Raw genomic sequence first — 55,629 nt, 5'->3', positions numbered from 1 at the left:
CGTTGGACAACCATCATCAAGCGCTGGGCGCGGTGGGCAAAATGCCCTCGACTTCGCTGTGCACGCGCGCGATGATGTGCGCCGCCACCAGCCCGTCACCAACGCGCTCACAGGCGTCGGCACCGGCACGAACCGCCGCGTTCACCGCCCCCGTCTCACCGCGCACCATCACGGTGACATAACCGCCACCGACGAATTGGCGACCGATCAGTCGCACTTCGGCGGCCTTGGTCATCGCGTCTGCCGCTTCGATGGCAGGAACGAGACCGCGAGTTTCGATCATTCCCAGGGCGATACCTGTGGTGTTGGCCATGGCTGTACTCCTTCAAAGTGTGCCCGGTGTGCCCCGAGCGGGTTACAAAAAATCACGTCCTGTCGGCTGGCTTGGCGCCCCCCGCCAGCCCAGGGGGGTTCGTCGTTCCCACTGGTGCCGGACCTTCCTGCCCCCAGTGGTCGATGATTCCGCAAATCGTCAAGTCGGTAATCGCAGTGTGGTCCGGCATCGCCAAGCGCGCGGCGCTGCCCGTGGTCGCAAAAACCCAGCTACCCACGGGGGCACCCACAGCGTCGGTGGCCACCGAAACGACACCCTGCGCGCTACGTACAATCCGCAACGCGTGGTGGCGCAGCCCTTCGACCCGGCGTGTGCATACCAGCTCATCCATGACACGCACGATATCCATCTCAGCCCCCCTCAGGTGACCAGTGGTCGATGATGCCGACGATGGTGAGATCGGACGGGAAATCCTTTGATCCGGCCGCTTCGCGCGCCGCCGACGAGCCCACACAAATCACCCAGTCACCGGGCACGCATCCAACCGCATCGACGGCCACGCTACGAGCCCCGCCAACCTTTTCTTGCACCACCAACAGCGGCCGATGTCCAAAGGCCTCGATGCGGTTGGTCGATACGAGGGTTTTTTCGACGCGCATGATCTTCATGGTTCATGCCTCTTTAGTGCATACAAGGGCTGACCGAAGCATCATCGGCGACGAACGCCAGTGGCTCACGCCCACGGCGGTCGCTGACCGCGACACAGCACTGCAACAGCCCGCGCGAGCACAACTCCGCATAGCGCGTCGCGATTGCCGCCCGTATACGTTGCCCGCGCTGCACCGCACGCGCGCGCGAGTCCGGTACTGCCGAGCTGTACTGAAAATGCACGAGCACCGGCACCGGCAAACCGCGACGAACATTCAATCCGGAAAAGATGCGGATGCCGACGTCAAGGTCTGCGGCCCCCTCTTCCACCGTATCTAAATGAGCGTAATAAAACTGATTACGAAGGTGCAACCGCGGCACCATGTCGCCGACGCAAATGAACTGTTCATCGTGACCGATGACTGCATACCGCCCGGCGTGATGATGGAGCACATATTCGATTTGAGAAAAATTCGCCACCAGCCACGCCACAGCGAGCCCCTGCATGCCTGACTCGTTGCCTTTCGCACCTAGTCCACCGAGGTCATGTGCGTATGATTTGACAGCCTGCTCGATATGCCCGAGCGCAACGTCGGCCGGCAATCCCAGTGTCTGGCGATACAAATGTGCACTATCTAGAAATCGCTGTGCATGCAAACGGCCCGAGATATCCGGCAGATGAATACGAATGGCATCCAGATCGGTGTCGACGCCGATGAGCACCACCTGCGGGGCCATATCGGGGCCGAATTGCTCCGCCACCGCATGACGCAGTGCATAAAGACGCTCGATGGCTGCTGTGATCGCCACGTCGTCGTGACTCCCGTGCGCAGCACATCCCTGCTGCGTTGGACTCGACGAACTGAAGTGATATACCGCCACTTTCAAATAGTCTAGGCCAAAAACGCCCGATGCGTATTGGTGTACCTGACGCTGCGCCCAATCCGCCACGTCGTTTTCGATGTCGAACAACGCTCCGGCATAGGCTTTGACCAATACAGCTTCGTCAGGGACGGTACGCAAGACGAAGGGCAACAAACCCTGCAAGCGACCATCGGCACACGGACTGATGTCAACGGTGTGATAGCCGAATTCACGCCAGCGTGCGACATTGAGCGGCAACGCAGTACGCCATGCAGCTTGATCGAAATCGGCACTCGCCACACAGCGGGCAACTCCCTCGAACGTTGCGTGCGCGAACAACGTCTTCATGTCGACACCAGCCACCCAAGCATGCTCCAGGGCCGACTGCGGCCAACGCAGACCGAGGCGCTGCTCGGCCATGACCTGCGCTTTCTCGGCGAAATCCAGATCGTGCTGATACGGTGACAACGAACGGAGTACATCTTCGATCGCGTCGAATCGATCCCGAATGACGCGCTCGTAGCGAAACAATGCCTCGTTGAGTCGCGCATCGACCAACGCATGCGCGCAGGATTGCGGGTCACTCGCTGCGCACGCGGGATGCGACGGCAAGGTGGCGCCATCCGCGCGCCGCACGGCGATATGCCGCACGAGAGCCGGCGCTGCTGGCCGACGCCCCAGGGCTTGCATACGCTTGTACGTATTCATGATGCGCGACGTGTCAAAGCCGATCCAACGCGGATAAAGCGACCCTCAGCCGCGCGCCCCGCCCGAGACGGTTACCACGGCGCCGCGCTCCGTAGTCCCGGATGAGCCAGTGACCGGACTGGCGGGAACGTCAGCCCGCGGCAGGTCTCTGTGAGCCCGCGCGTGTGTACCAACGCTGCGTGGCTGACCACGCAACGACGGATTGCGTGCGGCAGCAGAGGGCCCTTCGGTGCCTGTGACGCGCCCAGTGGATCCCCAAGCGTCCCCGGTGATACGCACACCCGATTGACTGCCCTCTCCAGTCAAACGATAGGCACTGCTTTTTTGCGCGTTCCACTCCGGTGCACCACCCTTGCGGTGGCGAAACTCCGGCGTGCCGGTCACCAGACCGCCTGCCTTGTTGCCAGGCCCGGTGATGCGGTCATCCGCTTGCGATGGTATGCCGGTGACGACGGCCTCACGCCGTTCACGTGCCAGGCGGGCGGGCGAACGTACGCTGAAATCCGAGGGCGGCTCGACAGCCGGCGCACTGTTGGCTTGAGGAAAGCGCGTCAACCAACGGCTGCTAACCGTGCACGATGCGTGCAGATTGTCCGGACCGATATACGGTGTTCCGGTCACCGGCTCACACGCACCACGTTCATCACCCGTGATGTCACCGCCGCCAACACCCGGTGTATCACCCGTGGCGCTTTGTGGCCGCCACGTAGCGGGTTGACGCCCGCTGTGCCCGGAAATCACATTCGTTTGAAGGAAGCGGGCGTACTGCGTACCCGTGATGGTGCGCTCGCGGCCTGCCTCTGCACCGGTAACCTCGGGTACCGGCGTGGCCACCGCCGTACCCGTCACCGCTTGCCCTCCACGGCTGGACATGACGCTGACTTTTTGCGGCTGGCGTGGGCGCTCCGTCATACAAAGAGCTATGTCCTCGCCAGACAGATATTGGGTTCCGGTGATGCCGCGACACAGACCGGTTTCATTACCGGTGATGCGGCTACCCGCCCGCATGGCCGGACCGGTCACAGAATTACCCCCGAGGGTTTGACTTGACACCACTTTGGCGGCCTCCGGTACCGGAATCTGCTCGCAGGCCGCTTCATAGTGATCGGCCCCCAAATATTCATCCCCGGTGACTAGCCGGCAAGCGCCGTGTTCGTCACCCGTGACACGCGGACTACGCGACAAATTCAATCCCGTGACGCGTTGCCCTTGCAGCGTGCGCGACTCCTCCACACCAGAGGTGCTGAGCGAGGCGGCCGGCCGTGGGCGAATTCGTCCCGAGGGACGCGAACTAGGGGTCGCAGCAGTAGCTACGCGCCCGCTGAGCGACTGCACGAGGCGACGCTGCATGGCCAGCTGGCGCCCTGTGGCCCCTTTGTCCAATACAGCTTTCCAATCGGCTTGGGGCAACGTCGCGACCAAGCGCGCGGCCTGCGAGACGCGCTGTATCCCGTTCTTACCGTCCCGGGCGAGCGCCTCGCGACGGGCGCGCGCCAAAGCACGCCCGGTGGGCGCTGGCACCGACGCCCGTGGCGCGTCGCCAGCCCCGCCGACAGATGACGCCTCGGCGCGACAGACCGCGCCACCGCAGCCGCAGCCGCAGCCACCGTTGAACGAGCCCGCGGGCGTGGTTACAGGCATCCGGTCCCCTGTGCTTGCCGGCAACGCCGCACGCATCTGATGGGCGCCGGTCTTGACCAATGCTGCGCGCCCCTGTGTCGCCAGCGCGGCACGCCGCTGTCGCGCCAGCTCGCGCCCCGACAACGTGGCGCTCATGCTTGCCGTCAAGCTCATGGTGCGTCCCCCATTTGGATGCGGCTTTCAGCGATAGACGACAAACGCCAGACCCTGACTTTGGGCGTAGTTGTCATACGCCACAAAGCGCACCAGATGATCGGGAAATTCACGGTGGCAGGCCTCCAGTTCGGCCATCACAGCGTCCACGCTCTGCTCACCGAACATCGGCAACTTCCACATGTACCAAAAGCTCACGCTGGCCGGGGTACCCCGTTCGCTGTGTTCGACCGCCGGGTTCCAACCTTGTGCGATGGCATAGGCGATTTGCCGACGCACTTGTTCGGGCGTCATTTGCGGCAGATAAGAAAACGTCTCGTAGCGCAACTGCGACTTGTAAGCTTCGACAGCCATGACGACACTCCTTAATACGATGGGCAAACTGGGAAGACGAATCGACTCTGCTTTACGCGCTCACTTGTGCGCGACATCGAGCTTGTCGACCGTATCAAATTCGAACTTGATCTCCTTCCAGGTCTCCATGGCGATCTTGAGTTCCGGCGAGTGCTGTGCCGCCGCGGTCAAGATTTCCTTGCCTTCCTTCTCAAGGTTACGCCCCTCGTTGCGTGCCTGTACGCAGGCTTCCAACGCCACCCGATTGGCATGCGCACCGGCTGCATTACCCCAAGGGTGCCCCAACGTACCACCGCCAAACTGCAGCACCGAGTCGTCTCCAAAAATGGTGACGAGGGCCGGCATGTGCCAGACGTGAATACCACCCGAGGCGACTGCAAACGCGCCCGGCATCGATCCCCAGTCCTGATCGAAGAAAATGCCGCGCGAACGATCCTCGGGCACATAGCTTTCGCGCAACAAATCGATCCACCCCAAGGTCGAGGCCCGATCACCCTCCAACTTACCCACCACGGTACCCGTGTGGAGGTGATCACCACCGGACAGACGCAGTACTTTGGTCAAGACACGGAAGTGGATGCCATGGCGCGGGTTACGATCGATGACGGCGTGCATGGCGCGGTGGATATGCAACAGCATCCCGTTGTTGCGACACCAGTTGGCCAGTCCAGTGTTGGCACAAAACCCACCGGTGATGAAGTCGTGCATGATGATGGGAGCACCAATCTCTTTCGCATACTCGGCACGCCTGTACATTTCCTCCGGCGTCGGCGCCGTCACGTTCAGATAATGCCCCTTACGCTCACCAGTCTCACGCTCGGCTTTCTGGATGGCTTCCATGACGAAGTCGAAGCGTTCACGCCAACGCATGAAAGGCTGGCTGTTGACGTTTTCATCGTCCTTGGTGAAATCCAGACCGCCGCGCAGACACTCATAAACGGCGCGACCGTAGTTCTTGGCCGACAGTCCAAGCTTCGGCTTGATGGTGCAACCCAACAGGGGACGGCCATATTTGTTGAGCTTGTCGCGCTCGACCTGGATGCCGTTGGGCGGCCCGCCGCAGGTCTTTACGTATGCCAGCGGAAAGCGGACATCTTCCAAGCGCAGTGCGCGAACGGCCTTGAAACCAAATACGTTGCCAACCAGGGATGTAAAGACATTGACAACCGAACCCTCTTCGAAGAGATCGATCGGGTAGGCGATGTATGCATAGAAGGCCGTGTCATCCCCCGGCACATCCTCGATACGATAGGCTCGACCCTTGTAGTAATCCAGATCGGTCAACAGGTCGGTCCACACCGTGGTCCAGGTACCGGTGGAAGATTCAGCAGCCACCGCTGCCGCCGCCTCTTCACGGTCTACCCCTGGCTGGGGTGTGATCTTGAACACCGCCAAAATATCCGAGTCCAGCGGTGTGTAATCCGGCATCCAGTAGGTTTGGCGGTATTCCTTGACACCGGCGTTGTAGGTCTTGACGGCCATGGGTGCTCCTCGCAAAGATGGTTCAGGGACGGTGGGTGCAGGTGACTGCCTCAGGTCTGCATTGTGTTGGGGTTTTCCATTTAGACAAAGTAAAATGTTCTAACTGAAATCATTTACTAATGTAAAATGAGCATATGAACCCACGCCATCTGACCCTCCACCAACTGCGCATCTTTCTGGCGGTCGCGCGCCGCGGCAGCTTCGCCCGTGCCGCCGAAGCACTGCACCTGGCTCCCCCTACACTGTCGCTGCAAGTCAAACAGTTATCCGATGCCGTGGGGCTGCCTCTGTTCGAGCAAATCGGCAAGCGTATCTACCTGACGCCAGCCGGCGAGCTGCTGGCACAGGCAGCCGGCGACGTGGAGGAGCGTTTGTTGCAGCTGGCCGACGACGTTGCGGCGTTGCGCGGCGTGGAACGCGGGCGGGTGCGCGTGGCGGTGTTGACCACTGCGCAGTACGTGGTACCCAAGCTGCTGGGGGCGTTTTGCGCCAGCCACCCGGGCATCGACGTGGCCATGCACGTGGGCAACCGTGAAGCGTTGTTGCAGCGCCTCGCCGCCAATCAGGACGACTTGTATGTACTCGGCGCCGCACCCGAGCACCTGGACGTGGTCACCGAGCCGTTCGCCGACAACCCCCTGGTACTGATTGCGCCACCGACGCATCCCCTGGCGCGTGCCCGTGACATCGACCCGCAGCGCTTGGCCGAGGAGCCCTTCGTGCTGCGCGAACCGGGCTCGGGTACGCGCTCCACGGCGGAGCGCTTCTTCGCCGAGCACGGCGTGAGTCTGCGCGTGCGGCTGGAGGTGGGCAGTAACGAGGCCGTCAAGCAAACCGTCGCTGGTGGCTTGGGGGTGGCCGTACTATCGGCACATGCGGTGGCAGCCGAATTGGCGCTGGGCGAACTGGTGGCCTTGGATGTGCGCGGCTTTCCCTTGCTGCGGCGCTGGCAGTTGCTGCACCCGGCGGGCAAGCGCCTATCGCCCGCGGCGCTGGCGTTCAAGCAGTGGTTGCAGACCCACCGTCCGACCTTCCCGCCGGCAGCGGGCGAATGAGCACCTCGTCGATGCGGTGCCCTTCGGTACGCGAGACCTCGAATGACCAACGCCCGATGGTGATGTGGTCGCCCACGTTGAGCAGGCGCCCTGCCGCCAACATCAACAAGCCGGCCACCGTATGGTAACGCTCCTTGTCTTCATCTGGCAGCTCATCGATATCCAGGCGTGCCTTGAGCTCGTGCGCCGGCATGGCACCGTCCACACGCCAGCCGCCGTCTGGCAGCGGCGTGGCCCAAGCGTCTTCCGGAACCTGCGCTGACAACTCGCCCGTGATGGCCTCCAACAGGTCCAGCGGGGTCAACAAGCCTTGTACCACGCCGTACTCATCGACGACAAACACCATGCGCATGGCGCGGGCGCGAAACTGCTCCAGCAACTCCAGGCCGCTGAGCGTCTCGGGCACGAAGGTCGCCGGCAGCGCGTCGCGCGCCCAGTCGGTCTCGCGCCCGCCGATTTCGTCCAGGGCCATCAGGTGCGTCAGCGCCACCACGCCTTGCACATGGTCCAACCCGCCACGGGCCACCGGATACCACGAGTGCCCGCTCTGGCGCGCGCGGCGCAGCACCTCGGTCAGCGGCTCGCCCGCCTCCAGCCAATCGATGTCCGAGCGCGGCACCATCAGGCTGCCCAGCTGCCGGTCATCCAGCGCCAGCACATTGCGCACCATGCGGTGCTCCTGCCGCTTGATCACGCCGGCGCCCAAGCCTTCGCGCAAGCTGGCGTGGATCTCCTCCTCCGTCACCGCGCGGGCCGCGTCGGTGTCGATGCGCAGCAGACGTAGCACCGCATGCGTGGTGGCCGACAGCAGCAGCACGAAGGGCTTGGCCACCCGGGCCACACCGGCCATGGGCCGTGCCACCCAGCGCGCGACGGCCTCCGGGTAGAGCTGGCCGATGCGCTTGGGCACCAACTCGCCAAAGACGATTGTCAAGAACGTGATGGCCGCCACGACGATGGCCGTGGCGGACACCGAGGCCGTCACGTCGGACCACCCCCAACCGCGAAACCGGTCGGCCAGCCCGTCGCTGAACGCCGCCTCGCCCACGATGCCGTTGAGCATGCCGATGGAGGTGATCCCCACCTGCACGGACGACAAAAACTGCGTCGGGTTGTCCAGCAGTTGCAGTGCGGCGCGGGCCCCTTTGTCCCCCGCTTCGGCCAGGGCCGACAGTCGCGCCCGGCGGCTGGCCGCCAACGCCAGCTCGGACATGGCAAACGCCCCATTGAGCAGGGTCAGAAAGACGATCAGCAGGATATCCATAATGTGCGCCCATGGCACTGTACCTGATTGGCGACGTCCAGGGCTGCGACGGCGCGCTGCAGCACCTGCTGGACGAAATCGGCTTTTCCCCCAGCCGGGACCGCCTGGTCCTGCTGGGCGATCTGGTCAACCGCGGGCCCGCATCGCTGGCCGTACTGCGACGGCTGCGCGCTCTGGAGGGGGCTGCCGAGGCGCTGTTGGGCAACCATGATTTGCATCTGCTGGCGGTGGCCGCCGGCGTGCGCCAGCCGCATCGCAACGACACCCTGCACGACATCCTGAACGCACCGGACCGCGCCACGCTGCTGGACTGGCTGCGCCAGCGGCCGCTGGCCTTGACGGCCGAGGGGTGGCTGTTGGTCCACGCCGGCGTGCTGCCGGTTTGGACGCCCACCGAGGTGCTGCGGTTGGCGGAGGAAGTGCAAGCGCGGCTGCGCGCGCCCGATCACGCCGACTGGTTGCGGCAGATGTACGGCAACGAACCGGCGCGCTGGGACGAGACACTGCAGGGCAGCGCGCGCTGGCGCGTGATCGTCAACGCCCTGACACGGCTGCGCTTCTGCCGCCCCGACGGAGAGATGGAATTTGCGACCAAGGACAGCGCAGCGGCGGCCCCGCCGGGCTTCGTGCCGTGGTTCGACGTGCCGGGGCGCCGCAGCGCCGGCACGCCCATCGCCTTCGGTCACTGGTCGACTCTCGGGCCGCTGCAGCGGCCCGACCTGCTGGCGCTGGACAGCGGCTGCGTCTGGGGCGGACAGCTCAGCGCGGCCTGCCTGCCGCACGCCCCCGTGGCGGACGCACGGCAGGTCGAAATCATCCGGATACCGTGTCCGCAGGCTCAGGCACCGGGTCGGGGGATGTGAGCGCCGGCAACGGCGCACGCAACAGGGCCGGCACCTTGCGCTTGGGGCGGATATAGGCCGACAACCCGCGCGGCGTCGACGCCTTGGTCTGGGCCTCCCACTGCGGTTTGGCATCGGGTGGCAGCGACGGTTCGTAGGGTTGATCGTAGAGCGGATCGGCGGCGGCCACGGCCACCCGTGCCGCAGGCGACGTCCCCCGCTCGCCTCGGGTGCCAGCACCCGCTGGTCGGGACGGCCGCGCCTGATCGCGCGGTTCGGCGTCGCCACCAACCGGCCGCTCCTGACGACGGGAATGCGCCCGGCGCGTCTCTTCCAGTGTCAGCGGCTCCACCTCGACGCGGCGACCGATGAGCTTCTCGATATCCGCCAGCAGCTTGGCGTCTTTGCCCGTGACGAACGACACCGCCAAGCCCGACGCTCCCGCCCGTCCGGTGCGGCCGATGCGATGCACGTAATCCTCGGCATTGAACGGGATGTCGACGTTGAACACCGCGGGCACATCCTTGATGTCCAGACCGCGCGCGGCCACATCGGTGCATACCAGCCAATCGACCTGGCCTTGCTTGAACGCATCGAGCGCCTTCAGGCGCTCTTCTTGGCTCTTGTCGCCGTGCAGGGCCGCCACGCGCAGGCCGTCACGCTGCAGCGCTCGCGCCAGCCGTGCGCAGCCCAACTTGCTGTTGACGAACACGAAGGCCTGTTTGACCTGCAACTGCTGCAGCAGCTGCAACAGCGCCGCGCGCTTGTCGGCCTCTTCCACGCAGAAAAAACGCTGCTCGACGGTGGCGGCGGTGGTGTTGGCACGCGCCACCTCGATCACCACCGGGTCGTGCAGGTAGCTCGCCGCCAGGCGCTTGATCTCCGGCGAGAACGTGGCCGAAAACAACAGTGTCGTGCGCTGCTGGGGCAGATACGACAGGATGCGCTGTAAATCCGGCAAAAAGCCGATGTCGAGCATGCGGTCGGCCTCATCCAGCACGACATACTCGACCTGATTGAGCACCGCCGTCTTGGCCTCGATATGGTCCAGCAGACGGCCGGGCGTGGCAACCAAGACCTCCACCCCCTTTCGCAATTCCTCGATCTGCGGCTTCATGTCCATGCCGCCGAAGACCACGGCGCTGCGCAGGGGCGTGTACTTCGCGTAGAGCTTGATCTGCTGTGCCACCTGGTCGGCCAGCTCGCGGGTGGGCAATAGCACCAGCGCCCGCACCGGGTGCCGAGCCGGCGAGGTCGAGGTGTTGGCGTGGCGCAACAAACGTTGCAACAAGGGCAGCGAAAACGCGGCCGTTTTGCCGGTGCCGGTCTGGGCCGCGCCCATCACGTCGCGCCCTTGCAGCACCACCGGAATGGCCTGCGCCTGGATGGGCGTCATGGTGGTGTAGCCCATCTCAGCCACGGCGCGGGCCAAGGGTTCGGCCAGATTCAGTTCAGAAAACGCTTGTGTCATCGGGCCCTATTGTCGCACCGCAGCACCCGCCGCGCCAGCGCGAAACGACGCGGGGGCCCGGCTCGGCCCCTGCGGTCCTGCCGATCGGCTCAACCACCGGCCCCCGTGCACGTTACCACCGCGCGGGCCAGGCTGCTGCATCACGCATACGCCGGCGCCGGCTCGCTCGTCGGCCGGCCACGGAAGTCGGTCCAGCAACGGCGCGAGAAGTCGTACAGCTTGCAGCGGCGCGCGGTGTCGAAGTACCACTTCCAGCTAAAGCGCTGCACGATGATGCGACCGGGCAACATCTCCTCCAGCTTTTTCTGCGCCTGTTTCAGCTTGTACAGCGGCACACTCATGTCCACGTGGTGGGCGGTGTGCTCCATGATGTGGTGCATCAAGGCACCGATACGCAGCGGAAACACCAGATGGACGGTGGTCGAGACGAACGGCGCCGCCTTCGCCCAGGCCAATTTGTCGTCATGCCACTGCACCGCCGGGTGGGTGTGGTGCACATACACCACGAAGCCGATCATGCCGTTCCAGAACACAAAGGGCACCACGAACCCCATCAGCACCTGCAGCCACACCGGCTGGCCGGTGGCCATCGCGGCCCACACCATGCCCGCGATCCACAGCAGGCCCACCACCAGCACGAAAACACCATCCCAGATGAATTCGGGCCGGCGCGTGCCCATGTAGGTCTTGCGCGGGAAGAACATGCGCAGCCACCACATCTCAATCAGGTAATACAGCGCCGGGCCCCAGCCACTGCGGTAGATGCGCTCCAGCAGCCGACGCGCGGGCGACAGCGCGTCGAACTCCTCCTTGGTCAGCGGCGCCCACACGAAATCCACGCCCTTGAGGTTGGTGTAGCCATGGTGCACCACGTTGTGGCCCACTTCCCACAGGCTGTATGGCGTCAGCGATGGCAACATCGCGATGCGCCCGAGCAGCTTGTTCAGACCGCGGTGCGGCGTGTAGCTTTGGTGGCAAGCGTCGTGTCCGATGATGAACAAGCGCCCGATGGTGAACCCCGCCGCCAGCCCGCACAGCAACTTGGCCCACCAGCTCTCGAAGACGATGGTGCCGGCGATCAGCGCGGCGAAAACGACCCAGTCGATGACCAGCAGCACGATGGCGATCGCTGTGCGGCGCTCGGCCAGCGGCGTGATCCAGCTGCGGATGACCTTACGATGCGGCAGTGGCGCCCCGGGCGCAATGGGCTGCTGCGGCTGGGCAGCGGAGGCAACAGAAGCGACGGCTTGTTGGACGGACATGGCAGACGAATGAAACGCGAAACCGAAGACTGTGCAAGTGCCGCGCCGCGACCACCCCAGCGATGCACTTGGACCAGTGCGCCCGCGAGTATGCCCGAGATGCCTTGCACACGCTTGACACAGGTCAATCGAGCCACCCTTGGGGCACGGCCAGCGCCCACCGAACGCACATCTCAGGGCACCATCGTGCGCCAACCAAACGCCCAACATAAGTTCGAATAACGCCAGGCCAAGCACCCATTTCGGCGCTCAACAGTCGCGCGCACCGGCCCCGTTATAATGCACAGTTTGCTGGCAACATCCACCAACTCCGAAGGACATTTTCATGGCCACCAAGTCGAAAAAATCGCCGCGTCTGGCCTCGGGCCGCAAACGCGCCCGCCAAGACGTCAAACTGAACGCCCACAACAGCTCGCTGCGCTCGCGCTACCGCACCGCCATCAAGAAGGTCGAAAAAGCCGTCGCGGCCGGCGACAAGGCCTTGGCGACCACCCTGTTCGCCCAGATGCAGTCGATCGTCGACTCGATCGCTGACAAGGGTATCTTCCACAAGAACAAGGCAGCACGCGACAAGAGCCGCCTGTCGGCCAAGGTCAAGGCCCTGGCCGCCGCATCGGCGTAACGATGCCCCGCCCGGCGCAGCCACGGCTGCACCGCCGTTTGGACCGGGTGCGCTGCCAGCCATACCCCTCAAACGCCGCCTGTGGGCGGCGTTTGTTTTGTCGAAAGCAGACGAGTACACTCCACCGTGCCCTGCACCGCCAGCGTCCTGCCGACGGCATCTGCATCCGTTCGGCCGGATCACCCCTGGCTGGGCGCCTTTCCTGTCGGAACGGCTTCGGGCAACAGGCAAGCCTCGGTGACGACCAAATCGTTGTCGCGCGCAAAACCCAGCACGAAATCCCACGCCCGCTCGTCGTAGTCGCGCAACGCACGGTTGACGACCACGCACTTGAGCCCGTTGACCACGGTGGGAATCACCCAAGGGGAATAACGCAAATGACCACCCGGCCCCTGCGCCGCCTGAGGATGGAACGGACTCATGACCCCCGCCAGACGTTCGGCCCAATCGCTGGGACGAAACGTTCGGCCACTGTGCGTGACCCCCAGAATGAAGATCTGTTGGGCATTGGGTGTGACCATCGCGCGGCGGGCCGCACGCCGGTGGGCGCTCGGCGACAAATAGACAAGCCAGTGGCAACCCCGAACCGGGGCCACCGTGCATCAGACCCTTGGGGATCGCCCAAGGCTTGGGTATTGTATCTTATATAAGACTTATCACCTCTACCCAAGCGCCTGGGTACACCGTCACGCCCACACGGAGGACGGGCCACCGCCCGGCGCGCATACGGGTCGCAGCACGCCTAGAATCGCCCCTTGAGCGCACCGACTGCGCTTTCGTTCCGCCCCTGTTTTCCGATTGCTCCTTGCGCCGCCCGATGAATACCGCCGCCCCCCCCGTTGAACCGCACGTGATGTCCACCTACGCCCGACTGCCCATCACCCTCACGCATGGGCGCGGCTGCCGCGTCTGGGACAGCGCGGGCCGCGAGTATCTGGATGCACTGGCCGGCATTGCTGTCAACACCTTGGGGCATGCCCACCCGCGCCTGGTGCGCGCCTTGCAAGAGCAAATCGGGCAGCTGATCCACATCAGCAACTACTACCACCACCCATGGACCGAGCCGTTGGCCGCCGCCCTTTGCGAACGTGCCGGGCTGGACAAGGTTTTCTTTTGTTCCAGCGGGCTGGAAGCCAATGAAGCCGCGTTGAAACTGGCGCGCAAATTCGGGCGCGACAAAGGCGTCGAGCGCCCGCAGATCGTGGTGTACGAGCGCGCTTTTCACGGCCGCTCGCTCGCCACCCTGTCGGCCACCGGCAATCCCAAGGTCCAGGCCGGCTTCGAACCGCTGGTCGAGGGCTTCATCCGGGTGCCGATCAACGACCTGGAGGCGCTGCGCGCCGCCACCGCCGGCAATCCGAACGTGGTGGCGGTGTTTTTCGAAGCCATCCAGGGCGAAGGGGGGGTATATCCCTTGGAGCCCGACTACATCGCCGCTGTGCGTGCGCTGTGCGATGAGCACGACTGGCTGCTGATGATCGACGAGGTGCAATGCGGCATGGGCCGCACGGGCAAATGGTTCGCGCACCAGTGGGCGGGCGTGCGCCCCGACGTCATGCCGCTGGCCAAGGGCTTGGGCTCGGGCGTGCCGGTGGGCGCGGTGGTGGCGGGTCCACGCGCAGCGCATATTTTCCAACCCGGCAACCATGGCACCACGTTCGGCGGCAATCCGCTGGCCATGCGCGCGGGGCTGGAGACGATTCGCATCATGGAAGACGAAGGGCTGCTGGACAATGCCGCGCGCGTGGGCACGCACCTGCACACCCAGCTGTGGGCGGCGCTGCACGGCGTCCCCGGCGTGCGCGAGATCCGCGGCAAGGGCCTGATGATCGGCATCGAGCTCGATCGCCCGTGCGGCGTGCTGATGCAGCGCTGTGCCGACGCCGGGCTGCTGCTGTCGGTCACCGCCGAGCGCGTCATCCGCCTGGTGCCGCCGCTCATCCTCAGCACGGCCGAGGCCGACGAGATCGTCGCCAAGCTCGTGCCCCAGGTGCGCGCTTTTCTCGATGAGACTGCTGCATGAAACACTATCTGCAATTCAAAGATTTCAGCGCCGACGAGTACGCCTATTTGTTCGATCGTGCCGCCCTCATCAAGCACAAATTCAAAACCTACGAGCGCTACCAGCCCCTGGTGGATCGCACGTTGGCCATGATTTTCGAGAAAGCCAGCACGCGCACGCGCGTCAGCTTCGAAGCCGGCATGTACCAGATGGGCGGCTCGGTGGTGCACCTGACCACCGGCGACAGCCAGCTCGGCCGCAGCGAGCCCATCGAAGACACCGCGCGCGTGATCAGCCGTATGGTCGACTTGGTGATGATCCGCACCTTCGAGCAGAGCAGGATCGAGCGCTTTGCCGCGCATTCGCGCGTGCCCGTAATCAACGGCCTGACCAACGAGTTTCACCCCTGCCAAATCCTGGCCGACCTGTTCACTTGGCTGGAACACCGCGGACGCCGCGCCGACGGCACGCTCGACGTGGGCGCGCTGCGCGGCATCACGGTGGCCTGGGTGGGCGATGGCAACAACATGGCCAACACCTGGCTGCAAGCGGCGCAGATTTTGGGCTTTCGCGTGCACATCAGTACACCGCGCGGCTACGAGGTCGATCCGGCCGTGGCTGGCGTGCCGCGCGGCGACTTCTGGCAGGTGTTCGACGATCCGATGGACGCCTGCCGCGGTGCCGACCTGGTGACCACCGACGTCTGGACCAGTATGGGCTACGAGGCCGAAAACGAGGCGCGCCAGCGGGCGTTCGCCGCCTGGCGGGTGACCCCCGCGATGATGGCGCAGGCCAAGCCGCAGGCCCTGTTCATGCACTGCCTGCCGGCGCACCGCGGTGAAGAAGTGGCCGCCGAGGTGATCGACGGCCCGCAGTCCGTGGTGTGGGACGAGGCAGAAAACCGGATGCACGTGCAAAAAGCGTTGATGGAGTATCTGCTGCTCGGGCAACGATGAATGCATGCCTGCAGTGCGGCGCCTGTTGCGCCCATTTTCGGGTCGATTTTTCCTGCTACGAACTGGCCAGCGCCGGCGGCCACGTGCCGGATGGTTTGACGGTCGAAGTCCACGGCGTGACGGTGCGCATGCGTGGCACCGATCACTGGCCGCCGCGCTGCGCCGCGCTCACCGGCAACGTGGGCCAACGCGTTGCCTGCGCCATCTACGAGTGGCGCCCGGGCCCCTGTCGTGAATTCGCTGCTGGCAGCGAGGCCTGTGACCGCGCCCGCGCCCGTCATGGATTGCCACCGTTGTCCACCAGTGGCGAGGCGCCGTGCTAAGCCACCTGAGGCTGCGCACGCCACCCCGCCGAGCGGCGTCGCGCCGCCGTCGCGATGACCGGCCGCACCAATACCGCGCGACCCCGAAGACGGTGCTGCGCGGCGGGTGTCAGTCCCGGCGGTCGAGCTGGCGCTGCACATAGCGGCACAGCGTCTTGAGCACCTGCACCCGCATCCACAGCTTATCGTCGCTGGCCACCACGTGCCATGGCGCCACGCGCGTCGAGGTGCGGTCCACCATATCCTGCACCGCCCGCTCGTACTGCGGCCACTTCTCGCGGTTGCGCCAGTCCTCGGGTGTGATCTTGTGCTGTTTGTAAGGCGTGGTCTCGCGCTCGCGAAAACGCCGCAGCTGCTCATCGGGTGTAATGGCCAGCCAGAACTTGGCCACGATCACACCGGCTTCGGTGAGCTGCTCCTCGTAGGCGTTGATCTCATCGTAGGCGCGCATCCAGTCCGCCAGACTGCAAAAGCCCTCCACCCGCTCCACCAGCACCCGCCCGTACCACGAGCGGTCGAATACCACCGCGCGGCCGTGTGCCGGTATGTAGCGCCAGAAGCGCCACAGATAGGGTTGGGCGCGCTCGTTCTCATTGGGGGCGGCGATCGGCACCACGCGGTAGTAGCGCGCATCCCACGCCGCCACCAGGCGCCGGATCGTGCTGCCTTTGCCAGCGGCGTCCATACCCTCGAACACCACCACCAGCGAGCGCTCGCGCATTCGCGCATCGCGGCTGAGCGCATTCAGCCGCCCCTGCCAACGCTCCAGCAAGCGCTCATAGCGCTCACGCGAGACCCGTTGCCCATAGTCCAGCGCTTGCAACAGGGTCTTGCCGTCCAGCGGTGGCGCCGGCTCGGCTGCCGCCACCGGGGTGGCGGCAGCGGCTGGCGGCGGGGACTGCACAGCGCTTTGCAGCATCGACAGCAGATACCGGCCCGCCGCCAAGTTGCGATAGGCTTCATCGCGCCCGTCGATCACGTGCCACGGCGCCTCCGGCTGGCTGGTTTTGCGCAGCGCCTCGTCGCTGGCAACGATGAAATCGTCGTAGCGCTTCAAGTGGGCTTTCTCGCGCGGACCGATGCGCCACGCGGTGCGCGGATCGGCTGCCAGTGCCTTCAGGCGCGCCCGCGCGGCTTTTTTGGGCAAGTGGAACCAAAATTTGACCAACACCACACCCTCGGCCACCAGCATGCGCTCGAAATGCCGGATACGCTCCAGTCGGCGCGCGAAACGGTCGGCATCGTCGCGTCCATAGACTCGGCTGACGATGGGGTCGGTGTACCAGGAACCGAACAAAATGGCCATCTGCCCCTTCGGCGGCAGCACCTGCCAATAGCGCCACATTTCCGGCCGCCGATAGTCTTCCTCCGTCATCACGTCGAAGGCCTCGGTGCGAATATGGCGCGGGTCCAGCCACGCATTGAGGGTGTTGACGGTTTCACTGCGCCCCGCCCCATCGACACCGTTGATCAGCACGACGAGCGCGCGCTGCGCCTGCTGCAACAGGGCATACTGGGCCTGCAACAGCGCCGTGCGCAAAGCCGGGACCTCGGCTTTGTAGGTGGCCCGGTCGATGTGGTGTTCGATTTCTGCGGATTCGAACATGCGCCCCTCCTCAAATTCGTGACGGCATGGTGACAAACCATCATGCCATAGACGACACGCGACGCCGACGGGCTGGCGCCGGCGGGCCGAAAATGTCACGCCGCGGTGCGACGCCCGCGCCGGCACGGTTTGCAGGCAGAGGCCACACAGAAGGGCATGGTTGGCGCTATAATGGAGATCTTTGCTGGCGTAGACCCGTCGGCCGATGCTCACATCGAAGACGGGGAACCTGCCAGAGCGGTGGGCGTCGGGCCTCACATCCTTCCCGCGCGCACCCCTGGCGCAATCCTGGAAACCATTGGCCAATGACCACCATCCGCGTTAAAGACAACGAACCCTTCGACGTCGCTCTGCGCCGCTTCAAGCGCACCATCGAAAAACTCGGCCTGCTCAACGAACTGCGTGCGCGCGAGTTTTATGAAAAGCCCACCGCCGAGCGCAAGCGCAAAAAGGCCGCCGCCATCAAGCGCCACCTCAAGCGTGTGCGCTCGCAACAACTGCCCCAGCGGCTGTACTGACCCAGCGGCCTGAGCACGCCGTCGAGCGCAGCGGCAGGCACGCGCATACACACCGCGCCTGCGGCTGGCCTGCGCTGCCAGGTGGCCATTCACCAGCCCGCCCGAGGACGCTCCGGCGGGCTGATTGCTTTTGCTTGGCCGCCGGGACGGTGGCAACGTGCCGGTCTTCGTCATACGCGGGATTGCCGATCGGCTATCCTTCAACCCCTCGCCCCCTGCAGGAACACGCCATGGGCTTGAAAGACCGTATCACCGACGACATGAAAGCGGCCATGCGCGCCAAGGACAGCGCGCGGCTGGGCGCCATTCGCCTTCTGCTGGCCGCCATCAAGCAACGTGAAGTGGACGAACGCATCACGCTCGACGACGCGGGTGTCGTCGCCGTGGTAGACAAGCTGCTCAAACAGCGCCGCGACGCCATCGCTGCCTACGAACAGGCGGGGCGCACCGACTTGGCCGACAAGGAACGCGCCGAAGTCGAGGTCCTGCAGGCCTATCTGCCGGCACGACTGGATGCCGCCGGCGTCGCCCGCGCCGTGCAATCCATCGTCGCACGCTTGAGTGCCGAACTCGGGCGTGCGCCCACGCCGGCGGACATGGGCAAGGCGATGGCGCTGGCCAAGGCGGAGCTGGCGGGCCAGGCCGACATGGCTGAAGTCTCGGCCGCCGTCAAGGCCGCGTTGGCCCGCTGAGCGACACCGCGTTCGCGGCGCACAGCCGTGCGCCAGCCCGTGCAGCCGCCTGCCCGGGCGGCGGCGCAAACCGGATGTCGGCTGACACGGACGGCGCGCATGGCTTCCCCCTCCCCACCTCCGACCGCACCAGCCCTCCCGTATCCCGGGCTGCCGGCCGACCCGCGCCTGGCGCCCATCGGTGTCTTCGATTCGGGGGTGGGCGGCCTGTCCGTGCTGCGCGAGATTCGTCGATTGCTGCCAGCCGAAGCGCTGATCTACGCCGCCGATTCTGGCCATGCCCCCTACGGTGACAAGCCGCCGCAGGTCGTGCAGGCGCGCGCTGAACATATCCTGGACCAATTTCGGCACGCGGGCTGCAAGGCCGCCGTGGTGGCCTGCAACACCGTCACCGGCCTGTCCATTCAGGCACTACGCGCGCGCTACCCCGGCTGGCCCATCGTCGCCATCGAGCCGGCCGTCAAACCCGCCGCGCAGCGCACACGCAGCGGCGTCGTCGGCGTGCTGGCCACCCGCAACACAGTGGCCAGCCCCGGGCTGGCCCGACTCATCGCCACCTACGCCGCGCACGTACGGGTGCTTGCCCAGGCGTGTTCGGGTTGGGTGGAGCGCGTCGAGCGCGGCGAACTGGACGGCCCGGAAACCGAAGCCGCAGTGGCTGCGTACGTGCGTCCGCTGTGTGAGGCGGGTGCCGATGTGCTGGTGTTGGGCTGCACGCACTACCCCTTTTTGCGCCCGGTGATCGAGCGCGTCGCCGGCCCCGGCGTCACCGTGCTGGATCCGGCGCCGGCCGTGGCACGGGAGCTGGCACGCCGGCTCGATGAACGGGGTAACGCTGCCCCTGGGCCAGCCGCGGCAGACGTCACGTTCTGGACCAGCGCCGACCCGCAACAAACCGCTGCGGTGATCACCCGGTTGTGGGGGCAGAGGGTGCGGCCACAACGCTTGCCCGACAGGGCATGAGCCATGCCCCGGAGCCCATCGAAACGTAACGAGCAGCGGCCAATCCGGGGCTGCAAGACCGACTCTCGGCCGACCACGTCACCCATTGGCACCGCGCCGTAGCGCCCCCAGCAGCCCGAACATCCGAAAATGAGCTGACCCATGGCTTGGCGCGCCTTCGCCACGCAGTTCGCCGGGCACGGCACGCCCGGCTGCGCGGAGCACCTTGATTGGCGCCGGCTGTAGCCATTTACCGGACTGTTTGGCTGAAACTGGCTGGCTACATGGACGCTTTGGATTGACGTCCGGCTTTTGAATTGGCCAGCTATGCATTGATTGGCTTGGTGGGTCGTGCAGGATTCGAACCTGCGACCAACGGATTAAAAGTCCGCTGCTCTACCGACTGAGCTAACGACCCACGCTGCGATAAGTGGCAGCGCTTTGCGCGTTTCGCTTATCACGTAAAGCTAGCATTATAGACCAAAAGACACCGCATTTGCCTCGTTGACGTTCATCACGAACTGTGGGCATGGGTGCGCGGCTCTGCCATGGTAGCCAGCGTCTGCATCACCCAACCTGCGGCGCACAGCCCGAAGGTGGCCGTCACCGCGACGCTGGAGCCGAAGCCGTGACAGTTCAACGAGGTATCGCGCCCTTCGGTTGCGCATGAGGTTTGTGGCGGACGCACCGGCTCGCAGCTGAATACGGCTGTGACGCCGATCGGCCCCTGCCGTGGCGCACCGTACGACTTGCGCAGGCGCTGACGCAGCTGCGCCAGCAACGGGTCGTGCGTGGCTTGGGCCACGTCGCTGACTTCGACGGCATCGCCGCGCTGTTTGCCGCCGGCCGCGCCCACCGTGACGAATACCGCCTGGGCACTGCGGCCCCATGCCGCCAGGGTGGTCTTGGCGGCCATTTGGTCGCACGCATCGATCACCGCCAGCGGCCCGTGCACGCCTTGGGTCCGCTGGGCCTGCTCGAGCAAGTCGGCCCAATTGTCGGGCGTCACGAAGGCCTCGATGGGCAAGACGCGGCACCCAGGGTGGATGGCGGCGATGCGGGCGCGCATCGCCTCGACCTTGGCCATACCGAAGGTGCCGTCAAGCGCGTGGATCTGGCGGTTGGTGTTGGACTCGGCGATGTGATCGAGATCGATCAGCGTCAGCCGCCCCACGCCACTGCGTGCCAGCGCCTCGACCGCCCACGAGCCGACGCCACCGATGCCGACCACGACGACATGTGCAGCCCGCAGCCGCGCCGCGCCTGCCTCACCGTAGAGCCGGGCGATGCCGCCAAAGCGGCGTTCGAGGTCGGGGCCAGCGGCGACCGTCTCGACACTCACCCGTCGCGCTCCAGCAGCCAGAGCTGAAAGCGAAAACCAGCCCACGCGCCAGCCACGATGCCCGCCAAGGCGAGCAGGCTGGTCAAACTGAGCGTGGACACCCCCGACAGACCCTGACCGATGGTGCATCCCATGGCCGTGACACCACCGATGCCCATGCAGACCGCACCCACCAGGTGCAAGGCCGTATCGCGCGTGCCCGCAAAACCCTCCCAGCGAAAGCTGCGCGTGGCCAGCGCGTGGACAGCCGCCCCTGCCACCACACCTACGACCGATGCCACGCCCAGCGTCAAGATCTTGTTCTTGTCGCTGAAATAAATGAGCCAGTCGAGCGTGTAGGCCATGGGGGCGGTGAAGGTCAAGGCCTCCATGCGCCCGCTTTGGGTGGCCACGTACACCGCTTCCAACGTCTGGGGATGCTCTGGCACGAAGCCCAAATGACCGGAGACCCACCACATGCCCAGTACCGTGGCGCCGATACCAGCGCCCCCCAACCACGCGTTGGTGGAGCGGCGCACCTCGCGGTCGGCCAGCGCCCAGGCGATGAGCAGCGCTCCGACTGCGATACCGATGAACGCCACCGCGCCGTCCCCCCAACCGAGTCGAGCCGCGAGCCACATCGGCAACGGGCTGCCCGGCTCCATCTGAAAGGCGACGCGATCGACCGTGGCATCACGCAGCACGGCCGTGATGCCACGCAAGGTGGCAAACGACGCCACCCCCATCACGAAAAACACCACCAGGCTCTTCAGACTCCCGCCACCGATGCGCACCAGCGTCTTGCTACCGCAACCCGAGCCCAGCACCATGCCAAAGCCGAACAACGCGCCGCCCAGCAACGCCGACAGCCAAATCACCCGCCCGCTGAAATAGATGGTTTGGGTGGGATCGATCCAGCCCACCCCGACCATGGCGTGAAAACCCACCATGGCTACGCCCATGGCCAACACCCACATACGCATACGCGTCCAGTCGCCCATGTTGACGATGTCGCTGAGCGCCCCCATGGTGCAGAAATGGGTGCGATGTGCAATCGCCCCGAAGACGGCCGAGACGGCAAACGCCGCCCATAAGACGGTGGTGTAGAGGGATTGGAAGTCGGAAGGATTCATGGCAGGCATCGGCACTCGTCCCGGACGCAGCGCCGGCAGACGACGCAAGTGAGGCCGGAATTCTACGGTGCGCCGTGGCGCCGTGTGCGCCCCACTTCAGCGCACGCGCGCCAGGCGTTCACGTGCTGCGGCAGCCGCTTCCGATTCGGGGTACCGCTGCACGACCGCCTGCCAAGTCGCCCGTGCGGCTTTGACGTTCTTCAATTCCAATTGGCAACTGGCGATCGCCAACAGCGCCTCGGGCGCACGCGCATGGCGCGGGTAGCGCTCGAGCAGTTGCTGATAGCTCTCGATGGCCTGCGCATACTCGCGTTGTGCATAGCGTGCATTGCCTTGCCAGTACAGCGCCAGTGGCGCGTAACCACTGGCGGGAAAGCGCTGCAACAATTGCCCGTACAGCGCAGCAGCGCGCGCGAAGTCGGAGGCGCGCAGCGCCGCCATCGCTTCGTCGAACGCCGCCTTTTCTTCGGGACGGGCGAGAAACTCCTGCCCCTCCACCGTCACTTTCAGGGGTTCGAGTGCGCGCAGGCGTTCTTCCAGCGCCGCCCAGGCATCACGCTGCTGGCGCTGCGCATCGGCCACCTCGCGCGCCAGGCGTTCCTGCTCACCGCGCAACTGCGCCAGCTCGCGGCGCAGCGCCTCGATCTGGCCCAGCAGATCGACAACACCACGGCGCGCGCTGTCGCCGCCGCTTTCCACCTCGGCCAACTGGCGCTGCAGCGTCTGCAGCGCTTGCTGCTGTGCCTCGATGGTCTGGCGTTGCGCCTCGACGCGGGCGCGCAAATCCAAAATGGCTCGCCGCGCATCATCGTCGCTGAAGAAGGCGTGCGCGGGCGCGCCGACCCCGAGCGCCGCTGCCAGCAAGGCGGGCGCGATGCGCCGCGCCCAAACCAGGGCCTGCACCGCGGCGCCGCGCGGCGGTCCCATGCGAACGAACCGGGGCTGCATGACGTGATCCCGCCTCAACGGTAGGTCAACTCGACACGGCGATTGCGCGCCCACACTTCCTCACCGCTGCCCGCCACGGCCGGCTTTTCCTTGCCGAAGCTGACCGCCTCCATCTGCGCTTCCTGCACGCCCATCAGCGCCAGCGCGCGGCGTACGGCCTCGGCGCGTTTCTGGCCCAGTGCCAAGTTGTATTCACGTCCGCCGCGCTCGTCGGTGTGCCCTTCCAGCACCACGCGCCGGCTGCGGTCGGCATTCAAAAAGCGCGCGTGGGCCTCCAGCGTACCGACGTATTCGGGCTTGACGACGTAGGAGTCGAAATCGAAATAGATGACACGCTCGACGTTGGCCGGTGGCTGGGCCATCTCGGCCGACCCCGTTTGCACGGGCACGACGGTGCGGTTTTCCACCGCAGCGCCGCTGGCGCCGGCCGCCGAGGAGCCCGCGGTCACGGGGACCGCCGAGCGCTCGCTCACCGGCGCTTGGCTTTCATCGAGCTTGACGCTGGAGCAGCCCGCCAGCACGGCGGCGATGGCAGTATAGACGACGACCGCGCGCCCTGCGCGGTGGACAAACGAATGGCGGTTCATGTTGGTGCAAGGATTGGATGGGTGGGAAGGGAGAAACACGGTCCAAACGGCGGCATAGAGATCGGGGGCGAGCGGCGACAGGGGCGTGTGCCGTCAGCCCACAAAAGGCCCCCAGTCGGGTTCGCGCACCACGCCAGTGGCAGCCAGCCGGGTTTTGATGCGGCCGTCGAGCGTGGTCGTCATCAGTGACTCGCGCCCTTGCACCCGCGTGGCGTAGATGATGAGGCGGCCGTTGGGCGCGAAGCTGGGGCTTTCGTCGGCCTGCGACTCGGTCAACGAGGTCACGGCGCCGGTGGCCAAGTCGAGCAGGCGCAAGCGGTACGCGTCGCCGATACGAGCGATGTACGCCAGCTGCCGCCCATCGGGACTGACGGCCGGCGAGATATTGTAGGTGCCTTCGAAGGTCACGCGCGTGACTTCGCGCCCGTCGGGCGTCATGCGGTAGATCTGGGGCGAGCCGCCACGGTCGCTGACGAAATAGACGGCTTTGCCATCGGGCGCGAACGCCGGCTCGGTGTCGATGCCGCCGGTCTGCGTGATGCGCTGCGGCGCGCCGCCGTCCACGTCCAACGCGTAGATTTGCGAGCTGCCCCCCAGAGTCAGCGTCGCGTACAAGCGCCGCCCGTCGGGCGACCACGCCGGCGCGCTGTTGGAGCCACGGAAACTGGCCAACAAGCGGCGGCGCCCCGTGGCCAGATCGTGCACGTAAATGACGGGCTTGCGCGTCTCGAACGAGACGTAGGCCAGTTGCGTCCCCGTGGGTGACCAGGCCGGCGAGATGATGGGCTCGCGACTGGTGAGCGCGGCTTGGGCGTTTTCGCCGTCGGCGTCGGCCACCCAGAGCTGATGCCGCTCGCCACTGGCGGTGACATAGGCGATGCGGGTGGAAAACACGCCACGCACCCCGGTCAGCTTTTCGTACACGTAGTCGGCAATGCGGTGCGCGGCCAGCCGCAGCTCACCCGCGCCCACCGGGTAGCTGAGTCCACCCAGATCGGTGCTGCGCACGGCATCCCACAGCCGGAAGCGCACGTCGTAGCGCCCATCGGCCAGCCGCCGCACGCTGCCGGTGAGCAGCGCGTCGGCGCCCTGCGCACGCCATGGCGTCAGATCGGGGCGGGCCACCTCGTCCAGCACGGCGCTGCCACCCGGCAGCTGGCGCAGCTGCCCGCTGCGCACCAAGTCGGCGCCGACGATGGCTGCCACGTCGTGCGGCACGCCGCCATCGACACGAAACGGCGCGATGGCGAAGGGGATCTGCGCCACCCCGACCCCGGTGACCTCGACGCGGAATTGGGCCCATGACAGGGGGCTCCAAACACTGGCCGCCCCCGCCACCGCACCGGTCAGCCAGCGCCGGCGTTGCCAACCCAACGAAAAAATCGCCTTCATGAATGTTTGCCGTCGTATCAACGCAAAGGGGCACCCGCCGCACACACCGCCGGGGTACGGGCGCCACCGCGATGTCCACTGCACTCACGCCGTGGTCGACCCGCGTCGGCAACGCCTGCGGCTGGGCACGATGGCGGCACCCGCGGCGGGAAACATAACAGCCCCGCGACCACATGGCGCTTGCGCGCCGATAATAGCGGATGCCGATGCTCATATTCCCATGTGGTTCGCCTCGGCTACAAAAGTTCTTCGCCGCTTGTGGCGTTAGCGCGGGGACGTGTTCGTTTCGTCGGACTCGGTGCTCGTCCATCCGCCTGGCCACCACCGCTTTCGCCCCTGCCGACCTGCCTTGACCGCACCGCCCCCTGCTCCCTCGCCCGCCGGCGCCGCCGCGCCCACCGTCTGGGCACGCATGCGGCGCCTGTGGCCCTACTTTCGTCCGGCGCGCGCCGGGCTGGGCTTTGCCGCCCTGGGGACATTGCTGGCCGCGCTCACCGAGCCCGCCATTCCGGCCTTGCTGCAGCGCCTGCTCGACGAAGGCTTCGTTGCCGGCGCGCTGCCGCTGTGGATGGTGCCGGTGGCACTGATCGGGTTGTTTTTGGTACGCGGGCTGGCGACCTTCGTCGCCCGCTACGGCTTGGCCTACACCGCCAACGGCGGTATGCTGGCGCTGCGGCAGGCGATGTTCGAACGCTTGGGTGCGGCGGATCTGGCACTGTTTCAGCAGCAAAACGCGAGCCGCCTCTCCAATACCCTGGTCTATGAGGTGCAAAACGGGGCCGTGCAGCTGGTGGAGGCGTTGCTGACGCTGGCGCGCACGGTGTTGACGATCGCGGCGCTGCTGGTGTATCTGCTGTGGCTGAACTGGCAGCTGACGCTCATCGCCGTGGCCATCTTTCCGCCGCTGTCGTGGGGCATGAAGGCCTTGTCGCGCCGCCTGTACCAGGTGACGCGGCGCAGCCAGCATGCCACCGACGCCCTGGCCTACGTGGTGGAGGAGAATGTGTTGGCGCACCGGCTGGTGCGCCTGCACGACGCCCAGGGGCAACAGCAGCGGCGCTTTGCCGATCTGAACCGAACGCTGCGCGGGCTGGCGCTGCGCAGCACGGTAGCGGCAGCCGCGATGACGCCGCTGACGCAGATTCTGGCGGCCATTGCCCTGTCCGCCGTGGTGATGGTGGCGCTGCACCAGGCCAGCGGTGGGGTGTCGGTGGGCGGCTTCGTCGGCTTCGTCACCGGCATGCTGATGCTGGTGACGCCGATTCGCCAACTGGCCGATATCGCCACCCCGATCACGCGTGGGCTGGCGGCGCTGGAGCGCGGTCTGGAGCTGATCGAAGGCACGCCGGCGCAAAGCAGCGGCACGCATGCGCCCGGTCGCGCGCGCGGCCACCTGGCGTTGCACCATGTGTGGGTGCGCTACCGAGGGCGCCACGGCAACGCCTTGCGCGGCGTCACGCTGGAGATCGCGCCCGGCGAGCACGTGGCGTTGGTGGGGCCGTCGGGTTCGGGCAAGACAACCCTGGTCAACCTACTGCCGCGCTTCGTCGACGCGGCTCGTGGGCGTGTGGAGCTCGACGGCGTGGATGTGCGCAACTGGGATTTGCGCAGCCTGCGGCGCCAATTCGCGATGGTCAGCCAGGACGTGGTCATGCTCAACGACACCGTGCTGGCCAATGTGGCGCTGGGCGACGACCGCCCCGACGAGGACCGGGTGCGCGCCGCCCTGGCCGCAGCCCATCTGGATGACTGGTGGCCGCAACTGCCGCTGGGCCTGCACACGGTGGTGGGGCACAACGCCGCCGAACTCTCGGGCGGGCAGCGTCAGCGGCTGGCCATCGCGCGCGCCCTCTACAAGGACGCACCGGTGCTGATCCTGGATGAAGCGACTTCGGCGCTGGACAATGAATCGGAGCGGCTGGTCCAAGACGCCTTGGCCCGCTTGATGCGCGGGCGCACCACCATCGTCATTGCGCATCGGCTCTCCACCATCGAGCATGCCGACCGCATCGTGGTGCTGGAGGACGGACGCGTGGTCGAACAGGGCGACCACGCCACGCTGCTGGCCGCCGGCGGGGTCTATGCGCGGCTGCACGCACGCGGACGCGCGGGCTGGTTGGACGATGAGCCGGCCGCCGAGGATGGCGAACCAGCCTGATGAGCAGCGGCGCTACAGTAGGACGATGTCGTATTGCTCCTGCGTCATCGCGCTGTCGCTTTGCAGCGAAATCGGCTTGCCGATGAAGTCCGACAGACCGGCGAGATGCTGGCTTTCTTCGTCCAAAAAGCACTCCACCACCTGCGGCGCGGCGACGATGCGGAACTCACGGGGGTTGAAGGCGCGCGCTTCACGCAGAATCTCGCGCAGAATGTCGTAGCAGACGGTGCGCGTGGTGCGCACCCGCCCGCGTCCCTGGCACGCTGCGCAGGGCTCGGTGAGCATCTGCGACAGCGACTCGCGCGTGCGTTTGCGCGTCATCTCCACCAGCCCCAGCTGAGAAAATCCGCCCACCATGGTCTTGACGCGGTCGCGCGCCAGTTGTTTGCGCAACTCGGCCAGTACCGCCTCGCGGTGATCGGCACGCACCATATCGATGAAGTCAATGACGACGATGCCGCCCAGGTTGCGCAGCCGCAGCTGGCGCGCGATGGCCTGGGCCGCCTCCAGATTGGTGCGAAACACCGTATCGTCGAAATTGCGCGCACCGACGAATGCCCCGGTGTTGACGTCGATGGTGGTCAGCGCCTCGGTCTGGTCGATGACCAAGTAGCCGCCGGACTTCAGCTCCACCCGCCGCCCCAGCGCACGCTGGATTTCCTCGTCCACATGGTAGGACTCGAAGATCGGACGCTCGCCGCGGTACAGCGTCAGGCGCTCCAGCACCTGCGGGGTGTACTCCTGGGCGAAGGCCTGCAGCGCCACGAATTGCTCACGCGCGTCGATCTGGATGCTGCGCGTCAACGGCCCCGCCAAGTCGCGCAACACACGCTGGGCCAGATTCAGCTCCTCGTACAGCAGCGCTGGCGGCGGCTCATGCAGCGCACGCGCGCGAATGTGCGCCCAGGTCTTGCGCAGGTAGGCGATGTCCTCGCGCAGCTCGTCGTCGCTGGCGTCTTCGGCGTTGGTGCGCAAAATGAAACCGCCGCCACCTTCACCGGCCAGCCGCTGCAGACGCTGGCGCAGTTCTTCACGCTGGGCGTGCGGAATTTTTTGCGACACGCCGATGTGATCGTCCTGCGGCAAAAAAACCAGCAAGCGCCCGGCGATGCTGATCTGGGCGGTCAGACGCGCGCCTTTGGAGCCGATCGGATCCTTGAGTACCTGCACCAGAATCGATTGGCCTTCGAACACCTGGCGCTCGATCGGCGGCGTCGCCTCCGCCTCGCGGCCGGCGGCGTGACGCGCGGCGATCTGCGGCATCAAGTCGGCCACGTGCAGAAACGCGGTGCGCTCCAGCCCGATGTCGATGAAGGCCGACTGCATACCGGGCAAGACGCGCTGCACGCGCCCCAGGTAGATGTTGCCGACCAAGCCGCGCTCCAAGGCGCGCTCCAACAACACCTCCTGTACGGCGCCTTGCTCGATGATGGCGACCCGCGTCTCTTGCGGCGTCCAGTTGATGAGGATGTCGTGTGGGACCATGGTGGGGGCAAGCTTATCGCAGCGCCACACCGGCGCGACGCAGCAAGGCGCCGGTCTCGAACGCCGGCAGGCCCACGATGCCGCTGTGACTGCCGCTGATGCGGCGCACCCACAGCGCCGCCCGCCCTTGGATGGCGTAGGCGCCGGCTTTGCCCATCGGTTCGCCCGATGCGACATAGGCCGCGATGTCGGCTTCGCTGAGGTCGGCGAACCACACGCGCGAGCGGCTCAGCGCGCGCCACTGCCCCAGCGGACTGGCCACCGCGACCGCGGTGAGTACGTGGTGCACGCGGCCCGACAAGCGCCGCAGCATCTGCGCCGCCTCGGCCGCATCGGCTGGCTTGCCCAAAATGGCCCCATACAGCGCCACGGTGGTGTCGGCGCACAGCACCACGCCGGGCGGCCAGCCGCGTCGGCGCAGGCGCTGCTGCGCCGCACGCAGCTTGGCCCGCGTCACCCGGCGCACGTAAGCAGCCGGGGCTTCGCCGGGCTGCACCGCCTCCAGTGCCTCGGCGTCCTCCTCCGGGTCCGGCGGCAGGGGCACCGGCGTCACCCCCCACTGCAGCAGCAAATCGCGCCGGCGTGGACTCTGCGACGCCAGGTACACCCACGGACGGCCATCGGCGGGCACGGCAGGCGCAGCGGTGTGCGTGGTACGGGCCGGTTCGTTGGTCGTCGGTGTCAACGCTGCCATGTTCAATCCCGGTGATACGGATGCCCCTGCAGGATGGACCAGGCGCGATAGAGCTGCTCGATCAACAGCACCCGCGCCAGCGCATGCGGCAGCGTCAAATCCGACAGACGCAAGGTGGCGAAGGCCGCCGCACGCAGCGACGGATCGAGGCCATCGGCCCCGCCGATGACGAACGCGACATCGATGCCATCGCGCTGCCACTGCTGCAGCCGCTCGGCCAGTTCGACAGTGGTGCAGCGCTGCCCACGCTCGTCCAGCACCACCCAGCGCGCCCCTTTCGGGGCGGCGGCTTGCAGGCGTTGGGCTTCGGCCGCCATGATCGCCGCCGCGCTCTTGCCACCGCTGCGTGGCTCGGCCTTGACGGTGCGCAACTGTACGCGTGCCTCAGGCGGAAAGCGCTTGGCGTAATCCTGATACGCGGCCTCGGCCCAATCGGGCAGCCGCTGCCCGACGGCCAACAGGTGCCACCTCATGCGTCGGCAGCGCGAGCCGCGCGGCGGGATGCGGCAGCCGGCGAGCGAGCCGGCGACGCTGCAGTGCCCGCGCGCGCAGCAGCCTGCCCGCGCCCGGACGCCGCCTTGCGCAGCCGCACCGGCTTGCCGCCCCAGATTTCCTCCAAGCGATAGTACTGACGGATGGCCGGCTGCATCACGTGCACGACCGCCGCGCCGCAATCGACGATGATCCACTCACCGTTGTCTTCGCCTTCGACCCGAGGCTTGGCAAAACCGGCTTCCGCCACCTTGTCGCGCACACTGGCGGCCAACGCCTTGGTCTGGCGATTGGAGGTGCCGCTGGCGATGATGACGCGCTCGAACAGCGGCGTCAGCGCCTCGGTGTTGAACACCTGGATGTCTTGGGCTTTGACGTCCTCCAGGCCATCGACGATGGCCCGTTGCAATTTGCGAATGAGGCGTTGCGCGGCAGTCTCGGTCATGGATGTACGGAGGATGGAGGGTCGTCACCAGATGGCATCTGGTACAGCCCATGGGTGGAAATATACCGCGCCACCGCCGGCGGCACCAGGCGCGCGGCCTGCGCCGGATCACGCAGCCAGGTGGCGCGCACGGCGGTGGCGCTGAGGTCCATCGGCGGCAGCGGCAAGCGCAGACAGGGCAAATCGTCGGGGGTAGCTGGCGCGGGCGGCGCACCATCGGTGGGCGGGCGTGCTGCCACCGCCACGGTGGCCAGCGACAGGATATCGGGCCAGCGGCGCCAGGTGCGAAAAGCCGCCCACTGATCGGCTCCGAGCAGTAAAAACAGTTGCGCCTGAGGGTACAGGGCGCGCAATTCGCTCAAGGTATCGACCGTATAGGAGGGACCTGGGCGCTCGATCTCGCGCGTATCGATCACCACGCCCGGTAGGTCGCCAAACGCCAGCCGGCACAGAGCGACGCGATGCACGGTCGGGCTCAAGACCCGCGCTTTGTGCCAGGCCTGCCCGGTGGGCACGATGTGCAGGCGATCCAAGGGGAGGAGCCGTATGGCCGTCTCGGCCAGTGCCCGGTGGGCGTTGTGCGGCGGATCGAACGCGCCACCGAAGACGCCGACGCGCCGCGGGGGCAACGCCTGCGGCGCGCTCACAGCCAGTCTCGGCGCACCAGAAACTCGGTCAGCAAGCGGTGCTCGGGCGTGCCCGGCGCCGGCCGCTCGTCGTAGGCCCAACGCACCAGCGGCGGCATCGACATCAGAATCGACTCGGCCCGCCCACCGGACTGCAGGCCGAAGTGCGTGCCGCGGTCCCACACCAGGTTGAATTCGACATAGCGCCCGCGGCGCAGCAGTTGATGTTGCCGCTCGCGCTCGCCCCACGGCGTGTCCTTGCGTCGGTACACGATCGGCAAATAGGCGTGCAGGAAAGCGTCGCCAACGGCGCGCGTCAGCGCGAATCCGCCGTCGAACCCCAGTTCCGACAGGTCGTCGTAGAAGATACCGCCGATGCCGCGCTGCTCACCACGGTGACGCAGACAAAAGTAGTCGTCGCACCAGGCTTTGAAGCGCGGGTATTTGTCGGCCCCAAAGGGCGCCAGCACCTGCGCGCAGGTGCGGTGAAAATGCACGGCATCCTCTTCGAAGCCGTAGTACGGCGTCAAGTCCATGCCACCGCCGAACCAGCTCACCGCCTCGCCGTGGGCGGGGCGGGCGCTGATCATGCGCACGTTCATGTGCACCGTGGGCACATAGGGATTGCGCGGATGAAAGACCAGCGACACCCCCAGCGCCTCGAACGGCGCGCCGGCCAGCTCGGGCCGATGCTGCGTGGCCGACGGCGGCAGTCTCGATCCGCTGACATGCGAAAAGCCACAGCCAGCGCGCTCGAAGACGGCGCCGTCTTCCAGTATCTGCGTCACCCCCGCGCCCTGCAGCGGCTCGCCGGGCGCCTTCTCCCAGGCGTCGGAGCGAAAGGAATGGCCATCGATCTCGGCGATGGCGCTGGTGATGCGCTGCTGCAGCCCGAGCAGGTATTCGCGCATCAGGCTGACGGGGTCGGTGCTCATCGGGTCTCCTCGGCAGCCACGTCGCGCGCCAACGCGCGGTGGCCGATATCGCGCCGGTACTGCATGCCCTCGAAGTGTACGCCTTGCACCAGAGCGTAGGCGCGCGCCCGTGCGCTGGCGACATCCGCCCCCAACGCGGTGGCGCACAGCACACGCCCACCCGCCGTCACCAATCGCCCATCCTCCTGCAGTGCGGTGCCCGCATGAAACACCACGGCATCCGGTGCCTGCGGCGGCAACGCGGCAATGGGATCGCCCTTGCGCGGCGCCTGCGGGTAGCCGTGCGCGGCCACCACCACACCCAGCGCCACCCGCGGGTCCCACGCCAGCGTGACGCGGTCCAGGCGCCCTTCGGTGGCAGCCCACAGCACCTCCAGCAGATCGGAGCGCAGACGCATCAGGATGGGTTGCGTCTCCGGGTCGCCCATACGGCAGTTGAACTCCAGTGTGCGCGGCGTGCCGTCGGGGGCGATCATCAGCCCCGCATACAAAAAGCCAGTGTAGGGGTGCCCTTCGGCTGCCATGGCGCGCACGGTGGGCTCGATGATGTCGCGCAGCACGCGCTCGTGCACGGCGGGGGTCACCACGGGGGCGGGCGAGTACGCTCCCATGCCGCCGGTGTTGGGGCCGGCGTCACCGTCGAGCAGGCGTTTGTGGTCCTGGCTGGTGGCCAGTGGCAGCACGTGCTCGCCATCGACCAATACGATGAAGCTGGCCTCCTCCCCGTCCAAATATTGCTCGATGACGACCCGCGCGCCGTCGGCGTTGTGCTGCACACCCAGGCGGTTGTCCAGCAGCATGTCGTCGATGGCGGCGTGGGCTTCGGCCACGCTCATGGCCACCACGACCCCTTTGCCTGCCGCCAGACCGTCGGCCTTGACGACGATCGGGGCGCCCATGCGCTCGACGTACGCATGGGCCGCAGCCGCGTCGGCAAACGTCTCATGCGCCGCGGTGGGAATGCCATGACGCTGCATGAAGGCTTTGGCGAAGGCCTTGGAGCTCTCCAGCTGGGCCGCCGCTCGCGTCGGCCCGAAGATGCGCAGGCCCGCGGCGCGAAAGACATCGACGATACCAGCGGCCAGCGGTGCCTCGGGGCCGACCACCGTCAGGCCGATGTCATGGGCCAGCGCCCAGTCGCGCAGCGCGAGCACGTCGCTGATCGGCACATTGGTCAGCTCGGGATCGAGCGCGGTGCCGCCATTGCCGGGCGCCACAAACACCTGCGCCGCCCACGGGGACTGCTTCAGCTTCCAAGCCAGTGCGTGCTCCCGGCCGCCGCCGCCCACCACCAGCACGCGGATGCGCTCGTTCATGCGTCCAGCTCCGCGTTGTGAAACACGTCCTGCACGTCGTCCAGGTCCTCCAGCGCGTCGAGCAGCTTTTGCATGCGCTGCGCGTCCTCACCGTGTAGCGTCACGGTGTTGGTCGGGCGCCAGGTGACCTCGGCCATCGCCGGCTGCAGGCCCGCCGCCTGCAGTGCATCGCGCACCTGCTCGAAGTTCGCCGGGGCGGTCAGCACCTCGATCGAGCCGTCCTCCTGCGTCAGCACATCCTCGGCGCCGGCCTCCAATGCCACCTCCATCACGTTGTCCTCGGACGTACCCGGCTCGAACACGATTTGCCCGCAGTGTTGAAATTGAAACGCCACCGAACCCTCGGTGCCCAGGTTGCCGCCGTGCTTGGAAAACGCGTGCCGCACCTCGGCCACCGTGCGCACTCGGTTGTCGGTCATGCAGTCCACGATCACCGCCGCGCCGCCGATACCGTAGCCCTCATAGCGCACTTCCTCGTAGGCCACGCCTTCGAGGTTACCGGTGGCCTTGTCGATGTTGCGCTTGATGGTGTCGGCCGGCATGTTGGCCGCCTTGGCCTTTTCGATGGCCAGACGCAGGCGCGGATTGGCCGCCGGGTCGCCTCCGCCCTGCCGCGCCGCGATCATGATTTCGCGCACCACCCGGGTCCAGATGCGCTGGCGCTTCTCGTCTTGACGCGCCTTGCGGTGCTGGATGTTGGCCCACTTCGAATGTCCTGCCATGCAAACCTCACTCGTTTCGTGGCGATAATCGGGCACACCGACCCGATGGGTAACCGGCGATTTTAGCGCCGGGGCTTGCTGCCACCGAAGAAGAAATCACCACCATGCACAGCGAACCGACCCTACTCGTTGGCCGCCACGGGGCCACGGAATGCGTGCTGCGGCTGGACAAGGCCAACCGCCACGGCCTGATCACCGGCGCCACCGGAACCGGCAAGACGGTCACGCTGCAGACCTTGGCCGAGGGCTTCTCGCGCCACGGCGTGCCGGTGTTTCTGGCCGACGTCAAAGGCGACCTCACGGGTATCAGCCAGCCGGGGCACATCGAGGGCAAGCTGGCCCAGGTGCTGGCCGAGCGCGGCATCACGCCGCCCACCCCCGCCGCTTGCCCGGTGACGCTGTGGGACGTCTTTGGCGAGCGCGGCCATCCGCTGCGCGCCACGGTATCGGATATGGGGCCGCTGCTGCTGGCGCGGCTGCTCGACCTCAATGACGTGCAAACCGGCGTGCTGACGCTGGCGTTTCGCATCGCCGACGACCAGGGCTTGCTGCTGCTCGATCTGAAAGATTTGCGCGCCCTGCTGCAACACCTGGGCGACAACGCCCGCACCTACACCACCCAATACGGCACGATCAGCGCCGCCAGCATTGGCGCCATCCAGCGAGCGCTACTGGCCCTGGAACAGCAGGGCGCCGAACGTTTCTTCGGCGAGCCCATGCTCGACGTCGATGACCTGATGCAGACCGTCGATGGCCAGGGCGTGGTCAATATTCTGGCGGCCGAGCGGCTGCTGCATGCGCCGCGCCTGTACGGCACCGTGCTGCTGTGGTTGCTGTCGGAGCTGTTCGAGCGCTTGCCCGAAATCGGCGACCCCGACAAACCGCGCCTGGTATTCTTCTTCGACGAAGCGCACCTGCTGTTCGCCGACGCCCCCAAAGTGCTGCTCGAGCGCGTCGAGCAGGTGGTGCGGCTGATCCGCTCCAAAGGGGTGGGCGTGTATTTCGTGACGCAAAACCCCCTCGACGTGCCCGATACCGTGCTCGGGCAACTGGGCAATCGGGTGCAACATGCGTTGCGCGCCTTCACACCGCGCGACCAAAAGGCGGTGCGCGCCGCTGCCCAGACCATGCGTCCCAAGGCGGGGCTGGATGTGGAGCGCGCCATCACCGAACTCGCGGTGGGCGAAGCGCTGGTCAGCCTGCTCGACGCCAAGGGCCGTCCGACCGAGACCGAGCGCGTGTGGATCGTGCCCCCGGCCAGCCGCATCGGTCCTGCCACCGAGGCCGAACGGGCCGAATTGCGCCAACGGTCCTTGGTGGCCGGGGTCTACGAGCAAACCCTGGACCGCGAAAGCGCCTATGAGCGGCTGCGCGCGCAGCATGCAGCAGAGGCCCCAGCGGCAAGGGCGGCTGGCGGCCCAGGAGGCGATGCTGTGGCGACGGGCTCCGGCGGCTTGACCGATCGCGTCGGCGAGCTGTTGTTCGGGCGCAGCGGACCGCGTGGCGGCCATACCGACGGTCTGGTGCAGACCGTGGCCAAGACCGTGGTGCGGCAAGTGGGCACACAAATCGGGCGTGAGCTGGTGCGTGGACTGCTCGGGGGACTGCTGGGCGGCACGCGCAGTCGTCCCCGCCGCTGACCGCCCACGCGTGACGGGTGGGGACGGGCGTCGCGCGCCCTGTTTCTGCCGAACCGTTGGGCATGCGCCGCCGTCGCCCGGCGATGAGCGTCGTCTCATGCCGGGTGCCAGACGCGGCCATCGCATCGAGGATGGCCCGCACGCCTGCGCAGCCGCCTGCGGGTTTGCGCGCATCGCCGCAGGGAACGCGGCAGCCTATACTGGCGGGCCAACGCAGAGGAGACACGAAGTGACACCGAGCGACTTCGCGGGCGTGGGCTACGGGTTGGCCGCGGTCCTCGCCATCGTATGCGGGGGGCTGATGTGGCGCTTGCGCGCGACGCGTCGCTTGTTACGCGAAGAACAGCGCTGGGTGTCGCAGCTGTTCGATCAGCTCGGCATTGCGCATTGGCGCCGCAACCTCGACACCCAGGAGCTGTGGTGGTCCGACGTTTTTCGGCGCATGCACGGCGTCGGCCCCGACGAACCGGCGGAGCGCGCGCGATCGTTGCGTCAACTCGTGCCGGAAGACCGCGCGCGGATAAACCAGATGCTTGAGGACGCCTATGCGCGCGGCGGCGGTGAAGCCGGCTACCGCATCCAACACCCCGACGGGCGGATCACCCACCACATGTTGCGCATCGCCGTCACGCGCGAGCCCGCCTCGGGACAACGCTTGGCCTATGGTGTCAATATCGACATCACCGAGCGCGTGCAGTTGCAAAACGCCCTGCGTGAACGCAGTGCCTATCTGGAGGCCATCGTGCACCATTTGCCGATGGGCCTAAGCGTGCTCGACCGCGCACTCAAACTGCGTGTCTGGAACCCCCAGTTCGGACAGGTGCTGGATCTGCCACCGGAGCTGCTGTACGAGGGCGTCGACTTCGACGATCTCATTCGGGTGCCGGCAACCCGTGGCGAATATGGGCCGGGTGACCCGCAGCAGCTGGTGGCCGAGCGCCGCGCGTTGGCATTGCAATTCCGTCCTCACCGCCTGGAGCGTACTCGGCCCAACGGCCGCACGCACCTAGTGATTGGCGAGCCCATCGTGCGCGATGGCGAAGTCGTTGGCTTCGTCACCACCTACACCGACATCACGGAGCAAAAGGTCGAACGCGAACGCTTGGCGCAGGCGCTCGATATCCTGCGCACCCTGGTGGCCAACATTCCGGTTGGCGTATCGATGGTCGATGGTGCGTTGCGCCTGCAGGTCTGGAACGAGCGGCTACTCGAATTGCTGGAGCTGCCGCGCGCCCTGTTCGAACAACCCGGGGTGACGCTGGTGGACATCCTGCGCTTCAACATCGAGCGCGGCGAATACGGCCCCACCGATGACCCTGAAGGCATGCTGGAAGAAATGCGCAGCCGCGCGCTGCGCTTCGAGCCGCACGAGTTCGAGCGCGTACGGCCCAACGGGCGCGTTTTGCACATTCGGGGTCAGCCTTTGGCCACGGGCGGCTTCGTCACCGTCTACGCCGACGTGACCGAGCGCCACCAGGCGCGTGCCGCGATGGAGCGACTCGCCAACACCGATGCCCTGACCGGACTCATCAACCGCCATGCCCTACCCTGGGCGCTACAGCAAGCGCTGGCGGCTGCCACGCGCGATGCGCGGCCGCTGGCGTTGCTGTTCATCGATCTGGATCGTTTCAAGACCGTCAACGACTCGCTCGGCCACGAGGCCGGCGACGCGGTCTTGGTGGAGACTGCGCGGCGGCTGCGCGAGCGGCTGCGCAGCAGCGACGTGGTGGCGCGCATCGGCGGCGACGAATTCGTCGTGGCGCTGACCGGGCTTCGCAGCGAAGAGGAAGCCGCGCGCGTTGCACTATAGCTGGTGCAGGCGCTCGGCGCTCCCTATCGCGTCGCCGACCAAGGCGATGGCGCACAAGACGCTTATCTCTCTCCCTCGATCGGCATCGCGCTGGCGCCGCGCGACGCCAACGACCCCAGCGAACTGCTGCGCCTGGCCGACATCGCGATGCACCACGCCAAAGCGGAGGGTGGCGCTGGCTGGCGCTACTACACCCCTTCGATGCACGAAGCGGTGCTGCGTCGCATCGAACTCGAGGGCCGCCTGCGCGAGGCCATTGGTGCCGACGCGCTCGAGCTGGTCTTTCAGCCGATTCACGCCGTGCGCCCAGGGTTACCGTTGGTGGGACTGGAAGCCTTGCTGCGCTGGCCGCAAGCGGACGGCAGCGTGCTGTCGCCAGGTGTCTTCGTGCCGGTGGCGGAGCAAGCCGGTGATCTGATCGAGGTCTTGGGGGAGTGGGTGTGCCGACGTGTCGCCATCCAGCGCCAGCAGTGGCGGCGGCAGGGTCTTGGGGTGCCGCTGCTCAGCGTCAATCTGTCGGCGCGGCAATTCGATCGGGCTGGCGTGGCCGAACGCATCCGAGCGGCTTTTGCTCAGGGCGATCCCGCCACCGCCGAATCCTCATTGCCGCTGCTCGGCATCGAATTCGAAATCACCGAAAGCGTGATGATGCGCGATGCCCAGCGCGCCGAGACGGAACTGCAATGCCTGCGCGCGCTGGGGGCGCGGGTGGCCATCGATGACTTCGGCACCGGCTACTCCTCACTCACCTACCTCAAACATTTGCCGATCGATCGCCTCAAGATCGACCGTGCCTTCGTGCGCGATTTGGCCGATGACGACGACGATGCCGCCATCGTGTCGGCGGCCGTGGAACTGGCCCATCGTCTGGGCCGCGAGGCCGTTGCCGAAGGCGTGGAGTGCGTGCGCCAACTGCGTCTGCTGCACGCAATGGGTTGCGATGCGGTGCAAGGCTACGCCCTGGCGCGCCCACTGTCAGCGCTGCAAGCCGACGCCTATCTGCGCGGCTCGGGGCAGACCCATCTGGACGCCTTGTGGGCCCAGGCGCAGGCGTATGAGCCCGGCGCGTGCTTTCCTTCCGACTCGGCGGGCGCCGGCACCGCCGCCGCTCACACCGACACCTCCAATTCGGCGACGTAGTCGGCCACAGCCGCCAGAATCGTTTGCGCTCGGTGATCGTGGCGCGATTGCGCCTGCGTCATCAGGGCGTCCAAGCGCTGCCGGTACGCGGTCAGCGGCATGCCGCCGCCCGCACCGTCGATCAGACGGGCGCGGCAGTGGGCTTGCCAGCGCGCACGTTCGCTCGCCTGCAGGCTGTGCGGGTGGTTGCGGGCCCGATAACGAAACACCAGCTCGGGCAAACGAGGGTCGTCGAAGCCTGCATGTCGCCACGCGGGATCGGTGGGGTCGAGCATGCGCAGCCGCGCCAAGCGACGCCGGTCCTCGTCGCCCACGAAACCGTCATACAGCGCGGCGTCCACATCGCGTGGCGCCGGCGGCGCGTCACGTGCGAACACGGCTGCCCACAGGGCACTCAAATCGGGCAACGCGTGCGCATGAACCGTATTGCGCTCGATGGCTTCCCAGTCGATGCCGAAGCGCTCGGTCGGTGTGCCCTCCAGTACGCCCACGTTGCCCACCACCATCGGCGCGCGGTTTAGATGAACGCTCTTGATCGGCAGGCGCTGCACCCCTGGCGGCAAATTGGCCTGGGGGGTGAACAACCGGTAGCGCACCTCCTCGGCGCGCAGCTCGGCCAGCTCCCGTGGGTCGAATGCCAAATCCCACGCCAGCAGCTCGTTGCGGTTGGTGGGATGCATGGCCAGTGGCCACATCACCGCCAGGCAGCCGCGCTCCACCGGGAAGCGGCCGCTGATGTGCACGAAGCGCCGCTGGGCACCGGCGCGCACCGGCAAGCCGAGCTCCTGCAGCACGCGCTCCTTGCGGTGCAGGCTGAAGGCGAAATCGAACAGGCGCGGCTGGCACGCGCGAATGCGCTGGGCCAGCGCGATGGTGGCGCGCACGTCACTCAAGGCATCGTGGGCCTGCTCGTGCAGCAGCCCGTTGGCCGCGCTCAGATGCTCCAGCTTGAAGCTGGGCCTGCCGTCCCCGTTGAGCGGCCACTCCATACCCTGCGGGCGCAGTGCCCAGGTCATGCGCACCACATCCAGCAGGTCCCAGCGCCCGCAGCCGTCGCGCCACTCCCGCGCATAAGGATCGAGCAGGTTGCGCCACAGCAGATGCCGCGTGAATTCGTCGTCGAAACGGATGGAGTTGTAGCCCACACCGATCGTGCCCGGCCGCCCGAGTTCGGTCGCGATAGCCTCGGCAAATCGCCCCTCGGGAATACCATGGGCGCGACAGTGCTGTGGCGTGATGCCGGTGATCAGGCAACTGTCTGGGTCGGGCAGCACGTCGGGCGTGGGTTGGCAGTACCACACCACCGGCTCACCCATCGGGTTGAGCTGCGCATCGGTGCGCCAGCCGGCAAACTGCGCCGGACGATCGTACTGTGGATTGGCACCGAAAGTTTCGTAATCGTGCCAAAAAAAGGTATGGGCGGACATGGTCGCCGGCATTCTCGCACGAGCTCACTGCCCCCAGGACCGTGGGCGCACACAGAGGCAGCGCCGCCGACCCCGGCGTCGGTGGCCGGCACCGGTCCCACTGGGCCGCGCCAGCACACCGTGCGCATCGGCCACGGCGCAGCAGAGGCCGTGCGGAACGTCGCCGCCGACCCGCCCGCGTTTCGTCCGACGGCCGGCGACGACTGACCGGCTCATGCTCGGGTAAAGTGCGGTGTAGTCGGCGGTGACGGAATGGGTGCCGCAAGGCGTGGAATTTCGCCGAGGGCGCACCGTTCGTCGATCGCGGATGGGTATCCCGGACGTCGCCTTCACCCCCGACGACTGCGGCATCGTCGCTGCGTTGTCGGACGGCTTGGCGGCCGTCCGACCGAAAGGAACATTCTGTCATGACAGAACCGACACCTCATCGCACCTGGACGGCACTGGCCCCCTGCCGCTGGGGCTGGGCGCTCATCACTGGCGACGCCGATGGCGTGCGCACAGTCTGGCTGGTCGATGACGCCGATACGGCCCATCGCGCCGCTCGGCGCGATGACACATTCCTCGGTGATACCGCGAAAGGGCCCGTCACGCTCACCGACAGCGCCCCTGCCGTGACGATACGGCCCCATCCAGAAGCGAGCGAGGGCAGGCCGCCGACGGCGCTACTCACGGCGATCTTGGCAGCGCTGGACGACCCGGTCACAGCCCACCTGCAACCGCTGCCGCTGGCGCCGATCGGCACGCCCTTTCAGCAGCGCGTCTGGGCCGCGCTGCGTGCCATCCCCGCGGGGCAGACGGTGAGCTACGGCGCTTTGGCGCACACACTGGGTCTGCCCCACGGGGCGCGCGCCGTGGCCCGCGCCTGCGCCGCCAACCCGCTGGCGGTGCTGATCCCGTGCCACCGTGTGGTGGCCGCCCACGGCCGGCTGACCGGATACCGCTGGGGCTTGGAACGTAAACGGGCATTGCTGGCGACGGAGGCAGCCGCTACGCACGGCGGCTGATGTCGCCGCCTGTGCAACGCCGAGGCGCTCGGGTGCCCTTCGGCGGCGCCCCCACCCCGGCCCCGCGATGAGGACGGATGCCCCCTGCCTAGGCCCCCCGCTATTCCGACTCGGCGGTGGCCTCCTCGGGCTCAGCCGGCTCGGCCCGTCGCCCGTCTTTCTTGGGCAAGGGCTGAATGTCGAGCTTGACCTGCGGTTCTTTGCCCTCGACTGCGGTATCGATGTCCACCGTCAGGCGCCCGCCGTCGACCAGGCGACCGAACAGCAACTCGTCGGCGAGGGCACGCCGGATGGTGTCCTGGATCAGGCGCTGCATCGGGCGTGCGCCCATCAGCGGATCGAACCCCTTCTTCGCCAGATACTTGCGCAGCGCGTCGGTGAATGTGACCTCCACCTTTTTCTCGGCGAGCTGCTGCTCCAGCTGCAGCAGGAATTTGTCCACCACCCGCAAGATGACCTGCTCGTCCAGCGGCTTGAAGCTGACGATGGCATCGAGCCGGTTGCGAAACTCCGGCGTGAACAGCCGCTTGATGTCGGCCATCTCGTCGCCCGCCTGACGCTGCGTGGTAAAGCCGATGGTGGACTTTTGCATCGTCTCGGCCCCCGCATTCGTCGTCATGATGATGATGACGTTGCGGAAATCGGCCTTGCGCCCGTTGTTGTCGGTGAGCGTGCCGTGGTCCATCACCTGCAGCAGCACGTTGAAGATATCGGGGTGCGCCTTCTCGATTTCGTCGAGCAGCAGCACGCAGTGCGGCTTCTTCGAAATGGCTTCGGTCAGCAGACCGCCTTGGTCGAAGCCGACGTAGCCCGGCGGCGCGCCGATCAGGCGGCTGACCGCATGGCGCTCCATGTACTCCGACATGTCGAAGCGCACCAGATCGATGCCGAGGATATAGGCCAGCTGCTTGGCGGCTTCGGTTTTGCCCACGCCGGTGGGCCCGCTGAACAGGAAGGCGCCGATGGGCTTGTCGGGCTTGCCCAAGCCCGAGCGGGCCATCTTCACCGCCGAGGCGAGCACCTCCAGCGCCTGGTCTTGCCCGAACACCACGGCCTTGAGGTCGCGCTCCAGGTTTTGCAGCTTGCCGCGGTCGTCGCTGCTGACGGTGGCCGGCGGAATGCGCGCGATCTTGGCCACGATCTCCTCGATTTCGGCCTTACCGATGGTCTTCTTGCGCTTGGACGGTGGCGCCACCCGCTGTGCCGCGCCGGCTTCGTCGATGACGTCGATGGCCTTGTCCGGCAAGTGGCGGTCGTTGATGTATTTGGCCGACAGCTCCGCGGCCGCCTGCAGCGCCGCTGCGGCGTATTTGACATTGTGGTGCGCCTCGAACCGCGACTTCAGACCCTTGAGGATCTCCACCGTCTGCTCCACCGTCGGTTCGACCACGTCCACCTTCTGGAAGCGCCGCGACAGCGCCGCGTCCTTTTCGAAAATGCCGCGGTACTCGGTGAACGTGGTGGCGCCGATGCACTTGAGCTGACCACTGGACAGCGCCGGCTTGAGCAGGTTGGAGGCGTCGAGCGTGCCGCCCGAGGCCGCCCCCGCCCCGATCAGGGTGTGGATTTCGTCGATGAACAGAATAGCGTGCGGCCGGTCTTTGAGCGCCTTCAGCACTCCCTTGAGGCGTTGCTCGAAGTCGCCACGGTATTTGGTGCCAGCCAGCAGCGCCCCCATATCGAGCGCGTACACGGTGGCGTCGGCCAACACCTCGGGCACCTCTTTTTGCACGATACGCCACGCCAGCCCTTCGGCGATCGCGGTCTTGCCAACACCGGCCTCACCCACCAGCAGCGGGTTGTTCTTGCGCCGGCGGCACAGAATCTGGATCACGCGCTCGACCTCGTAGTCGCGACCGATGAGCGGATCGATCTTGCCATCGCGCGCGAGCTGGTTGAGGTTTTGCGTGAATTGCTCCAGCACCGAAGCCTTCTCACTGCCCTTGGCCTCGCCGCTGTCTTCCGCGTCGGTGGCCGACCCCTCGGCCGGTTTGGCTGGCTCGGGCGTATCCCCCTTGCGAATGCCGTGCGCGATGTAGTTGACCACGTCCAGGCGCGTGATGCCCTGCTGGTGCAGGTAGTACACCGCGTGCGAGTCTTTCTCACCGAAGATGGCCACCAGCACGTTGGCGCCGGTGACCTCTTTTTTACCGTTGCCGGTGGACTGCACGTGCATGATGGCACGCTGGATCACACGCTGAAAACCCAGCGTCGGCTGCGTGTCCACCTCCTCGGTGCCCGGCACGACCGGCGTGTTGTCCTTAATGAAGGTGGTCAGCGACTTGCGCAAGTCGTCGATATTGGCGTTGCAGGCACGCAGCACCTCGGCCGCACTGGGGTTGTCCAACAGCGCCAGCAGCAGGTGCTCGACCGTGATGAATTCGTGCCGCTGCTGCCGGGCCTCGACAAAGGCCATGTGCAAGCTGACTTCAAGTTCCTGGGCAATCATGGGGCACTTCCTTCACTTCTGGGTTCGACTGTAGCGCGTTGGACATACCGGCGCCAATGGGTATGTGGGGCAAATGCGGCGCTATTCAACGGGCTCGGCGATGCACTGCAGCGGATGACCCGCCGCACGCGCCGCCTGCGTCACCTGCTCGACCTTCGTGGTGGCGATGTCGCGTGTGTACACGCCGCACACGCCACGGCCATGCACGTGCACCTTGAGCATGATCTGGGTGGCCGTCTCGCGGTCCTTGTTGAAAAATTCCTGCAGCACGCGCACCACGAACTCCATCGGCGTGAAGTCGTCGTTGAGCAAAACGACCTGATACATCTTGGGCGGCTGCACGCGCTGGCGGCGACGCTCCACCACCACCGCGTCGCCCGCCTCTGGCAGGCGCGGCGTCAGATCGGGTTGTCGGGGTGTCGTAGCCATGGCAAACATTCTGCAATAAATCGGACGTCCCCGCAGGGCGCGCGGTTGCGCCGTTTGTCGCCTCACCCGCACCGCTGAAAGCGCTGCAGCCGCCTGAGGAGGCGGCTGCAGCGCGCGACGGCCGGGCGGCGTGACCACACGATCCACGTACCCGCAGACCCGCGCGGCCATCCACGCCCACAGGGCGTTACATGTGGTCGATCATGACCTGGCCGAAGCCCGAGCAGGAGACCTGCGTGGCGCCCTCCATCAGACGCGCGAAGTCGTAGGTCACTTTCTTGCTCTGGATGGCCTTTTCCATGCTGCTGATGATGAGGTCGGCCGCCTCGCGCCAGCCCATGTGGCGCAGCATCATCTCGGCCGACAGGATCTCCGAGCCCGGGTTGACGTAGTCCTTACCGGCGTACTTGGGCGCTGTGCCGTGCGTGGCCTCGAAGCACGCCACCGAATCCGACAGGTTGGCGCCGGGGGCGATGCCGATGCCGCCCACCTGCGCCGCCAGCGCGTCGGAGATGTAGTCGCCGTTGAGGTTGAGCGTGGCAATGACCGAGTACTCCGCCGGGCGCAGCAGGATTTGCTGCAGGAACGCATCGGCGATCGAGTCCTTGATCACGATGTCCTTGCCGGTCTTGGGGTTGGTGAATTTGCACCACGGCCCGCCATCGATTTCCACCGCGCCGAACTCCCGTTTGGCCAGCGCGTAACCCCAGTCACGGAAGGCGCCCTCGGTGTACTTCATGATGTTACCCTTGTGCACGATCGTCACGCTGGGCTTGTCGTTGTCGATGGCGTACTGGATGGCCTTGCGCACCAGCCGCTCGGTGCCTTCCTGCGAGACCGGCTTGATGCCGATGCCGCTGGTCTCGGGGAAGCGGATCTTGGTCACGCCCAGCTCCTCTTGCAGAAATTTGATGAGCTTGCGCGCCTTCTCGCTTTGCGCCGGGTATTCGATACCCGCATAGATGTCCTCGGAGTTTTCGCGGAAGATGACCATGTCGGTCTTCTCAGGCTCCTTCAGCGGGCTGGGCACCCCTTTGAAGTAGCGCACCGGCCGCAAGCACACATACAGATCGAGCTCTTGGCGCAACGCCACGTTGAGCGAGCGAATGCCGCCGCCAACCGGCGTCGTCAATGGCCCCTTGATCGAGACCACGTATTCCTTGAGCGCGTGCAGGGTTTCTTCCGGCAGCCACACATCCGGCCCGTAGACTTTGGTGGACTTCTCGCCGGCGTACACCTCCATCCAGTGAATCTTGCGCTGGCCGCCGTAGGCCTTGGCCACTGCCGCGTCCACCACCTTGATCATGACCGGGGTGATATCGATCCCCGTGCCGTCCCCCTCGATATACGGGATGATGGGATGGTCCGGCACGTTCAGCGACATGTCGGGGTTGACGGTGATTTTTTGGCCGTCTGCGGGCACTTGAATGTGTTGATACATACGCGGTGGTCTCCGTGTGGGGTGAGGTCCCGCCGCCTGTTGGGCTGCAGGATCTACAATCGATTCTATCGACAAAACCTCCACGGACCTGACACGAATGGCGTCGTTCCAGCCATCGTCGCCAGTGCGACGTGCACGCCTGAGCTCAGCCCGAGGCGCTGGACATCGGCCAGCCGCCGCCCGCCGATGGCGCATGGACATGCGGCGCGTGGCCGCCGCCGCGATGGGTGCCTGCGCTCTGCTGGCGGGCGCAGTAGCCGCCTTGCGCGCAAACGCGCAGCCAGCCGGCATCCCCCAGCTCGATTTGCCCCGCGTGGAGCTGCGCGCAGGCATGCACCGCATCGAAGCCCAGGTCGCTCGCACGCATGAGCAGCGCATGACGGGGCTGATGTGGCGGCGCGAGATGCCCCCCCACGAAGGCATGTTGTTTATCTTCGAGCGACCTGCGGTGCAATGCTTTTGGATGCACAATACCTTTTTGCCGCTGACCGCAGCATTCCTCGCCGACGACGGGCGCATCGTCAACCTAGCCGACATGCAGCCGCTGGATGAGACCAGTCACTGCTCGCGCGAGCCGGTGCGCTACGTGCTGGAGATGCACCAAGGCTGGTTTGCCCAGCGCGGCATCGGCGCCGGTTTTCGCTTGGCCGGCGGCCCCTTTGCGGCCAGCGGCCGCTGAACACGCCGCTGGTACCACCCGATGCGGCGGTCCGGCTGGGCCTGCCGGCCACGGCCACCACGCGCATCGACGTGGCGGCACTGGGCTCGGTCTGGCCGATCAGGCAAAGTTCGCTTGCGCAAACTCCCAGTTGACGAGTTTGTCCAGGAAGGTTTCGACGTACTTCTGACGCAAGTTGCGGTAGTCGATGTAGTAGGCGTGCTCCCACACGTCCACCGTCAGCAGGGCTTTGTCGGCGGTGGTCAAGGGGGTGCCGGCTGCCCCCATGTTGACGATATCCACCGTGCCATCGGGCTTCTTCACCAGCCAGGTCCAGCCGGAGCCAAAGTTGCCGACCGCGCTCTTGACGAACGCGTCGCGAAACGCCGCGTAGCTGCCCCACTTGGCATTGATGGCCTGCGCCAGCGCGCCGCTGGGCTCGCCACCGCCGTTGGGTTTCATGCAGTTCCAGAAGAAGGTGTGGTTCCACACCTGCGCGGCGTTGTTGTAGATCGGGCCGGGGTTGGGCGCCTTGCGCACGATTTCCTCGAGCGTCATCGATTCGTACTCGGTGCCCTTTTGCAGATTGTTCAGGTTGACCACGTACGCGTTGTGGTGCTTGCCGTGGTGGTATTCGAGGGTTTCTTTGGAGTAGTAAGGCTCCAGCGCGTCGATGGCAAACGGCAGCGGTGGCAAGGTATGTTCCATGGTGTGTCCTCGCGATAGGCAACGATTGAATTAGCGTTGGGATAAGGGCGCATTGTAGGCAAGCTGGCCCCCGGCGGCACAGCCACGCGCGGCTTGACCCTTTTGGCGTCGCACCCGGCCAGCGGGCCGCTTGGCCCGCCGGACGTCGGCGGCACGCCGCCCGCGCGCAGACGACTGGCGCAGCCGCTGCGTTGGCGCTTGGTGGACACAATGGCAGTGTTTCAATCCCGCGGTGTGGGCTCGGGTCGGGTGACGCGCACATCCACGTCCAGCGCCCCATGGGCCAGGGCAATACCGAGCGTCTGCCCGACCTCGACCTGGGCCGCCGAGGTCACCACCTCGCCATGCGCGGTCGTCACCCAAGCGTAGCCCCGTTGCAGCACCAGACCCGGATCCAGCAGTCTGAGCTGCGTTTGCCAGTGCTCGAGCCGCTGGCGCTGTCGCTGCGTCGCAGCCTGCACCGCTTGTACCCAGCGCCCCTGCAGCGCCTGCGCCTGCTGCAGCCGACGCACGCCGTCGCTGTGTGCTGCAGCCCACCAGGCGTGCTGCAGCCCCTGCAGTCGCTGCGCCTGCCGCCCCAGGGTTTGCTGCGTCCCCTGGTTCAGGCGGTGGTGCAACCGCAGCAAGCGTTGTTGTTCGCGCGCCGTCAGCGCCGAGGGGCGCCCCAGCCGTTGTGCCAAACCATCGAGCCGCTGTGCCTGGATATCGAGCCGCCGCTGCAGCGCGCTCTGCAACCGCTGCTGCGCCTGTGCCAGCGCGGCGTGCAGGGTGACGGCATCGGGGGCGCACAGCTCGGCCGCCGCGGTGGGTGTGGGCGCGCGCAGATCGGCCGCAAAGTCCGCCAGCGTGAAGTCGGTTTCGTGCCCCACGCCGCAGACCACGGGCAGTGGCGCCTGCGCGATGGTGCGCACCAGTTCGGGGTCATTGAAGGCCCACAAATCTTCCAGCGACCCGCCGCCGCGCACCAGCAGCAGCACGGCCGGGCGGCCATGCGCGCGATGGTCGGCATAGGCGCGCTGCAACGCCGCACACAGTTGTGCCGGCGCCTCGGCGCCCTGCACCGCCGACGGGTACACCCACACCAGCAGGTGCGGCACGCGCCGCTCCAGCGTGGTGGCCACATCACGCAGGGCGGCCGCGTCCAGCGACGTCACCACGCCAATGCTGCTCGGGTATCGCGGCAGCGCACGCTTGCGCGCGGCGTCGAACCACCCCTCGGCTTGCAAGCGCGCCTTGCGGCGCAAGAATTCCTCGTACAGGCTGCCTTGCCCCAGTGGCAAGACGCGCTCGACGATCAACTGCAGATCGCCGCGCGCGGTGTAGACGTCCACCCGCCCCAACACCTCCACCTGCAAGCCGTCGCGCAGCGCCACGGCCGCCTCTTGCGTCTGCGCCGCACGCCGAAACCACGCACAGCGCAACTGGCCGTCGGCATCTTTGAGGATGAAGTACTGATGGCCGCTGGCCGCACGCACGCTCGCCGACACCTCGCCGCGCACACGCACCGGGTTGAAGCGGACACGCAAGGCATCGGCGACGGCATTGACCAGCGCCCCGACGCGCCAGGCAGGGATGTCTTCCTCGATACGATCGTCGATCATCGGGCAGGCACAGGCAAGTGGCTTGGCCCCAGCGGACGCCGATCGGCTGGGCCGGCGCACCGGGGTCGGACATAATGCGGGGCAATTCAACGGGTGGCCAGGCCTTGCCGCGCGGCCGCCGGGGGGTATTGCCGTTGTTGTCCATCATACAAGCTGCAGGCTGGCCCATTTGGACCCTGATCGTGTGCTCGGTCGTGGGACTGGCGCTGATCATCGAGCGGGCGCTGAGTCTGCGTACCGCGCGCATCGTGCCGCCGCGCCTGCTCGACGAGGCCATGCAGGCCTCGCGTGCCGGGGTGCCACCGCCGGCGGTCGTCGAGCAATTGGCCGAGCACTCGCTGCTGGGGGCGGTGCTGGCGGCTGGCCTGCACACGCTGCAGGTCAACCCGCGCGCCACCGAAGCCGAACTGCGCGCCGCGCTGGAGTCGGCCGGCCGCTTGGCGGCCGCGCAGCTGCAACGCTACCTCGGGGCCTTGGGCACCGTGGCTTCCGCCGCCCCGCTGCTGGGGTTGCTCGGCACCGTCATCGGGATGATCGAGATTTTCGGTTCGCAGGCGGGCCCCGGCGGACTGACGCCCGGCGGCGGCAACCCGGCACAGCTGGCGCACGGCATTTCGGTGGCCCTGTACAACACCGCGTTTGGTCTCATCATCGCGGTGCCGGCCCTCATTTTCTGGCGTTATTACCGCGCCCGCGCAGACGCACTGCTGCTGCAATTGGAAGTGGCCGCCGAGGCCTTTTTGCACCACCTGCTGGCGTTGCGCCGATGAGGCCGTGGCGAAGGCCGCTGGCACACCCGCCGCGCCACCGTGGTGCCTGGTCTTGGCCTGCGGGCAGTCGTCGCGCCCACGCACCGATCATCCGTCCGACGAGGAGAGCTGTCCCATGCGTTTTCGGCACGGCCATCGCGATGAGCCCGAAATCAACCTGATTCCGTTCATCGACGTCTTGCTGGTCATCCTGATCTTTTTGATGTTGACGACTACGTTCAGCCAGAGCAGCGCCTTGCAGGTCAACCTACCGCTGGCCCAAACCGAGCAGCCGCCACAGGCGCCGCGCGAAATCGTCGTCAGCGTCGGCGCTGACGGCCGCTATGCCGTCGACAACCGGCTGCTGGAGCAGCACGGGGTCGAGGCCCTGGTGGGCGCGCTGTCGCGCGCACCTCGAGACAGCGACACCGTCCTCGTGATCCAGGCGGACGCAGCCGCCAGCCACCAGTCGGTCATCCATGTGATGGACGCCGCGCGCCAGGTTGGGCTGGTCCAAATCACATTTGCGACCCAGCGTGACGGGAAACGCTGATGCTCGAACTCGATTTGCCATCCGCTTGGATGGCGCGCGGTGCCCTGGCCTGGGCGTTGCGCCCCCTGTCCTGGGTGTACGGTGTGGCCTGGCAGGTGCGCACCGCGGCTTGGCACTGGCGCGCCCGCCGCAACCAGGCCTGGGGCGTACGGCTGCCGGTGCCGGTCATCGTCGTGGGCAACGTGGTGGTCGGCGGGGCCGGCAAAACACCCACGCTCATCGCCCTGGTGCAGCACCTGCAAGCGCGCGGCTGGCAACCCGGCGTAATCGCGCGCGGGGTCGGTGGCCGCGTCAGTGCCAGTCGGGACGGCATCGCCGTCCATGGCCGCGGGGAGGCCGTCGACCCTGCCGAGTGCGGTGACGAGCCCGCTCTGGTAGCGCAGCGCACGGGCGTTGCGCTGGCCGTGGGGCGCAACCGAGCCGCCGCCGCACGTGCATTGCTGCAGCACCAGCCAACGGTCAAGGTGCTGGTCAGCGACGATGGCATGCAGCATTGGGCGCTGGGGCGCGACCTGACCATCGTCGTCTTCGATGAACGCGATGTCGGCAATGGCTGGCTGCTGCCGGCCGGCCCGCTGCGCCAGCCCTGGCCCGCCGCCCCCTGGGGAAACGAGCGGCTCCTGGTGCTGCGCACCGCCGCTGCGCAGCGCCCACCGCGCCCCCACCCCTATCCGGAATTTCGCGCTCAGCGTACCCTGTCGGCGCTGGCCTTCGATGCCGACGGCCAATCGCAACCGCTGGCCGACTGGGCTGCGCGTGCAACACCGGTGGGCGCACTGGCGGGCATTGCCCGTCCGCAGGCGTTTTTCGATGCGTTGCGGGCACGCGGCTTGCAACTGACCGCCACCGTGCCGCTGCCGGACCACGCCAGTGGCCCCGTACTGCACGCCGCGCTGCAGCATGCCGCGCAGCGGCCGCACGCGCCACGGGTATGGCTGTGCACCGACAAAGATGCGATCAAACTCCAGCGCCACCGTGCCCCGGCCGGCGTGACGCTGTGGCGCGTACCCCTGCGGCTCGAAATCGACCCCGCCCTGTTCGACGCCGTCGATGCCGTGCTGGCCGCCCACGCGCTATCATGACCGCCATGGACCGCCAATTGCTCGACCTGCTCGTCTGTCCGGTGACCAAAGGGCCACTGGTGTACGCGCGCCAGACGCAAGAGCTCGTCTCGCGCGGCGCCAAGCTCGCCTACCCCATCCGCGACGGTATTCCCATCCTGCTGGAACACGAGGCGCGTGCGCTCAGCGACGAAGAGTTGGACCAGTTGGCGCCGCCCCGCCCTGCCTCCACCCCCTAACGTGCCTGGTGTCACCGGTGGGGCGCGCGCATCGGTGGGCGTGCCCCACCATCGGCACCCTGGCCGCCCCACCCGGCGTGGCGCCGCATCCGGCGCGGCCGCACGGGTCAAGACGGGGTGACGCACGCTGCCGCCAGCGTGTCGCAACCATGCTGTACTGAAACCACCCCCCGTTGCGTCGCGTTTGCTGGATATCCTGCCCATGACCGATTGCGTTTTTCACGTCCTCATTCCGGCGCGCCGCGCCTCCACGCGGCTGCCGGACAAACCGCTGCTAGACATTGGCGGTGCGCCGATGATCGTGCGCGTGGCCGAACGCGCGCGTGCCAGCGGTGCGCTCAGCTGCACGGTGGCCACCGACGATGCCGAGATCGCAGCGGTATGCCAACGCGCCGGGATCGCCGCCGTCTTCACCCGTGCCGACCACCCCAGCGGCAGCGACCGCTTGGCCGAAGCGGTCGAGCATCTGGGCTGGGCCGACGACACCGTGGTCGTCAATGTGCAGGGTGATGAGCCGCTGCTCGATCCCGCACTCGTGCAGCGCGTCGCGCATACCCTGGGTGAGCATCCCGACTGCGTCATGGCCACCGCGGCCCACCCCATCGAACGGGCCGCCGACCTGTTCAACCCGAACGTCGTCAAGGTGGTACTGGACCGTCGTGGGCGAGCACTTACCTTCAGCCGCGCCCCCTTGCCGTGGTGGCGCGATGCGCCACGGCACGACGCCAGCCTGGACCTGACGAGTTGGCCAGCAGGGGCTCGGCCGCTACGTCATATCGGCCTGTATGCGTACCGGACCGGCTTTTTGCGCCAGTTTCCGCGCCTGACACCTGCCCCGCTGGAGCGCTGCGAATCGTTGGAGCAACTGCGCGTGCTGTGGCATGGCGAGCGCATCGCAGTCACCGTAACGCCAAACGTTCCCGGCCCAGGCGTCGATACGGCCGAAGACTTGGTGCGCGTGCGCGCGCTGTGGGCCGCCGCACCGTCATACCCGCTCATGTAAGCCTGTGTCGGGCAGTGCGTGCTATTCTTGCGGCCGCTGGCCGCCGCGCCAGTGGCTGGGTCCGGTGTCCGAGGAGAGCACGACCCTGCGCCACCCTACCCACCGTTTGCGACACGTAAAGGAAACCCATGAGACTGATTCTGTTGGGCGCTCCGGGCGCTGGCAAAGGCACGCAAGCCGCGTTCATCTGCCAGAAGTACGGCATTCCGCAGATCTCCACTGGAGACATGCTGCGCGCCGCCGTCAAAGCGGGCACCCCGCTCGGGCTGCAAGCCAAACAGGTCATGGAAGCGGGTGGCCTGGTCAGCGATGATCTGATCATCGATCTGGTCAAAGAACGCATCGCCCAGCCCGACTGCGTCAACGGCTTTTTGTTCGACGGATTTCCGCGCACCATTCCGCAGGCCGACGCCATGCGCGAGGCGGGTGTGCGCATCGACTACGTACTGGAAATCGACGTGCCGTTCGAAGCCATCATCGAACGCATGAGTGGCCGTCGTGTCCATCCGGCTTCCGGTCGCACCTACCACATCAAGTACAACCCGCCCAAGGTCGAGGGCAAGGACGATGTGACGGGCGAAGACCTGATCCAGCGCGACGACGACAAGGAAGAGACCGTGCGCAAGCGGCTACAGGTGTACGCCGACCAAACCCGTCCGCTGGTCGATTACTACCGCGACTGGGCAGTGCGCGACCCGCTCAACGCGCCCAAGTACCGCTCGATCAGCGGGCTGGGCACGGTGGAGAAGATCACCGAGCGGGTGTTTGCGGCCTTGCGTGACTAAGGACCCTAGGCGTCCGCCGATGACGCCTCGTAGCATTCCCGATACCACGCCACGAACCGCCGCACCCCCTCGCGCACCGGGGTCTGCGGCCGGTAACCGGTGAGGCGCTGCAGCAGCGTGCAGTCGGCCCAGGTGGCGGGCACGTCTCCGGTTTGCATCGGCAGACAGTTGCGCAGCGCGGGCTTGCCCAGCGCTTCTTCGATGGCCTCGACGAAGTCCAGCAGCCGCACCGGCTCGGAGTTGCCGATGTTGACCACGCGCCACGGCGCCACCGGGCTCAAGCTGTCGCCTTCGATGGGTTGCCAGCCCTGCTCAGGTCGGCGCTGATCGGGCGCGGGCGGCACGGCGTCGATGAGCAGCCGGATGGCGCGCACCAGGTCGTCGACGTAGGTGAAGTCACGCCGCATGTCGCCGTGGTTGTACAGATCGATGGGCGTGCCCGCCAGGATGCCTTGGGTAAATTTGAACAGAGCCATGTCTGGCCGCCCCCAGGGGCCGTACACGGTAAAGAAGCGAAACATCGTGGTGGGCACGCCGTGGATGTGCGCCCAGGCGTGCGCCATGGCCTCGTTGGCTTTTTTGGTGGCGGCGTAAAGCGTCAGCGGCAGGTCGGTCTTTTGCTGCTCGCCAAAGGGCATGTCGGTGTTGGCCCCATAGACGCTGCTGGTGGAGGCCATGAGCAGGTGGCGCGGCTGCAGCATCTGGGCCACCTGCAAGACGTTGAAGGTGCCCACCAGGTTGGCGTCGATGTAGGCGCGCGGGTTTTGCAGGCTGTAGCGCACCCCGGCTTGTGCCGCCAGGTGGACGATGACATCGGGCTGCGCCGCACGCGCGGCCGTCTGCAGCGCCGTGGCGTCCTCCAGCATGGCTTCGGTGGCGGTAAACGCCGGGTACTGGCGCAGCAGCGCGTGGCGGCGCTGCTTCAGGCGCACGTCGTAGTAGTCGGTGATGCCGTCGTAGCCGTGGACGCTGTGGCCTTCTTCCAGCAGCAGGCGCGCCAGATGAAAGCCGATGAAGCCGGCACTGCCGGTGATGAATACCCTCACGCATCCGCTCCGTACAAATCGCGCGTGTACACCTTGTCGGCGACGTCGGCGAGCTCCGGCGCGCGGCGATTGGCCAAAATCACGTCCGCCTGGGCCTTGAAAGCCGCCAGGTCGCGCACCACCGGCGAGTGAAAAAAATGCTCGCCGTGGTAGGCCGGCTCGTACACGATCACCGCCACCCCCTTGGCCTTGAGACGTTTCATCACGCCCTGAATGGCCGAGGCGCGAAAATTGTCCGAACCCTGCTTCATCACCAGGCGGTACACGCCTACCGTGGGCGGCTGGCGATCGCGCAGCGGACACTGCGCCAGCCGGCGCAGGACGTCCTCGGCGATGAAATCCTTGCGCGTGGCGTTGGCCTGGACGATGGCCGCAATCAAATTCTGCGGCACGTCGCGATAGTTGGCCAGCAGCTGCTTGGTATCCTTGGGCAGGCAGTAGCCACCGTAGCCAAAGCTCGGGTTGTTGTAGCCGGCGCCGATGCGGGGGTCCAGGCACACGCCATCGATGATTTGGCGCGTGTCCAAGCCGTGGATGGCGGCGTAGCTGTCGAGCTCGTTGAAAAACGCCACCCGCATGGCCAAATAGGTGTTGGCAAAGAGCTTGATCGCCTCGGCCTCGGTGGGATCGGTGGTCAGCACCGGCACATCGACGCGCAGACAGCCCTGGCGCAAAAGGGCGGCCACCTGCTGCCCGCGCGGGCCGCGGTCGCCGACGACGATGCGACTGGGGTAGAGGTTGTCGTGCAGCGCCTGGCCCTCGCGCAGAAACTCGGGTGAGAAAACGATGCGGTCAGTGCCGTGCGCGGCGCGCAGCCGCGCCGTAAACCCCACCGGAACGGTGGATTTGATGACGAGCGTGGCGTGCGCATTGGCCGCGAGCGCCTGCGCCACGACGCCCTCGACGCTGCGGGTGTCGAAGGCGTTGGTCACGGGGTCGTAGTCGGTGGGCGTGGCGATGACGACCAGCTCCGCCGCCGACAGCGCAGGCACCGCATCGGTGGTGGCGGCAAGCGTCAAGTCGGTGCGCTCACGCAGCCACTGCTCGGCCAGCACATCGTGCACCGGCGGGCGGCGGGCATTGAGCGCGGCCACGCGCGCGGGGTCGATGTCCACCACGGTGACGGCGTGGTGTTGCGCCAGCAGCAGTGCGTTGGCCAGCCCGACATAGCCGGCACCGACGATGGTGATGTTGAGGCGGGACATGGGTTGCGGCTGAAAGCAGCGTCTACCGAGGCAGCCGCACACCGGTCAGTGCAGCTTGCATAAAGCCCGCGACGTGGACACCGGACAATGAGGAGCGAAAGGCCGCGATGGACATGCGTCGATTGTAACGATGCCCCCCACCTCCGCTCGGGCTGAGAAGGCCACGGGGCAGCGACGTTCGCGCGTGGTCGCCGCGAGCTCCATCGAGCCGCGCCGCCACGTGCGGCGGCGCGCAGGCGGGCACCCGTCTACCCGTGCAGAGAGGCATTTTCCACCTTTCGCCGGGGGCACCAAGCGACGACCAAACAGGGGCCTTTTCACCCGTGCAGAGGCGTCTGGCCCACGGCCCGCCCGGCAGAGCAACCGCGAATACAGCCACAAGCAGCGGTCACGGCGGGCGCAGCCGGCGCGGCTTCAGCCTTCCTGCACCTCGAACCCCACCACATTGCGCTGCTGCCGGCTGAACTCGATGCCGACCAGATGCAGCGGTCGCCCGTCGGCGCGGTACTTATCCGCATAGCTGCGCGCTTTGAGCTGGGCCAGCGCCTGCCCGGCGGCCTGGTCGGGCACCACCTTGAACTCGAACAGATAGATGCGCTCAGGGAGTTTGACGGTCAAGTCGATGCAGCCGTGGTTGGTGACGTCTTCGGCAATCAGCTCCAAGCCGAGCGCGGCCAGGTGGCTGTAGAAGACGCTGGCCCAGTAACCCTCGTACTGGGTGATGGGGTTGGCGCGGTACCAGTCG

The 55,629-nt window shown here is 66.7% G+C and carries 53 protein-coding genes, 1 tRNA gene and 2 pseudogenes; 21 read left to right on the top strand and 35 right to left on the bottom strand.

Annotation, left to right across the window (positions count from 1 at the left end):
- Window positions 1-16 precede the first annotated feature (16 nt).
- From Tchar_RS04050 to Tchar_RS04020, 7 genes are all read right to left on the bottom strand, one after another.
- Window positions 17-313 (bottom strand): BMC domain-containing protein, encoded by a 297-nt coding sequence (locus Tchar_RS04050; RefSeq protein WP_144327802.1) that lies wholly within the window; start codon window positions 311-313, stop codon window positions 17-19.
- 52 nt (window positions 314-365) lie between these two features.
- Complete coding sequence (locus tag Tchar_RS04045; RefSeq protein ID WP_144327801.1) at window positions 366-683, bottom strand: carboxysome peptide B; 318 nt, start codon at window positions 681-683, stop codon at window positions 366-368.
- Window position 684: 1 nt separating this feature from the next.
- Window positions 685-942, bottom strand: a complete 258-nt coding sequence (locus Tchar_RS04040; protein ID WP_144327800.1) for a carboxysome peptide A — start codon at window positions 940-942, stop codon at window positions 685-687.
- A gap of 13 nt (window positions 943-955) precedes the next feature.
- Window positions 956-2,494, bottom strand: coding sequence for a carboxysome shell carbonic anhydrase (locus tag Tchar_RS04035; protein ID WP_144327799.1), 1,539 nt, complete (start codon window positions 2,492-2,494; stop codon window positions 956-958).
- Between the two features lie 45 nt (window positions 2,495-2,539).
- Window positions 2,540-4,135 carry a CsoS2 family carboxysome shell protein gene (locus Tchar_RS14300; protein WP_408033535.1) on the bottom strand — a complete coding sequence of 532 codons (1,596 nt, stop codon included), beginning with the start codon at window positions 4,133-4,135 and terminating at the stop codon, window positions 2,540-2,542.
- 180 nt (window positions 4,136-4,315) lie between these two features.
- Window positions 4,316-4,642: a ribulose bisphosphate carboxylase small subunit gene (locus tag Tchar_RS04025; protein ID WP_144327797.1), complete on the bottom strand. Its 327-nt coding sequence runs from the start codon at window positions 4,640-4,642 to the stop codon at window positions 4,316-4,318.
- Window positions 4,643-4,702: 60 nt separating this feature from the next.
- Window positions 4,703-6,124 (bottom strand): form I ribulose bisphosphate carboxylase large subunit, encoded by a 1,422-nt coding sequence (locus tag Tchar_RS04020; protein ID WP_144327796.1) that lies wholly within the window; start codon window positions 6,122-6,124, stop codon window positions 4,703-4,705.
- Window positions 6,125-6,258: 134 nt separating this feature from the next.
- On the opposite strand from Tchar_RS04020, the gene Tchar_RS04015 reads away from it, so the two are divergent.
- Window positions 6,259-7,179 carry a LysR family transcriptional regulator gene (locus Tchar_RS04015; RefSeq protein WP_144327795.1) on the top strand — a complete coding sequence of 307 codons (921 nt, stop codon included), beginning with the start codon at window positions 6,259-6,261 and terminating at the stop codon, window positions 7,177-7,179.
- Here the strand turns inward: Tchar_RS04015 and Tchar_RS04010 are convergent.
- Window positions 7,124-8,443, bottom strand: coding sequence for a hemolysin family protein (locus Tchar_RS04010; RefSeq protein WP_144327794.1), 1,320 nt, complete (start codon window positions 8,441-8,443; stop codon window positions 7,124-7,126). The genes Tchar_RS04015 and Tchar_RS04010 overlap by 56 nt on opposite strands.
- 11 nt (window positions 8,444-8,454) lie before the next feature.
- Between Tchar_RS04010 and Tchar_RS04005 the strand changes: the two genes are divergently transcribed.
- Complete coding sequence (locus Tchar_RS04005; RefSeq protein ID WP_144327793.1) at window positions 8,455-9,306, top strand: symmetrical bis(5'-nucleosyl)-tetraphosphatase; 852 nt, start codon at window positions 8,455-8,457, stop codon at window positions 9,304-9,306.
- On the opposite strand, the gene Tchar_RS04000 is transcribed toward Tchar_RS04005, so the two are convergent.
- Window positions 9,257-10,756: a DEAD/DEAH box helicase gene (locus Tchar_RS04000; protein ID WP_144327792.1), complete on the bottom strand. Its 1,500-nt coding sequence runs from the start codon at window positions 10,754-10,756 to the stop codon at window positions 9,257-9,259. The two genes, Tchar_RS04005 and Tchar_RS04000, sit on opposite strands and share 50 nt — an antisense overlap.
- Before the next feature lie 140 nt (window positions 10,757-10,896).
- Window positions 10,897-12,018: a fatty acid desaturase gene (locus Tchar_RS03995; RefSeq protein ID WP_144327791.1), complete on the bottom strand. Its 1,122-nt coding sequence runs from the start codon at window positions 12,016-12,018 to the stop codon at window positions 10,897-10,899.
- 325 nt (window positions 12,019-12,343) lie between these two features.
- On the opposite strand from Tchar_RS03995, the gene rpsT reads away from it, so the two are divergent.
- A complete protein-coding gene (gene rpsT / locus Tchar_RS03990) occupies window positions 12,344-12,640 on the top strand; it encodes a 30S ribosomal protein S20 (protein ID WP_144327790.1) in 297 nt (98 codons plus the stop codon).
- 179 nt (window positions 12,641-12,819) lie between these two features.
- Here the strand turns inward: rpsT and Tchar_RS03985 are convergent, their stop codons facing one another.
- Window positions 12,820-13,161 (bottom strand): DUF3579 domain-containing protein, encoded by a 342-nt coding sequence (locus tag Tchar_RS03985; RefSeq protein ID WP_144327789.1) that lies wholly within the window; start codon window positions 13,159-13,161, stop codon window positions 12,820-12,822.
- Window positions 13,162-13,457: 296 nt separating this feature from the next.
- Here Tchar_RS03985 and Tchar_RS03980 point away from each other — a divergent pair, with 296 nt between their 5' ends.
- From Tchar_RS03980 to Tchar_RS03970, 3 genes are read left to right on the top strand one after another with little or no spacing between them, the layout of a single operon-like run.
- Entirely contained in the window at window positions 13,458-14,663 is a 1,206-nt protein-coding gene (locus Tchar_RS03980) for an aspartate aminotransferase family protein (RefSeq protein ID WP_144327788.1), read from the top strand.
- Window positions 14,660-15,598, top strand: a complete 939-nt coding sequence (gene argF, locus Tchar_RS03975; RefSeq protein ID WP_144327787.1) for an ornithine carbamoyltransferase — start codon at window positions 14,660-14,662, stop codon at window positions 15,596-15,598. The genes Tchar_RS03980 and argF overlap by 4 nt, the downstream gene beginning before the upstream one ends.
- Window positions 15,595-15,921: a YkgJ family cysteine cluster protein gene (locus Tchar_RS03970; protein ID WP_144327786.1), complete on the top strand. Its 327-nt coding sequence runs from the start codon at window positions 15,595-15,597 to the stop codon at window positions 15,919-15,921. Before argF ends, Tchar_RS03970 begins: the two co-directional genes overlap by 4 nt.
- A gap of 109 nt (window positions 15,922-16,030) precedes the next feature.
- Here Tchar_RS03970 and pap read toward each other — a convergent pair whose 3' ends face one another.
- Window positions 16,031-17,527: a polyphosphate:AMP phosphotransferase gene (gene pap, locus Tchar_RS03965; protein ID WP_144327785.1), complete on the bottom strand. Its 1,497-nt coding sequence runs from the start codon at window positions 17,525-17,527 to the stop codon at window positions 16,031-16,033.
- 305 nt (window positions 17,528-17,832) lie between these two features.
- Between pap and rpsU the strand changes: the two genes are divergently transcribed.
- The 3 genes from rpsU to murI all read left to right on the top strand — a co-directional run bounded on the left by rpsU (window position 17,833) and on the right by murI (window position 19,700).
- A complete protein-coding gene (gene rpsU, locus Tchar_RS03960; protein ID WP_143901936.1) occupies window positions 17,833-18,045 on the top strand; it encodes a 30S ribosomal protein S21 in 213 nt (70 codons plus the stop codon).
- A 230-nt stretch (window positions 18,046-18,275) separates the two neighbouring features.
- Entirely contained in the window at window positions 18,276-18,737 is a 462-nt protein-coding gene (locus Tchar_RS03955) for a GatB/YqeY domain-containing protein (protein ID WP_144327784.1), read from the top strand.
- Window positions 18,738-18,836: 99 nt separating this feature from the next.
- Window positions 18,837-19,700: a glutamate racemase gene (murI, locus tag Tchar_RS03950; protein WP_144327783.1), complete on the top strand. Its 864-nt coding sequence runs from the start codon at window positions 18,837-18,839 to the stop codon at window positions 19,698-19,700.
- 321 nt (window positions 19,701-20,021) lie between these two features.
- On the opposite strand, the gene Tchar_RS03945 is transcribed toward murI, so the two are convergent.
- The 6 genes from Tchar_RS03945 to tolB form a co-directional block, all read right to left on the bottom strand.
- A tRNA-Lys gene (locus Tchar_RS03945) sits at window positions 20,022-20,097 on the bottom strand.
- Between the two features lie 96 nt (window positions 20,098-20,193).
- Window positions 20,194-21,021 (bottom strand): tRNA threonylcarbamoyladenosine dehydratase, encoded by an 828-nt coding sequence (locus Tchar_RS03940; protein ID WP_236640198.1) that lies wholly within the window; start codon window positions 21,019-21,021, stop codon window positions 20,194-20,196.
- Window positions 21,018-22,133: a YeeE/YedE family protein gene (locus tag Tchar_RS03935; protein ID WP_144327781.1), complete on the bottom strand. Its 1,116-nt coding sequence runs from the start codon at window positions 22,131-22,133 to the stop codon at window positions 21,018-21,020. Before Tchar_RS03935 ends, Tchar_RS03940 begins: the two co-directional genes overlap by 4 nt.
- 96 nt (window positions 22,134-22,229) lie before the next feature.
- Window positions 22,230-23,081, bottom strand: coding sequence for a tol-pal system protein YbgF (ybgF, locus tag Tchar_RS03930; protein ID WP_236640195.1), 852 nt, complete (start codon window positions 23,079-23,081; stop codon window positions 22,230-22,232).
- A 14-nt stretch (window positions 23,082-23,095) separates the two neighbouring features.
- Window positions 23,096-23,668, bottom strand: a complete 573-nt coding sequence (gene pal, locus Tchar_RS03925; protein ID WP_144327780.1) for a peptidoglycan-associated lipoprotein Pal — start codon at window positions 23,666-23,668, stop codon at window positions 23,096-23,098.
- A 93-nt stretch (window positions 23,669-23,761) separates the two neighbouring features.
- Window positions 23,762-25,060 (bottom strand): Tol-Pal system beta propeller repeat protein TolB, encoded by a 1,299-nt coding sequence (gene tolB, locus Tchar_RS03920; RefSeq protein WP_144327779.1) that lies wholly within the window; start codon window positions 25,058-25,060, stop codon window positions 23,762-23,764.
- A 349-nt stretch (window positions 25,061-25,409) separates the two neighbouring features.
- Here tolB and msbA point away from each other — a divergent pair, with 349 nt between their 5' ends.
- Window positions 25,410-27,218: a lipid A export permease/ATP-binding protein MsbA gene (gene msbA, locus Tchar_RS03915; RefSeq protein ID WP_236640193.1), complete on the top strand. Its 1,809-nt coding sequence runs from the start codon at window positions 25,410-25,412 to the stop codon at window positions 27,216-27,218.
- 12 nt (window positions 27,219-27,230) lie between these two features.
- On the opposite strand, the gene rng is transcribed toward msbA, so the two are convergent.
- The 8 genes and pseudogenes from rng to Tchar_RS03875 form a co-directional block, all read right to left on the bottom strand.
- On the bottom strand, window positions 27,231-28,703 hold the full coding sequence (rng, locus tag Tchar_RS03910; RefSeq protein ID WP_144327778.1) for a ribonuclease G: 1,473 nt from the start codon (window positions 28,701-28,703) through the stop codon (window positions 27,231-27,233).
- Between the two features lie 13 nt (window positions 28,704-28,716).
- A complete protein-coding gene (locus Tchar_RS03905; protein ID WP_144327777.1) occupies window positions 28,717-29,397 on the bottom strand; it encodes a Maf family protein in 681 nt (226 codons plus the stop codon).
- 2 nt (window positions 29,398-29,399) lie between these two features.
- Window positions 29,400-29,870: a 23S rRNA (pseudouridine(1915)-N(3))-methyltransferase RlmH gene (gene rlmH, locus Tchar_RS03900; RefSeq protein ID WP_144327776.1), complete on the bottom strand. Its 471-nt coding sequence runs from the start codon at window positions 29,868-29,870 to the stop codon at window positions 29,400-29,402.
- A gap of 107 nt (window positions 29,871-29,977) precedes the next feature.
- A pseudogene (gene rsfS, locus Tchar_RS03895) lies at window positions 29,978-30,334 on the bottom strand (ribosome silencing factor); the annotation flags it as partial.
- The gene (nadD, locus tag Tchar_RS03890; RefSeq protein ID WP_236640191.1) at window positions 30,331-30,981 is read right to left on the bottom strand and encodes a nicotinate (nicotinamide) nucleotide adenylyltransferase; all 651 of its coding nucleotides are present in this window, start codon (window positions 30,979-30,981) and stop codon (window positions 30,331-30,333) included. The pseudogene rsfS and the gene nadD, both read right to left, overlap by 4 nt.
- On the bottom strand, window positions 30,978-31,895 hold the full coding sequence (hemF, locus tag Tchar_RS03885) for an oxygen-dependent coproporphyrinogen oxidase (protein ID WP_144327775.1): 918 nt from the start codon (window positions 31,893-31,895) through the stop codon (window positions 30,978-30,980). The genes nadD and hemF overlap by 4 nt, the downstream gene beginning before the upstream one ends.
- Complete coding sequence (gene purD, locus Tchar_RS03880; RefSeq protein ID WP_144327824.1) at window positions 31,892-33,199, bottom strand: phosphoribosylamine--glycine ligase; 1,308 nt, start codon at window positions 33,197-33,199, stop codon at window positions 31,892-31,894. Before purD ends, hemF begins: the two co-directional genes overlap by 4 nt.
- Before the next feature lie 8 nt (window positions 33,200-33,207).
- Window positions 33,208-33,933 (bottom strand): YebC/PmpR family DNA-binding transcriptional regulator, encoded by a 726-nt coding sequence (locus Tchar_RS03875; RefSeq protein ID WP_144327774.1) that lies wholly within the window; start codon window positions 33,931-33,933, stop codon window positions 33,208-33,210.
- Between the two features lie 104 nt (window positions 33,934-34,037).
- Here Tchar_RS03875 and Tchar_RS03870 point away from each other — a divergent pair, with 104 nt between their 5' ends.
- The 3 genes from Tchar_RS03870 (at window position 34,038) to Tchar_RS03860 (ending at window position 38,523) form a co-directional block, all read left to right on the top strand.
- Window positions 34,038-35,573 (top strand): helicase HerA-like domain-containing protein, encoded by a 1,536-nt coding sequence (locus Tchar_RS03870; protein ID WP_144327773.1) that lies wholly within the window; start codon window positions 34,038-34,040, stop codon window positions 35,571-35,573.
- Window positions 35,574-35,802: 229 nt separating this feature from the next.
- The gene (locus Tchar_RS03865) at window positions 35,803-37,383 is read left to right on the top strand and encodes a sensor domain-containing protein (protein WP_161595446.1); all 1,581 of its coding nucleotides are present in this window, start codon (window positions 35,803-35,805) and stop codon (window positions 37,381-37,383) included.
- A gap of 3 nt (window positions 37,384-37,386) precedes the next feature.
- Complete coding sequence (locus tag Tchar_RS03860) at window positions 37,387-38,523, top strand: putative bifunctional diguanylate cyclase/phosphodiesterase (protein WP_144327771.1); 1,137 nt, start codon at window positions 37,387-37,389, stop codon at window positions 38,521-38,523.
- On the opposite strand, the gene sbcB is transcribed toward Tchar_RS03860, so the two are convergent.
- A complete protein-coding gene (gene sbcB, locus Tchar_RS03855; protein ID WP_236640189.1) occupies window positions 38,493-39,950 on the bottom strand; it encodes an exodeoxyribonuclease I in 1,458 nt (485 codons plus the stop codon). The two genes, Tchar_RS03860 and sbcB, sit on opposite strands and share 31 nt — an antisense overlap.
- Before the next feature lie 722 nt (window positions 39,951-40,672).
- Between sbcB and Tchar_RS13940 the strand changes: the two are divergent.
- A pseudogene (locus Tchar_RS13940) lies at window positions 40,673-40,957 on the top strand (methylated-DNA--[protein]-cysteine S-methyltransferase); the annotation flags it as partial.
- Between the two features lie 100 nt (window positions 40,958-41,057).
- On the opposite strand, the gene clpA reads toward Tchar_RS13940, so the two are convergent.
- The 3 genes from clpA to icd form a co-directional block, all read right to left on the bottom strand.
- Entirely contained in the window at window positions 41,058-43,406 is a 2,349-nt protein-coding gene (gene clpA / locus Tchar_RS03845; protein ID WP_144327768.1) for an ATP-dependent Clp protease ATP-binding subunit ClpA, read from the bottom strand.
- An 81-nt stretch (window positions 43,407-43,487) separates the two neighbouring features.
- Window positions 43,488-43,844: an ATP-dependent Clp protease adapter ClpS gene (gene clpS / locus Tchar_RS03840; protein WP_144327767.1), complete on the bottom strand. Its 357-nt coding sequence runs from the start codon at window positions 43,842-43,844 to the stop codon at window positions 43,488-43,490.
- 178 nt (window positions 43,845-44,022) lie between these two features.
- On the bottom strand, window positions 44,023-45,276 hold the full coding sequence (gene icd, locus Tchar_RS03835; protein WP_144327766.1) for an NADP-dependent isocitrate dehydrogenase: 1,254 nt from the start codon (window positions 45,274-45,276) through the stop codon (window positions 44,023-44,025).
- 193 nt (window positions 45,277-45,469) lie between these two features.
- Here icd and Tchar_RS03830 point away from each other — a divergent pair, with 193 nt between their 5' ends.
- The gene (locus Tchar_RS03830; protein WP_236640185.1) at window positions 45,470-45,955 is read left to right on the top strand and encodes a DUF192 domain-containing protein; all 486 of its coding nucleotides are present in this window, start codon (window positions 45,470-45,472) and stop codon (window positions 45,953-45,955) included.
- 99 nt (window positions 45,956-46,054) lie between these two features.
- Here Tchar_RS03830 and Tchar_RS03825 read toward each other — a convergent pair whose 3' ends face one another.
- Together Tchar_RS03825 and xseA are read right to left on the bottom strand one after the other, a co-directional pair.
- Window positions 46,055-46,642, bottom strand: a complete 588-nt coding sequence (locus Tchar_RS03825; protein ID WP_144327765.1) for a superoxide dismutase — start codon at window positions 46,640-46,642, stop codon at window positions 46,055-46,057.
- A 221-nt stretch (window positions 46,643-46,863) separates the two neighbouring features.
- The gene (gene xseA, locus Tchar_RS03820; RefSeq protein WP_144327764.1) at window positions 46,864-48,243 is read right to left on the bottom strand and encodes an exodeoxyribonuclease VII large subunit; all 1,380 of its coding nucleotides are present in this window, start codon (window positions 48,241-48,243) and stop codon (window positions 46,864-46,866) included.
- Window positions 48,244-48,377: 134 nt separating this feature from the next.
- On the opposite strand from xseA, the gene Tchar_RS03815 reads away from it, so the two are divergent.
- The 6 genes from Tchar_RS03815 (at window position 48,378) to adk (ending at window position 52,633) form a co-directional block, all read left to right on the top strand.
- Window positions 48,378-49,013: a MotA/TolQ/ExbB proton channel family protein gene (locus Tchar_RS03815; protein WP_144327763.1), complete on the top strand. Its 636-nt coding sequence runs from the start codon at window positions 48,378-48,380 to the stop codon at window positions 49,011-49,013.
- 115 nt (window positions 49,014-49,128) lie between these two features.
- A complete protein-coding gene (locus Tchar_RS03810; RefSeq protein WP_144327762.1) occupies window positions 49,129-49,545 on the top strand; it encodes an ExbD/TolR family protein in 417 nt (138 codons plus the stop codon).
- Entirely contained in the window at window positions 49,545-50,627 is a 1,083-nt protein-coding gene (gene lpxK, locus Tchar_RS03805) for a tetraacyldisaccharide 4'-kinase (RefSeq protein ID WP_144327761.1), read from the top strand. The genes Tchar_RS03810 and lpxK overlap by 1 nt, the downstream gene beginning before the upstream one ends.
- 5 nt (window positions 50,628-50,632) lie before the next feature.
- Entirely contained in the window at window positions 50,633-50,845 is a 213-nt protein-coding gene (locus Tchar_RS03800; protein WP_144327822.1) for a Trm112 family protein, read from the top strand.
- A 202-nt stretch (window positions 50,846-51,047) separates the two neighbouring features.
- Window positions 51,048-51,848 (top strand): 3-deoxy-manno-octulosonate cytidylyltransferase, encoded by an 801-nt coding sequence (kdsB, locus tag Tchar_RS03795; RefSeq protein ID WP_144327760.1) that lies wholly within the window; start codon window positions 51,048-51,050, stop codon window positions 51,846-51,848.
- A 128-nt stretch (window positions 51,849-51,976) separates the two neighbouring features.
- Window positions 51,977-52,633: an adenylate kinase gene (adk, locus tag Tchar_RS03790; protein ID WP_144327759.1), complete on the top strand. Its 657-nt coding sequence runs from the start codon at window positions 51,977-51,979 to the stop codon at window positions 52,631-52,633.
- A gap of 5 nt (window positions 52,634-52,638) precedes the next feature.
- Here adk and Tchar_RS03785 read toward each other — a convergent pair whose 3' ends face one another.
- The 3 genes from Tchar_RS03785 to Tchar_RS03775 form a co-directional block, all read right to left on the bottom strand.
- Complete coding sequence (locus Tchar_RS03785; protein ID WP_144327758.1) at window positions 52,639-53,679, bottom strand: NAD-dependent epimerase/dehydratase family protein; 1,041 nt, start codon at window positions 53,677-53,679, stop codon at window positions 52,639-52,641.
- Window positions 53,676-54,884 carry a nucleotide sugar dehydrogenase gene (locus tag Tchar_RS03780; protein ID WP_144327757.1) on the bottom strand — a complete coding sequence of 403 codons (1,209 nt, stop codon included), beginning with the start codon at window positions 54,882-54,884 and terminating at the stop codon, window positions 53,676-53,678. Before Tchar_RS03780 ends, Tchar_RS03785 begins: the two co-directional genes overlap by 4 nt.
- A gap of 414 nt (window positions 54,885-55,298) precedes the next feature.
- Window positions 55,299-55,629: PD-(D/E)XK nuclease domain-containing protein (locus Tchar_RS03775; RefSeq protein ID WP_201739296.1), on the bottom strand; the 331-nt coding region annotated here is incomplete at its 5' end.

This window comes from Tepidimonas charontis, from assembly GCF_007556685.1.
GTDB lineage: Bacteria > Pseudomonadota > Gammaproteobacteria > Burkholderiales > Burkholderiaceae_C > Tepidimonas > Tepidimonas charontis.
The sequence above is the reverse complement of the archived record's forward strand: the minus strand, read 5'-3'. Positions and strand labels throughout refer to the sequence as shown.

Excerpts from the sequence above, each read along its gene's own strand:
- Tchar_RS04050 (WP_144327802.1), bottom strand. The coding sequence starts at position 313 with ATGGCCAACACCACAGGTATCGCCCTGGGAATGATCGAAACTCGCGGT.
- Tchar_RS04045 (WP_144327801.1), bottom strand. The coding sequence starts at position 683 with ATGGATATCGTGCGTGTCATGGATGAGCTGGTATGCACACGCCGGGTC.
- Tchar_RS04040 (WP_144327800.1), bottom strand. The coding sequence starts at position 942 with ATGAAGATCATGCGCGTCGAAAAAACCCTCGTATCGACCAACCGCATC.
- Tchar_RS04035 (WP_144327799.1), bottom strand. The coding sequence starts at position 2,494 with ATGAATACGTACAAGCGTATGCAAGCCCTGGGGCGTCGGCCAGCAGCG.
- Tchar_RS14300 (WP_408033535.1), bottom strand. The coding sequence starts at position 4,135 with ATGCCTGTAACCACGCCCGCGGGCTCGTTCAACGGTGGCTGCGGCTGC.
- Tchar_RS04025 (WP_144327797.1), bottom strand. The coding sequence starts at position 4,642 with ATGGCTGTCGAAGCTTACAAGTCGCAGTTGCGCTACGAGACGTTTTCT.
- Tchar_RS04020 (WP_144327796.1), bottom strand. The coding sequence starts at position 6,124 with ATGGCCGTCAAGACCTACAACGCCGGTGTCAAGGAATACCGCCAAACC.
- Tchar_RS04015 (WP_144327795.1), top strand. The coding sequence starts at position 6,259 with ATGAACCCACGCCATCTGACCCTCCACCAACTGCGCATCTTTCTGGCG.
- Tchar_RS04010 (WP_144327794.1), bottom strand. The coding sequence starts at position 8,443 with ATGGATATCCTGCTGATCGTCTTTCTGACCCTGCTCAATGGGGCGTTT.
- Tchar_RS04005 (WP_144327793.1), top strand. The coding sequence starts at position 8,455 with ATGGCACTGTACCTGATTGGCGACGTCCAGGGCTGCGACGGCGCGCTG.
- Tchar_RS04000 (WP_144327792.1), bottom strand. The coding sequence starts at position 10,756 with ATGACACAAGCGTTTTCTGAACTGAATCTGGCCGAACCCTTGGCCCGC.
- Tchar_RS03995 (WP_144327791.1), bottom strand. The coding sequence starts at position 12,018 with ATGTCCGTCCAACAAGCCGTCGCTTCTGTTGCCTCCGCTGCCCAGCCG.
- rpsT (WP_144327790.1), top strand. The coding sequence starts at position 12,344 with ATGGCCACCAAGTCGAAAAAATCGCCGCGTCTGGCCTCGGGCCGCAAA.
- Tchar_RS03985 (WP_144327789.1), bottom strand. The coding sequence starts at position 13,161 with ATGGTCACACCCAATGCCCAACAGATCTTCATTCTGGGGGTCACGCAC.
- Tchar_RS03980 (WP_144327788.1), top strand. The coding sequence starts at position 13,458 with ATGAATACCGCCGCCCCCCCCGTTGAACCGCACGTGATGTCCACCTAC.
- argF (WP_144327787.1), top strand. The coding sequence starts at position 14,660 with ATGAAACACTATCTGCAATTCAAAGATTTCAGCGCCGACGAGTACGCC.
- Tchar_RS03970 (WP_144327786.1), top strand. The coding sequence starts at position 15,595 with ATGAATGCATGCCTGCAGTGCGGCGCCTGTTGCGCCCATTTTCGGGTC.
- pap (WP_144327785.1), bottom strand. The coding sequence starts at position 17,527 with ATGTTCGAATCCGCAGAAATCGAACACCACATCGACCGGGCCACCTAC.
- rpsU (WP_143901936.1), top strand. The coding sequence starts at position 17,833 with ATGACCACCATCCGCGTTAAAGACAACGAACCCTTCGACGTCGCTCTG.
- Tchar_RS03955 (WP_144327784.1), top strand. The coding sequence starts at position 18,276 with ATGGGCTTGAAAGACCGTATCACCGACGACATGAAAGCGGCCATGCGC.
- murI (WP_144327783.1), top strand. The coding sequence starts at position 18,837 with ATGGCTTCCCCCTCCCCACCTCCGACCGCACCAGCCCTCCCGTATCCC.
- Tchar_RS03935 (WP_144327781.1), bottom strand. The coding sequence starts at position 22,133 with ATGAATCCTTCCGACTTCCAATCCCTCTACACCACCGTCTTATGGGCG.
- ybgF (WP_236640195.1), bottom strand. The coding sequence starts at position 23,081 with ATGCAGCCCCGGTTCGTTCGCATGGGACCGCCGCGCGGCGCCGCGGTG.
- pal (WP_144327780.1), bottom strand. The coding sequence starts at position 23,668 with ATGAACCGCCATTCGTTTGTCCACCGCGCAGGGCGCGCGGTCGTCGTC.
- tolB (WP_144327779.1), bottom strand. The coding sequence starts at position 25,060 with ATGAAGGCGATTTTTTCGTTGGGTTGGCAACGCCGGCGCTGGCTGACC.
- rng (WP_144327778.1), bottom strand. The coding sequence starts at position 28,703 with ATGGTCCCACACGACATCCTCATCAACTGGACGCCGCAAGAGACGCGG.
- Tchar_RS03905 (WP_144327777.1), bottom strand. The coding sequence starts at position 29,397 with ATGGCAGCGTTGACACCGACGACCAACGAACCGGCCCGTACCACGCAC.
- rlmH (WP_144327776.1), bottom strand. The coding sequence starts at position 29,870 with ATGAGGTGGCACCTGTTGGCCGTCGGGCAGCGGCTGCCCGATTGGGCC.
- hemF (WP_144327775.1), bottom strand. The coding sequence starts at position 31,895 with ATGAGCACCGACCCCGTCAGCCTGATGCGCGAATACCTGCTCGGGCTG.
- Tchar_RS03875 (WP_144327774.1), bottom strand. The coding sequence starts at position 33,933 with ATGGCAGGACATTCGAAGTGGGCCAACATCCAGCACCGCAAGGCGCGT.
- Tchar_RS03870 (WP_144327773.1), top strand. The coding sequence starts at position 34,038 with ATGCACAGCGAACCGACCCTACTCGTTGGCCGCCACGGGGCCACGGAA.
- sbcB (WP_236640189.1), bottom strand. The coding sequence starts at position 39,950 with ATGTCCGCCCATACCTTTTTTTGGCACGATTACGAAACTTTCGGTGCC.
- clpA (WP_144327768.1), bottom strand. The coding sequence starts at position 43,406 with ATGATTGCCCAGGAACTTGAAGTCAGCTTGCACATGGCCTTTGTCGAG.
- clpS (WP_144327767.1), bottom strand. The coding sequence starts at position 43,844 with ATGTTTGCCATGGCTACGACACCCCGACAACCCGATCTGACGCCGCGC.
- icd (WP_144327766.1), bottom strand. The coding sequence starts at position 45,276 with ATGTATCAACACATTCAAGTGCCCGCAGACGGCCAAAAAATCACCGTC.
- Tchar_RS03830 (WP_236640185.1), top strand. The coding sequence starts at position 45,470 with ATGGACATGCGGCGCGTGGCCGCCGCCGCGATGGGTGCCTGCGCTCTG.
- Tchar_RS03825 (WP_144327765.1), bottom strand. The coding sequence starts at position 46,642 with ATGGAACATACCTTGCCACCGCTGCCGTTTGCCATCGACGCGCTGGAG.
- xseA (WP_144327764.1), bottom strand. The coding sequence starts at position 48,243 with ATGATCGACGATCGTATCGAGGAAGACATCCCTGCCTGGCGCGTCGGG.
- Tchar_RS03810 (WP_144327762.1), top strand. The coding sequence starts at position 49,129 with ATGCGTTTTCGGCACGGCCATCGCGATGAGCCCGAAATCAACCTGATT.
- lpxK (WP_144327761.1), top strand. The coding sequence starts at position 49,545 with ATGCTCGAACTCGATTTGCCATCCGCTTGGATGGCGCGCGGTGCCCTG.
- Tchar_RS03800 (WP_144327822.1), top strand. The coding sequence starts at position 50,633 with ATGGACCGCCAATTGCTCGACCTGCTCGTCTGTCCGGTGACCAAAGGG.
- kdsB (WP_144327760.1), top strand. The coding sequence starts at position 51,048 with ATGACCGATTGCGTTTTTCACGTCCTCATTCCGGCGCGCCGCGCCTCC.
- adk (WP_144327759.1), top strand. The coding sequence starts at position 51,977 with ATGAGACTGATTCTGTTGGGCGCTCCGGGCGCTGGCAAAGGCACGCAA.
- Tchar_RS03780 (WP_144327757.1), bottom strand. The coding sequence starts at position 54,884 with ATGTCCCGCCTCAACATCACCATCGTCGGTGCCGGCTATGTCGGGCTG.